The organism is Mixta sp., assembly GCF_024610815.1.
Lineage (GTDB): Bacteria > Pseudomonadota > Gammaproteobacteria > Enterobacterales > Enterobacteriaceae > Mixta > Mixta calida.
Genome location: NZ_JANION010000063.1, coordinates 1 through 44,882, shown reverse-complemented (window position 1 = coordinate 44,882; position 44,882 = coordinate 1). Strand labels below are relative to the sequence as shown.

Below are 44,882 nucleotides of genomic sequence, written 5' to 3'. Positions count from 1 at the left end.
TGGCGACAGATAACAAAAAAGAGTCTTCATATAAGAGGTTTCGTTAAGCGTTTATTTGATTAAATCAGGCCGAATAAAAGAGCGAATATATTAATTGTATTGTAATTGTTTTATAAAATACTTTTAGAGAAATAGCGCCTTCGTAGCGGACCAACGCCATGTCATATAAAATTTTCGTCCGTTGGCGTTGAGTTCAGCAGATCTTTGCTGCATGGTGATAACCAGATTTTTGGCTGCTAAGGAGCTGGCATGCTTTTTAACCTGTTTCGTTTTCTGTTTCGTTTACTGTGGCGCGTGCAGCTGCGCGGCGATCTCTCCGGTCTGCATAAGGAGAAAGTGCTGATCGCGCCTAATCACGCCTCTTTCCTGGACGGCATGCTGCTGGCGCTGTTCCTGCCGGTCAAACCGGTTTTCGCCGTTTACTCTGACATCAGCGATAAATGGTTTATGCGCCTGATTAAGCCGCTGGTGGATTTTGTGCCGCTCGATCCCACCCGGCCTATGTCGATCAAATATCTGGTGCGCACGCTTAACGAAGGCCGGCCGGTGGTGATCTTCCCTGAAGGGCGCATCACCGTTACCGGCTCCCTGATGAAGATCTACAGCGGCGCTGGCTTTGTGGCGGCGAAATCGCAGGCGACGGTGGTGCCGATGCGTATCGAAGGCGCGGAGTTTACCCCTTTCGGTCGTCTCGGCGGCGTCTTTAAGCGCCGCCTGTTTCCGCGCATCACCCTGACGCTGCTGCCGCCTACGCGGATTCCGATGCCGGACGCGCCGCGCGCCCGCGATCGCCGTATATTGGCCGGCGAGCATCTGCATCATATTATGATGGAGGCGCGCATGGCGGTGCGCCCGCGTGAGACGCTGTTTGAAGCGTTCCTGAACGCCCGCACGCGCTACGGCTGGTTCAAGCCCTGTATTGAAGACATTAATTTCGCACCCGATAGCTACACCGGCCTGCTGAAAAAATCGCTGGGCGTCGGACGCATCCTGGAGCGCTATACCCAGCCCGGCGAATATATCGGTCTGCTGCTGCCCAACACCACCGTGACCGCCGCCGCCATCTTCGGCGCCACGCTGCGCGCGCGTATTCCGGCGATGCTTAACTACACCGCTGGCGTCAACGGTCTCGCCAGCGCGGTGGCCGCCGCGCAGATCAAAACCATTTTCACCTCGCGTCAGTTCCTGGAGAAAGGCAATCTGTGGCATCTGCCGCAGGGTACGCCGCAGGTGCAGTGGATCTACCTGGAAGATTTAAAAGATACCGTTACCGGCAAAGATAAGCTCTGGATACTCGCGCATCTGCTGGCGCCGCGTCATGCGATGCTGCCGCAGAAAGCGGAGGATGCGGCGATGGTGCTGTTTACTTCCGGCTCCGAGGGCAATCCCAAAGGGGTGGTTCACTCCCATAAAAGCCTGCTGGCCAACGTCGAACAGATCCGCACCGTGGCCGATTTCACCCCGCGCGATCGTTTCATGGCCTCGCTGCCGCTGTTTCATGCTTTCGGCCTGACCGTTGGGCTGTTCACGCCGTTGATGACCGGCGCGCAGGTTTTTCTCTATCCCAGCCCGCTGCATTATCGCATCGTGCCGGAGCTGGTCTATGACCGTAACTGCACGGTGCTTTTCGGCACTTCGACCTTCCTCGGCAACTATGCCCGCTTCGCCAACCCTTATGACTTCGCGCGCCTGCGCTATGTCGTGGCTGGCGCGGAGAAGCTCCAGGAAGGCGTACGCCAGATTTATCAGGATCGCTTCGGCATCCGCATCCTGGAAGGCTACGGCGTGACCGAATGCGCGCCGGTGGTGGCGATTAACGTGCCGATGGCGGCGAAACCGCATACAGTTGGCCGCCTGCTTCCGGGCATGGATTCGCGTCTGATGTCGGTGCCGGGCATCGAGCAGGGCGGTCGGCTGCAACTGCGCGGACCGAATATCATGAAAGGCTATCTGCGCGTTGAGCGTCCCGGCGAGCTGGAGCCGCCGATGGCGGACAACGGCGAAGGCGTGATGGAGCCGGGCTGGTATGATACCGGCGATATCGTCAGCTTCGATGAGGGCGGCTTCTGCCAGATTCAGGGCAGGGCGAAACGCTTCGCTAAAATCGCCGGCGAGATGGTCTCGCTGGAGGTGGTGGAGCAGATCGCGCTGAAGGCCTCGCCGGAGAAACAGCACGCCGCCACCCTCAGGCCGGACGGCAATCGCGGCGAAGCGCTGGTGCTGTTCACTACCGACGGCGAGCTGCAACGCGATCGTCTGCAACAGGCGGCGCGCGAGCTGGGCGCGGCGGAGCTGGCGGTGCCGCGTGATATTCGCTTCCTGAAACAGCTGCCGCTGCTTGGCAGCGGCAAGCCCGACTTCGTCACTCTGAAAAAAATGGTGGAAGAAGAATGAAGCTCCCCGGTAACGACTCCTCGTTAATGTCACGCGGCATGCTGGCGGTTATCGTCGCCCAGTTCTTCTCCGCCTTCGGCGATAACGCATTGCTGTTCGCTACGCTGGCGGTGCTGAAAAATCAGCTCTGGCCCGACTGGAGTCAGCCGGTATTGCAGATGGTCTTTGTCGCCACCTATATCCTGCTGGCGCCTTTTGTCGGGCAGATGGCTGACAGCTTTGCCAAAGGCCGCGTCATGATGCTGGCGAACGGGCTGAAGCTGCTGGGCGCGCTGGCGATCTGCATCGGCCTGAATCCCTTTATCGGCTATGCGCTGGTGGGCGTCGGCGCGGCGGCCTATTCACCGGCGAAGTATGGCATTCTCGGTGAGATCACCCGCGGCGAACAGCTGGTGAAAGCGAACGGCCTGATGGAAGCCTCGACCATCGCGGCGATCCTGCTGGGATCGGTGGCGGGCGGCGTGCTGGCGGACTGGAGCCTGCTGGCGGCGTTGGGCATCTGCGTGCTGACCTATGCGCTGGCGGTGGTGGCAAACCTGTCGATACCGAAGCTGGCGGCGGCGCGGCCAGAACAGAGTTGGCATCCACTGGCGATGGCGCGCAGTTTCTTTCAGGCGACACGGCAGCTATGGCGCAATGGCGAAACCCGTTTTTCGCTGGTGGGTACCAGCCTGTTCTGGGGCGCCGGCGTGACGCTGCGTTTTCTGCTGGTGCTGTGGGTGCCGGTGGCGCTGGGCATTACCGACAATAAAACGCCAACGCTGCTGAATGCGATGGTCGCTATCGGGATCGTTATCGGCGCGGCGGCGGCGGCAAAGCTGGTGACGCTGAAAACCGTCGGACGCTGCATGCCCGCCGGAGTGTTGATCGGCGTTGCGGTGGTTCTCTTCGCATTACAGCATACCCAGGCGAACGCTTATGCGCTGCTGATCCTTATCGGCGCGCTGGGAGGCTTCTTTGTTGTGCCGCTGAATGCGCTGTTGCAGGAGCGCGGCAAGCAGACGGTCGGCGCTGGCAACGCTATCGCAGTGCAGAACCTCGGTGAGAACAGCGCGATGCTACTGATGCTGGGCCTCTATTCGCTGGCGATTAGGCTGGGTGCGCCGCCGGTGGCGACGGGCGTCGGCTTCGGCGTGCTGTTTGCGCTGGCGATCGCTGTACTGTGGGGCTGGCAGCTGGCGCAAAAGCGCCATTAACAGTAAAAGCGGCGGGAAACGTAGCTTTTATTTAATCAGGAAAGCAGGAACGTGTAATGAATGGCAGCAATGCAGTTCAGTATCCTGTCCCACGGGACTGGCAAATGTTTGAACGGCTTTGTCTGGCGTTACTGAGTGATATTTACGCCACTAAATTTCAGCGCTGGGGACGCAGCGGGCAACGCCAGGATGGTATCGATATTTATGGCAAAACGCTGGAAGGGGCGATCGCAGCTCAGTGCAAAGGTCGCCAGCAGGGTGTAGGGAAAGGACTACGAAAAAGCGATATCGATAACGTCTGTAAGGAAATCGATAACGGCCACGTCAGGGTTGATAAAATCCTCGTGTTAACGACTCTGCCCGATGACGTAGCGCTGCATCAATATGCATCACAGCTTTCATTGAAACGGCAAGCGGCGGGGCAACCGTCAATCAGCATATGGGGATGGGATACTATCTCCGACTATATAGGCAACAGCCCGCGCGTGCAGCGCAGCTTCTATGGCTCCTGGTTTCATAAAAGCACTCTGCGGCAGCGTGTCGTGGCGGCAGGTGTTGTTATCGTAATGGTTGGTCTGGTCATTTTCGCTGTCCAGGCAGGCTGGCAGCGTTACGGGCAGGCAAGACTGAATAGTATCCAGCAGCAGACGTCTGTTTTGCAGTCGCTACAGCAGTTCAATAGGCAGACCGGCGCGCTACAGCAAGCCTGGCATGATTGCGAGCGGCTGCTGGCGCCGCAAATTTTACTTTTCAGCTGGGATTTGCAACGGCATTGCATCGCGCCCGTTAAGCAGCATTTGGATAAATCTGATGCCCTGCTGGAAAACAGCAGCGTAGCGCTGCCTGCGGAAATATGGACTGAGTTAAATAAACAGCTACAGCTGATGCATGAAGATTATCGCCAGCTGCTTATTGCCAGTGAAGCAACGACCAACGCAGAAAAAGATATTATCAATAGCTGGCAACAACAGTGCCTGATAAAGCATCCCGATAACGCCTTTTATGTCGAGAAACAGAAAAGCGCGCGCGACGCTTTTACCTGGGCTGTCGATCAGCAAAGCCGGCTCTATTTTCTAATGCGTGATTTTATGCTGCCGGGAATGGCGTCAATGAAAGCCAGAGTTCAGAGCCTGGCACGGCAACAAATGGATCGTGCCGCGCCTGCCGCCATGATTGAAGAGGCCAACCAGCTGCCGCTGTTGCTGCAACAGCGCAATGATTACCACTTTCAACCGCAGCCCTCGCCTTTTACGCTGGCGGTGACGAAGATCTGGAGTGCGCGCACGATTAAAATTTCCGGTGAAGACACGCCCGATATAGTAGAGGATTTACGCTGGAGACAGCTCTATGCGAGAGCGCTGGTAATGAGCCTGGCGGGGAAAAAACGCGAAATCGAGAATCTGATTCAATGCGGTCTGTTAAAGCCTGAAGCGCGCAAGTGGATTGATAAACCGCAGTTTCCCGCCGAGGAGCAAGCAGCGGATTAAACGGGCGCAGCGGTTAGCGCTGCGCCCTGGCGTTGTTTTTACGGCGCCGGATAGGTATAGCGGCGGTGAATCGCTTCCAGCTGCTCCAGCACTTCGCTGCTGAGCGTCAGCTGATAACTGTCGATATTGCTTTGCAGCTGCTCAAGGGTGGTGGCGCCCAGCAGCGTGCTGGCGACGAAAGGCTGCTGACGCACAAAAGCCAGCGCCATCTGCGCCGGGTCGAGGCCATGCCTGCGCGCCAGATCGACATATTCCGCAATCGCCAGCTGCGACTGCTCGCCGCTGTAGCGCGTAAAGCGGCTGAACAGCGTATTGCGCGCGCCAGCCGGACGGGCGCCGTTGAGGTATTTGCCGCTCAGCGTGCCGAAAGCGAGGCTGGAATAGGCGAGCAGCTCTACGCCCTCATGCTGGCTGATCTCCGCCAGTCCGACTTCAAAGCTGCGGTTCAGCAGGCTGTAGGGATTCTGGATAGAGACGATGCGCGGCAGCTCATGCTTTTCCGCCAGCTGCAAATAGCGCATCACGCCCCACGGCGTTTCATTCGATACGCCCACATAGCGGATCTTGCCGGCGCGCACCTGCTCGGCCAGCGCTTCCAGCGTTTCCAACAGCGTCACCGGCACGCTGCTGTCGGTGTACTGATAGCCCAGCTTGCCGAAACAGTTAGTCTGGCGCTGCGGCCAGTGCACCTGATACAGGTCGATATAGTCGGTGTTGAGGCGTTTCAGGCTTGCTTCCAGCGCCACGCGAATATTCTTGCGATCCAGCACCTGCCCAGGGCGGATGCCAGCATCGTTGCCGCGCGACGGGCCAGCGACTTTGCTCGCCAGCACAATTTTGTCGCGGTTGCCGCGCGCTTTCAGCCAGCTGCCGATATATTGCTCGGTTAAGCCCTGCGTTTCCGGGCGTGGCGGGACGGGGTACATTTCCGCAGTGTCGATCAGGTTGATGCCGCAACTAACGGCCAAATCCAGCTGTGCATGGGCGTCGGCTTCGCTGTTTTGTTCACCAAACGTCATGGTTCCCAGGCCCAGCTGGCTGACTTCCAGCGTACTATGGGGGATACGGTGATAGTGCATTTGCCGGCTTCCTTTTATCATTATGGAAAGAATCTTGGCGGCGCCCGTACAACAAAAAGCGTGGCGCACTGCTGCGACTATAGCGGTCGCTGACGAGAGGGGAAAGAGAAGAGTGATGTTTACGGTTGCGATAAGCGCCGAAGAAAAAAGCGTCGGCGCTTACGGATGATTAACGCTCAATAATAGAGGAAACTTCATCGCCGTTAATCTGCAATTCATTGCCAGCCTGATCGGTATATTTTACCAGCCCGGTATCTTTATCAATTTCCGGTTTACCGTCAGTCAAAATCATATGACCATCTTTGGTCGCCATCACATAATTACTGCTGCAACCGCTTAACAGCAACATTATTGACACGGCAGCCGCGCCCATTATCCGCTTCATTGCCAGTTTTCTCCTGCCTGTTCAACACAACTAAACAGTGTAGTAATAAAACATCGGCTGCCCAGGATTAATCGCATAATTCCGAAAAGTGAAAAAGCGAAAATATCCGGCCGTAGCCGGACAGGAGAATGACAGGTTTACTGCGGGGCTTTTTTGCTGCGCATCAAATTCAGGCACTCTACGGCCATTGAGAAGAACATGGCGAAGTAGATATAGCCTTTCGGCACATGAATATTGAAGCTTTCCAGAATCAGCGTGAAGCCGACCAGAATCAGGAAAGCGAGCGCCAGCATTTTGACGGAAGGATGACGATCGACGAACTCGCCGATGCTTTTCGCAGCGAACATCATCACGCCCACGGCGATAATGACCGCCGCCATCATAATAAACAGGTGATCGGAGAGGCCCACGGCCGTGATAACGGAATCGAGGCTGAAGATAATATCCAGCACCATGATTTGCGCGATGGCGCCGACAAAGGAGTGAACATTGGTTTTATGCTCCTCGCTGCCGCCTTCGATGCTTTCATGGATCTCCATGCTCGACTTCCACAGCAGGAACAGCCCGCCGCCCAGCAGAATCAAATCGCGCGCGGAGAAAGGATGATCCATCAGGGTAAACAGCGGATTGGTCAGCTTCACTACCCAGGCGATAGAGGCAAGCAGGCCGAGGCGCATAAGCATCGCGCCCATCAGGCCGATACGACGCGCGCTGTTCTGCTGATTTTTCGGGAGTTTGGCGACAACCAGAGAAAGAAAAATAATATTGTCGATGCCCAGCACGATTTCCAGAATGGTGAGCGTGCCGAGAGCCAGCCAGGCATTGGGATCTGCAATCCAGTCGAACATTGTAACATCGCATCCTAAACGAAAGATAAACGATGATTATACGCATCGTCTTTCGTCTGGGAAATGTTAAAGCAAAAAATGGCGCGCCAGCAGCGGGGCGGTAAAGCTTTTCTTCAGATAAAAGCCGCGCGGCAGCGTCATGATTGGTTCGCCATGTTCACCGATACCTTCGGTCAGCGCTTTGCTGTTGGCCGCTTTCGGACGTATCTGCAACACTTCGCCGTGGCGGGCGGTGATGCGCTCTACCTGACCGAGCACCATCATATCCATCAATTCTTCCCAGTCGCGCCGCAGCAGATCTTCCTCTTCCGGCGAGGGGCTCCAGAGCAGCGGCGCGCCGACGCGCCGCGTCGCCAGCGGCAGCGCGCGATCTCCCTCAACCGGAATCCACAACACGCGCGCCAGCTTATGGCGTACATGACTGTTCTCCCAGGTGACCCCGCTGTTGCCGGTGAGCGGCGCGACGCAGACGAAGGTGGTCTCCAGCGGACGGCCCTGCGCGTCAACAGGAATGGTTTTCAACTCTACGCCAAGATGGGCGAAATCGCGTTCCGGCTTGCTGCCGGCGCTGGCGCCTAAATGTATCTCCAGCAGCATGCCGACCCACCCTTTATCGCGGCGCAAATCGGCGGGCGTTGGAATGCCCGCCTGCTGGGCCAGCTCGCTCAGCGTATAGCCAGCCAGCGCCTGCGCGCGCGTCAGCAGTTCCGCTTCATTTTCGGGTGGCGCTGATAAAAACCGTGTCGTCATAAAAAGCCTGTTAGTTGATCAAAAAATAACCATCTCTGTTTTGCCTGTCGGCGGCGGTCTCACAGAAGAAAAAGCGGGGGAATAATAGCATGATTACCCTTGGGTTTTTATCTGGACGATCCTGCGACGCGGCAAAGGGCCGTACTGTTTTACCCACATTGTCACCGACAATGAACAGGATCTTACCCGTAGTTATCCACAGAAAACTGGGATAACTCAGTTTTTTCGCACATACTGGTTCCATTTACAGCCTTGACGGAGGCTCTTTTTGCTGGGTGAGGCCATTTTGTGCGTAACTTTATGGCATATTCTGTGGATAAAAACATCGGTGTTTGATCTTTCGCCAGTAAAGGATCTTTTTATCTTTTGAAGCCGGGTCGGGAATCGATCACGGCCTGGGTTTGATATTTAATTTATTGATATTAAATCTATTTTATAGAAGATCTTACGGCGGGCAATGACGGTTTTTTGCAGCTTTTCCCGGCCGTTTACCATGTTCTGCACAAAGCTATCCACAGAAAAAGTGAATAAAATGGGCTGTTTTAGCCGGTCTCTGTTTATAACTATGATGAAATCTGTGAGTTATCCCAATGTTATGCGTTATGCACAGCCGCAAGCAGTGGTTTACCGCCTGTAAGGAGTATGAAACAATCAGACTATCTGAATTTCAGTTTGAGGTAGTCCCGTGATCGACGATGATGGCTACCGCCCAAATGTTGGTATTGTAATCTGTAACAGGCAGGGGCAGGTATTATGGGCCCGGCGTTTCGGACAGCATTCCTGGCAGTTCCCGCAGGGGGGCATCAATCCAGGAGAAACTGCGGAACAGGCTATGTACCGTGAACTCTTTGAAGAAGTCGGTTTGCACCGTAAAGATGTCCGCCTGCTTGCTTCTACCCGAAACTGGTTACGTTATAAGTTGCCAAAACGTTTGGTGCGTTGGGACACGAAGCCGGTATGTATCGGCCAGAAACAGAAGTGGTTTCTTCTGCAGTTGATGTGCAATGACGCCGATATCAACATGCAAACCAGCAGCACGCCGGAATTTGACGGCTGGCGCTGGGTCAGCTTTTGGTATCCTGTTCGTCAGGTGGTCTCGTTTAAGCGCGATGTTTACCGCCGCGTAATGAAAGAGTTTGCCAGCGTCGTCATGCCGCTGCAGGAGAGTGCAACGCAGCGCAATTCGCCTGCTTATCGACGAAAAAGAGGTTAAGCCACGCTGATGATGCTGACTCAGTTGCGTGAGATTGTAGAGAAAGTGGCGGCCGCGCCGCGTCTGGATGAGGCGTTGGAGATCCTGGTGAACGAAATCTGTTTCGCCATGGAAACCGAAGTCTGCTCTATTTATCTCGCCGATCACGATCGTCGTTGCTATTACCTCATGGCGACGCGCGGGCTGAAAAAGCCGCGCGGCAAGATCGTCACGCTGGCATTCGATCAGGGCATCGTCGGGCTGGTAGGGCGACTGGCGGAACCGATCAACCTCGCCGACGCGCAGAGTCATCCCAGCTTCAAATTCATTCCTTCGGTTAAAGAGGAACGTTTCCGCTCCTTCCTCGGCGTGCCGATCATTACGCGCCGCCAGCTGCTTGGCGTGCTGGTAGTGCAGCAGCGCGAACATCGTCAGTTTGACGAAAGCGAAGAATCTTTTCTGGTGACGCTCGCCACGCAGATGGCCACGCTGATCACTCAGTCCCAGCTCAGCCAGCTGTTCGGCCACTTCCGTCAGAAGCGCGTGCGCGCGCTGGCGGCGGCGCCTGGGGTCGCGGTCGCGCCCGGCTGGGTCGACAATACTCAGCCTTCTCTGGAGCATGTGTTCGCCGCCTCGACGCTGGATGTCGCGCGCGAGCGCGAGCGGCTATCGCTGGCGATGGGCGAGGCGAGCAATGAATTCCGCCGCTTCAGCAAGCGCTTCAGCGCCAGCGTGCAGAAAGAGAGCGCCGCCATTTTCGATCTTTACTCCCACCTGCTTAGCGACGCGCGCCTGAAACAGGATCTCTTTGCCGAGATCGAGGGCGGATCGGTCGCTGAATGGGCGGTGAAAAAGGTTATTGAGAAGTTCGCTGCGCAGTTCGCCAGCCTGCAGGACAGCTACCTGCGCGAGCGCGCGGGCGATTTGCGCGTGCTGGGTCAGCGCCTGCTGTTCCACCTTGATGATACGTTACAGGGCACCAATGCCTGGCCGGAGCGCTTTGTGCTGGTGGCGGACGAGCTGACGGCCACCACGCTGGCGGAGCTGCCGCAGGAGCGTCTGGCGGGCGTGGTGGTGCGCGACGGTGCCGCCAACTCGCATGCCGCGATCCTGGTGCGCGCGATGGGCATCCCGACGGTGATGGGCGCCGATATTCTGCCGGAAATGCTCGATAAGCGGTTGCTGATCGTCGACGGCTACCGCGGCGAACTGCTGATCGATCCTGAACCGGTGCTGATCCATGAGTATCAGCGGCTGGTCAGTGAGGAGAACGCGCTAAGCCGGCTGGCGGAAGATGACGTCGAACAGCCTGCCGAGCTGAAAAGCGGCGAACGTATTCAGGTGATGCTGAACGCGGGCCTCAGCGCCGAACATGAGCAGGCGATGGACAACTGGGTGGACGGCATCGGCCTCTACCGCACCGAAATCCCTTTTATGCTGCAAAACGGCTTCCCGTCGGAAGAGGAGCAGGTGGCTCAGTATCAGGGAATGCTACAGCTGTTTCTGAATAAGCCGGTGACGCTGCGCACGCTCGATATCGGCGCCGACAAGCAGCTGCCCTATATGCCGATCAGCGAGGAGAACCCCTGTCTGGGTTGGCGCGGCATCCGCCTGACGCTCGACCAGCCGGAGATTTTTCTCGTGCAGGTGCGCGCCATGCTGCGCGCCAACGCCGCCAGCGGCAACCTCAGCATTCTGCTGCCGATGATCACCAGCATCGACGAGATCGACGAGGCGCGACGCCTGATCGATCGCGCCGGGCAGGAAGTGGAGGAGATGCTCGGCTACGACATCCCCCGACCGCGCATCGGCATTATGATCGAGGTGCCTTCCATGCTGTTTATGATCCCGCACCTGGCGTCGCGCGTTGATTTCGTCTCGGTCGGCACCAACGATCTGACGCAGTATCTGCTGGCGGTGGATCGCAACAACACGCGCGTGGCGAATCTCTACGATTCGCTGCATCCGGCGATGCTTCACGCGCTGAAATCGATCGCCGAATCGGCGCGCCAGGCGCAGATTGACCTCTGTCTGTGCGGCGAGATGGCAGGCGATCCGATGTGCGTGGTGCTGCTGGTCGGACTCGGCTATCACCATCTGAGCATGAACGGCAAAAACGTGCCGCGCGTGAAGTATCTGCTGCGCCATATCGAGCGTGAAGAGGCGCAGGCGCTAAGCGAACGCAGCCTGCAGGCGCAAACCGCCACCGAAGTGCGTCATCAGGTCGCCGCCTTTATGGAAAGGCGCGGTCTGGGCGGGCTAATCCGCGGCGGTCGCTGAGGCGATTTATCCGCGTTTACATTTCCATAAACCTGCCGGAAAACGGCTATGCTATCATGCCCGGCCGGTTTTTCCTGGCTGAGAGGCGCTGCGCTTTTCGCGGCGCGCATGGAGTGAACTATCCATCGTCCAGCCCATGGACGGATGACAATAATGGTGAAAGATGAATAGCTACCTGGCTTTCCCCCAATTCGATCCGGTGATCTTCTCCATCGGCCCCCTCTCCCTGCACTGGTACGGCCTGATGTATCTGGTCGGGTTCGTGTTTGCGATGTGGCTGGCGGTACGACGTGCCAACAAGCCCGGCAGCGGCTGGAAAAAAGAGGAAGTGGAAAACCTGCTCTATGCGGGCTTCCTTGGCGTGTTCCTTGGCGGACGCATCGGCTATGTGCTGTTTTACAACCTGCCGCTGTTTCTTGATAACCCGCTCTATCTGTTTAAAGTCTGGGATGGCGGCATGTCGTTCCACGGCGGCCTGATTGGCGTGATCGTCGTGATGCTGTGGTTCGCGCACCGCACCAAACGCAACTTCTTCCAGGTCTCCGACTTTATCGCGCCGCTGATCCCGTTCGGGCTGGGCGCCGGTCGACTGGGCAACTTTATCAATGGTGAACTCTGGGGCCGCGTGGCGCCGGACCTCTCCTGGGCGATGCTGTTTCCCGGCTCGCGCAGCGAAGATGTGGCGCTGGTAGCGACCCATCCTGAATGGCAGTCGCTGCTGGCGACGTACGGCGTGCTGCCGCGTCACCCTTCGCAGCTCTATGAGCTGGCGCTGGAAGGCGTGGTGCTGTTCACCATCCTTAACCTGTTTATCCGCAAGCCGCGCCCAATGGGCAGCGTTTCCGGTCTGTTCTTAATCGGCTACGGCGCGTTCCGCATTATCGTGGAGTTCTTCCGTCAGCCCGATGCCCAGCTGGGCCTGTTCGGAGGTATCAGCATGGGACAAATTCTGTCGGTGCCGATGATTCTGGCCGGCGTGATTATGATGATTTGGGCGTACCGTCGTCGTCCGCAGCTACAAACAGGTGAACAAAAATGAAGCAGTATCTGGCGTTAATGGAAAAAGTGCTGAATGAGGGCACGCCGAAAAACGATCGCACCGGCACCGGCACGCTGTCGATTTTCGGCCACCAGATGCGTTTCAATTTGCAGGAAGGTTTTCCGCTGGTCACTACCAAGCGCTGTCATCTGCGCTCAATTATTCATGAACTGCTCTGGTTCCTGAATGGCGATACCAATATCGCGTACCTCAAAGAAAACAACGTCTCGATTTGGGACGAGTGGGCCGACGAAAATGGCGATCTGGGGCCGGTCTACGGTAAGCAGTGGCGCAGCTGGGGCGCGGCGGATGGCCGTCAGATCGACCAGCTGGCGAAGGTGTTGGATCAGCTGAAAAACGATCCTGATTCGCGCCGCATTATCGTCTCTGCCTGGAACGTCGGCGAGCTGGACCAGATGGCGCTGGCGCCGTGCCACGCCTTCTTCCAGTTCTACGTCGCGGACGGCAAGCTCTCCTGCCAGCTCTATCAGCGCTCCTGCGATGTGTTCCTCGGCCTGCCGTTCAACATCGCCAGCTACGCGCTGCTGGTGCATATGATGGCGCAGCAGTGCGATCTGGAGCCGGGCGATTTCGTCTGGACCGGCGGCGACACGCATCTCTACAGCAACCATCTGGAGCAGGCGCGCCTGCAGCTGACCCGCGAGCCGCGTCCGCAGCCGAAGCTGGTAATCAAACGCAAGCCCGCCTCGCTGTTTGACTACCGCTTCGAGGATTTTGAGATCGAAGGCTACGATCCGCACCCGGCCATCAAGGCGCCGGTGGCGATATAACCCCGGCACGCCAGCAGCGCACCCCTGCGCCGCTGGCGTCCATCCTTAACGGCTGCGGCTGCTGACAGCCCTGTACCGCCAGCGGACAGCGGTCGTGAAAAAAGCAGCCCTGCGGCAGCTTTCGATTCCCCGGCAGGTCGCCTTTGCGGTCCGCCAGCTCTCCCTCCAGCGAACGATCCACGCGCGGCACCGAGTCGAGCAGCAGACGCGTATAAGGATGACGCGGCTGCGTCAGCACCTGTTCCGTCGCGCCCAGCTCCACAATCTGCCCCAGATACATCACCGCTACCCGATCGCTCATATGGCGCACCACCGACACGTTATGCGAAATCAATACGTAGGTGAGCTGTCGCTCGCGCTGGAGCCGCACCAGCAGGTTGAGGATCTGCGCCTGCACTGAAATATCAAGCGCCGAGGTCGGTTCATCCAGCACGATGATATCGGGCTGCGCCGAGAGCGCGCGAGCGATGGCTATGCGCTGTCGCTGACCGCCGGAAAAGGCGTGCGGCTGGCGGTCGAGATATTCGGGGCGAATGCCGGTCAGCAGCGCCAGATCGCGCGCCAGCATACGACGCTGCGCCTCGCTGCTGCGCTGCTGGATAAACACCGGCTCGGTGATAATGCGCCACACCGGCAGGCGCGGATCGAGCGAAGAGAGCGGGTCCTGAAACACCATCTGCATGCCGCTGCCCAGCCAGGATCCGGGCGTGCGGGCGCGATGGCAGACGCCGCTGGCGGGAGCGATCATTCCCATCAGCAGCTGCGCCAGCGTGCTTTTGCCGCAGCCCGATTCACCGACGATGCCCAACGTTTCGCCGCGGGCGATTTGTAAGTCCAGACCGTTCAGCGCATGCACGCGCTCGGTGACCTTACCGCGCCAGTTGGTGCGCGCCGGGAAATTAACGTGAACGTTTTCCAGTTCCAGCAGGATGTCAGACATGGCGTTGCTCCAGTTGCGGATGCCAGCAGGCGGCCAGCTGTTCGCCGGCGCCGCACGGGCTGAGTGAAGGCGTGTGCAGACAGCGGGCGTCGGCGGCGAAGCAGCGCTCGCGGAAGGCGCAGCCGACCGGCGGCTGCGTCAGGTTGGGCACTGTGCCAGGGATGGCGGGCAGCTCGGCACGCGGCGCGCTCGCTTCCGGCGCGCAGCGCAGCAGGCCCAGCGAATAGGGATGCGCCGGTCGGTCGATCAGCTGCCGGGTCGGGCCGCTTTCGATCACCGCGCCGGCGTACATCACATACAGGCGATCGCACAGCTGCGACACCACCGCCATATCGTGACTGATAAACAGCACGGCGGTGTTGCTGGCACGCGCTTTCTGCTTCAGCAGACGCAGCACCTGACGCTGCACCGTCACATCCAGCGCGGTGGTCGGCTCGTCGGCGATAATCAGTTCCGGCTCGCAGGAGAAAGCCAGCGCGATCATCACCCGCTGACGCATGCCGCCGGAGAGTTCGAACGGGTAGCGCTTCATCACCTGCGGCGCATCGGCGATCTGCATCTCTGTCAGCAGGGCGATCGCTTTTTGCTGCGCCTCACGCGCCGAAAGCCGCTGATGCTGGCGGATAACCTCAGTCATCAGCTGCCCGATGCGGCGCGTCGGGTTCAGCGCGGTCATCGGCTCCTGAAAAATCATCGCCACCTTCGCGCCGCACAGCTGCCGCATCTGCTTCTCGCTGGCGCGCAGTATATCCTCGCCCAGTAGCCGCACGCCGCCGCCGAGAATACGGTAGCTGTCGGCGGGCAGCAGGCGCATTGCCAGCATGGCGGTCACCGATTTGCCGGAGCCCGATTCACCCACCACGCCGACGATTTCGCCGCGGTTGACGCTCAGCGAGACGCGATTAAGAGCATGCACCTCGCCCTGAAAAATCGGGAAGCTGAGGCGTAAATCGTCAATAGCCAACAGGGGTTCGCTCATCAGTGACGTCCTCCGCTTTTCGGATCGAGCAGGTCACGCAGACCGTCGCCAAACAGGTTAAAGCCAACGGCGGTGATCAGAATGGCGGCGCCGGGAAAGGCGCAGTACCACCACTGATCCAGCACATAGTTGCGGCCATTGGCGACCATCGCGCCCCATTCCGCTGTGGGCTGCTGCGCGCCGAGGCCGATAAAGCCCAGCGTCGCCGCCATCAGGATCGCGGTGCCGATATCAAGGGAGGCCTGCACCACCAGCGGCGGCATGGCGTTGCGCAGCACATGCCAGACGATCAGATGCCAGCGCGTGGCGCCGAAGGTGCGCGCCGCCTGCACATAGGCGAACTGGCGTACCACCAGCGTCTGACCGCGCGCCAGCCGCACGTAGAACGGGATGCGCACGATGGCGATCGCCAGCATGGCGTTAAACAGGCTGGGGCCGAGCGCCGCCGCCAGCGCCATCGTCAGCACCAGCGACGGGATCGACAGCATAATATCCATCACCCGCATAATCACCGCGTCCGCCCAGCCGCCCAGCACGCCGGAAAAGCAGCCGAGCAGCGAGCCGATGCCGCCCGCGACAATCACTACCGCCAGCCCGGCGGCCATCGACTGCTGGCTGCCGATCAGTACTCGGCTGAAAAGATCGCGTCCCACTTCGTCGGTGCCGAACCAGTGCGCCGACGAAGGCGGCTGCAAGCGCGCCGCCAGATCGACAGCGTTGGGATCGAGCGGCGTCAGCCAGGGCGAAAACAGCATCAGCAGCAGCATCAGCGCCATAATCGCGCCGCCGATCAGCGTCAGCGGACTCTGCTTCAGCAGCCAGAACGCCTTGCCGCCGCGACGGCGTACGGACATTTTTATTGGGTTAAGATCGGTTTGTTCACTGACGGTCATACGGCGCCTCCCCGACCGATGCGCGGATCGATCCACAGATAGAGCAAATCCACAACGAGGTTCACTAACACGTAGGCGAACGACACCACCACGGCGAAGCCCATCACCGCCGGGAAGTCGAGCGCCTGAATCGACGCCACCACCCAGGCGCCCATGCCGGGCCAGGAGAAAACGGTCTCCGTCAGCACCGCGCCATACAGCAGGTCGCCCAGCGCCAGCCCCAGCACGGTGATCGACGGGATCAGCGCGTTGGGCAGGGCGTGGCCGAGAATAATGCGCCAGGCGGGCAGGCCGCTGGCGCGCGCGGTGCGAATATAATCTTCGCTTAGCTGCTCCAGCATCGCCGAACGGATCTGACGCGCCACGATGCCGAGATGCACAAAGGCCAGCGTCAGCGCGGGCAGGATCAGATGTTCCAGGCTGTTGAAAAAGACCTCGCCGTCTCCTGCCAGCAGCGCGTCGATCAGGTAGAGCCCTGTGACGTGCGTCGGCGGATCGAGCCAGTCGTCCAGCCGTCCGCCGCCGGGCAGCAGGTTAAGATGGCCGTAAAACAGCACGATCGCTCCCAGCCCCAGCCAGAAGGCGGGCGTCGAGATGCCGGTAATCGCCAGCAGGCGCACCAGGTGATCGAGCCAGCGATTGCGCCAGACCGCCGACAGCACGCCGAGCGGCACGCCCGCCAGCAGCGCCAGCAGCAGGGCGCACAGCGCCAGCTCCAGCGTCGCCGGAAAGAAGACGGCGATATCCGCCAGCACCGGCCTGCCGGTGCGGATCGAGGTGCCGAGATCGCCCTGCAACAGATCGCCGACATAATGAATAAACTGCTGCCACAGCGGCAGATCCAGCCCCAGCTGCTGACGAATATGCCGCACCATCTCATCGCTGGCGCGGTCGCCAGCCAGCAGGCGCGCCGGATCGCCAGGGATGAGGTGGGAAATAATAAAGGTGATGACGCATACGCCCGCCATTACCAGCAACAGCCCCCAGCAGCGCTGCCGCAGTATGCTCCACACAGTCATAGCCTGAGCCTCGGTATCAGGCGCCGCCTGGGCGACGCCGGTCAGGAAAGAGAGCCGCCGTTACTTGCTCATGCTGGCGACGTTAAACACCTGTTCCAGCATTGGGTTGTAGACGAACCCCTGCACCGCCTTATTCATTGCCACCTGATAGTTCTTCTGGAACAGGTAGACGTAGGCCGCTTCATCAATCACGATTTTCTGCGCCGCCTGGTAGTCGCGGGTGCGCGCCGCCTGGTCGGTGGTAGAGATCGCCTGCTTCAGCAGGGCGTCTACCTGCGGATTGGCGTAGAAAGCGCGGTTGCCCGGCAGCCCTTTCTTATCGGACTGGAACCAGTAGTTCATATACATATAGGGATCGGCGAAGTCGGGACTCCAGTTGCCGATGGCGATGTCATAATCGCCTTTGCCGATGCGGTCACGCATTGTGGCGTTCGCCAGCTTCTCCAGCTTGACGCTGATGCCGAGCGCGTTCAGGCTCGCCTGGGTAGAGAGGGCGATCGGCTCCCAGTTGGGATCGCTGTCGGAATAGAGGAAGGTAAGGGTTTTCGGCTTATCCGCCACCTTCTCCCAGGCGGCCTTCGCCTGTGTCGGATCGTTACTGTACTGCATCGCCTGCGGATCGAAGCCCCACATTCCGTCCGGTATCGGCCCGCGCATCTGTTTGCCGTTCCCCGCCAGGATACCCTTCACCAGCCCCTGATAGTCGGTGGACCAGGAGATGGCGCGGCGCAGATCGACCTGATTCAACGGCGGCTTTGCGTTATTCAGATAGAGATAGGTCACGCGCAGCGAAGGGTATTCCGCCACGGTCACTTTCCCTTCCTGCTTTAGCGCGCCGAGCTGATCAACCGGTAACGATTCGGCGATGTCGATATCGCCGCGCGTCAGTTGCAGACGGCGCGTGGCGCTTTCGCCGATGATTTTTATCGCCACGCGCTTAAAGGCGGGGCGTTTGCCGCTGTAGTGCGGGTTGGGCACCAGCACCAGCTGCTGGCCTTTTTGCCAGCGTTGCAGCATAAAAGGGCCGGAACCGGCGGTATGCTCCGCCAGCCAGCCGCGCGCGTCGTCGGCCGCGTGCTGTTTCAGCACCGCTGGATTGATAATCGCGGCGCCGTCGTTGGCCAGCGTATTCAGAAACGGCGCGAAGGGGGTGCCGAGGGTAAAACGCACGGTCTGTTCGTCAGGCGCCTCGACCTTCAGGTCTTTCGGAAACGCTTCCGATGGCCCCTGGGCGATTTTCAGCAGGCGCTCGAAAGAGGCCTTGACCGCTGCGGCGGTAACCGGCGCGCCGTCGGAGAATTTCGCCGCCGGATTCAGCTTAAAGGTCCAGACCTTTTGATCGTCGGAGGCCTGCCAGCTCGTCGCCAGATCGCCTTCCACCTCGGTCGATCCTTTGCCGCCCGCGGTTTTATACTGCACCAGCCGTTGATAAGCGGGATAGACCACCGTCCAGTCGTTGTTATCGATGGTGACCGCCGGATCGAGCGTTTGCGGATCGGCGGCTTTGCCGATCGTCAGCATATCTTTTGGCACCGCCGCCAGCGCAGAGAGCGACGCGGCGCTCAGCGCCAACGCCAGCAGCGTCGGGCGCAGCAGGCAGGATGCGGGAGAAGTTTTCATGGCAGGCTCCTGGTTAAAGTGAATGTGTTGTTGTTATAGAAGGCAGAGCGGCACAGCTAAAACGATCGGTTAACAGGGGATAGCGCACCGAGTCGGGCAGTTCAAAATGCCACCACTCGCTGTTGATGCCGACGAAGCCGCCGGCCTGCATAATGGCGTTCAGCAGCAGGCGATTGCGCTGCGCCGCAGGCGGCACCTCCGGGTTCCAGAGGTGCGATCGCGGATGCATCTCATCAAACCCTGCGCCCATATCAAGGATGTGGCCCGCCTCATCGCGCAGCGTAACGTCGATCGCCGTGCCGCGGCTGTGGTTGGAGCCGAGCGACACCGCTACTACATACTGCGGATCGGGGCAGGCGAGCCAGAGATGCTGCTGCGCCAGCTGAGGGCGATAAGCGTCGTATACCACCAGCGTTAGCCCGGCCAGGCGCGCCACCATCACGCTGCGCGCCAGCGCTTTCGCCGCGTCGGGATGCAGCAGGCAGCGCGCCTCCTGATAGATGGCGTAGCCGGTGATATTATCGGGCGTGGCGTACTTCAGATCGATCTCCAGCTGTGGAAACAGGTCCGCCAGGTCGACCAGCTCAGCTTCTTGCGTCATGTACTTTTCCCTCGGTTAACGTTCAAATTGACCAAACTCCTGCTGAAGCTGGCGATTAACGGCCAACCTTGCTGCCAGTCGTTCGCCAAGCTGCTCCACCACCGCCGAAAGCAGCAGGTTAAACAGGCAGCTCAGCGGCGCCAGAGAATCCCAGAAGTGGCCGGTATCGGTCTTCACCTGCAGTAAATCGAGCGGATAGTCGCGCGCCCACGGGCACCAGACATCGGTCACCAGCGCCAGCGGGATCTGCCGCTCGCAGGCGACGCGGCAAAACTGCCGGGCGATAGTGGAGTAGGCGCGAGTATCGGTCACCACTACATAGGGCGACTGAAATTCTGAATTAAGCGTTTCCACCCAGGTGCCGGAAAGCCCGTCTACATAGCTGACGTGCGGGCGGAGGTACTCCAGATGGCTGAAAAAGGCGTTGGCGATGCCGCGTGTCGACTGAATCCCCAATACAAATACCGCGTCGGCGTTCGCCAACCGCTGACTGATGCGTTGAAACACCTCGCTCTGCGCCAGGCGATAAACCTGCGTGATGGCGTCCAGCTCCAGTTCCAGCGACTGCGCGTAGCGATCCGGCAAATGCTTCTGCTGCTGCCAGGAGTCGAGGCGGTCGATAACGCCCCAGGGCTTATAGTCGATCTGCGGCGTATCGCGCAGGCTCTGCCTGAGATCATCAAGATTGCGGTAGCCCAGCCGTCGCAGATAGCGGCCTACGGTAATGCCGCTGGTGCCGGTGGCGCGCGCGATGCTGTCGGCGGTTTCAAACGGAATCTGTCCCGTATGGGTCAGCAGCCATCCGGCGATGCGTTTGCCGCTGGGCGTCTGCTGGCCGAAGGTGCTTTCGATACGGGCGATCAGCGTGGGCTTCACCATTCTGGCAACCTTATGTTAGTTCGCTGTCATCAGCGAGCGGCCTGTTAGTTATTTAACAAAGCAGAAGTCATGCCAGGTTTACGCGAAGCGGGAAGCGGCGCGCAGCACGTTTAACAGCGGCATTGCGGCGATTATGTCTTAACAAAAGCTCAACAAATCTGCAGCATCGCCCATTTCTGGTGCAGTCGGGACTCTCCTCTCCTGGATGCCGCCGCTGCTGCGAGGCGGGTCACATTGCGTTTGGCTGCGTATGAAACGGCGTCCAAAAGCCTGGAAGCCAATGCGCAGAGAACAGGCGGAACGCTGGCGATGAGCAAGCGACGCGGCACAATAGCCGCATGAAAAAAACTTCCGCATACGGCTTTACGCTGCTGGAGCTGCTGCTGGTATTAATGGTGGTCAGCCTGCTGAGCATGGCTTCGCTGAACGGCTGGCAGCAGTGGCAGCAACGCCAGCGCATGCGCGATACCGCGCAGCAGCTGCAACAGTTTCTCTCTGGCGCACGCGCCTGGGCCAACTGGCATAACAGCGAACAGCCGCTGTGGCTGCTGGCGGGGGAGCGCTGGTGCCTCGGCAGCGGGCCGAAGCCCGTCTCAGGCTGTCAGGCTAACCGACGCTTACAGCTGCTGGCGCCGCATCCGCAGGTCGCTATTCTCGCCATTGAGGGCAGTCCCGGCTTTTACGGCAGGCGCAACGTGGCGCGCGCAGGCCATATCGCCTTCGGTGATGAAACGCTGCGCTGGCATATGATTATTTCCGCGCGCGGCCGCATCCGTCTCTGCGAGGCGAGCATATGTCCGTAAAAAACGCTGGCTTCACCCTGATGGAGATGCTGGTGGCGATGGCGCTGAGCGGCATTTTAATGCTGGGCGCGCTGCGTTTGCTGCCGCATCTGCAACGACAAAATTTGCATCTGCAAAGCCAGGTGCGGTTACAGGCGGATTTGCAGCTTATGCTCAACACGCTGGAGAAGGCGATCCGCCGCGCCGGTTACTGCCGCGGCGATTGCGAAGGCGCGCCGCTAACGCTGCGACAGGGTTGTCTGCTGGCGCGCTGGGATGAAAACGGCAATGGCCGCTGGGAAGGGCCGAATCAGGAGGAAAGCGAATGGTACGGATACCGGCTGCGCGATCGACGGCTGGAGATGCAGCGCGGCGCAGAGAGCTGCGAGGGCGGCGGCTGGGAAAGCCTTTCCGATCCGGCAAGCGTGACTATCAATGGACTGGCGTTTGCCCGCCGCGGCGCGCAGGTGGCGCTGACGCTCAGCGGCGCGTCGGCGCGCTTTCCCGCGGTGTCGGTGACGCTGCGCAGCGTCGTCAATACATGGAATCAGCGCTGAAGCAGCGCGGCGGGGTGGCGATCGCCATGGTGCTGCTGGTTTTGCTGCTTGGCTCGGCGCTGCTGAATGCGACGCGGCAGCAGCTCGGCGCGGCGCTGTCGCAGGTGGTCGATGAGCGTCAATACCTGATCGATTACCATCAGGCGCTCTCGGCGCTCGCCTGGGGGCAGCGTCTGATCTGGCCGCTGCGACAGGGATGGCGCTGTCAGCAGCAGACGCAGTTCGGCTGGCGCGCCTGCCTGCTGTCGCTGGATAACGGCGAGGCGCTGCTGCGCGGCTCCGCGCTGGCGGATGCCGACGCGCTGGCGCTGTGGCAGTGGCTGCGGCTGGAGGAGGGCAAGCGCTGGCGACCGCAGGCGCACGGCTGGCTCGACTTCTGCCCGCTTTCCCGTCCTGAGGCCTGTACGCCCGATGCGCGCTGATCGCGGCTTCAGCGTAATAGAGACGCTGCTGGCGCTGCTGTTGTTCGCCATTGGTTTAACCGCGCTGCTGCACTATCAGCAGGCGCTGACGCAGGGCTTTTATCGTCAGTGGCAGCAGCGGGAGGCGTGGCGCATTGCGGCGCTGCGCCTGCAGGGAGAAGAGAGCGAAGGCTGGACCGCCACGCTGCAAACGCTGCCGGGGCCGGAGGGGTGTCAGCTGTGGCAGACAAGCGTTGCGCGGCCCGCGCTGCCGCTGATAACGCTGAGTCAACTGCGCTGCGATGAGTGATTTTCGCGCTTTTTTCGCATCGCGGTTGCATTAGCCGATTTAAGGGGTAGAGTGTCCCCGCGCTGACGCGCAGTAGCAGCACTGAACAGGAGCCACTATGTTTACGGTTTATCACTCCAACCAGCTCGATATCCTCAAATCGCTGGCGGCGTATCTGATTGAAAACGAACCGTTACGCGATCCTTTCCAGTCTGAAGTGGTGCTGGTGCAAAGCCCTGGCATGGCGCAGTGGCTGCAAATGCAGCTGGCGCAGCAGTTCGGCATCGCCGCCAATATCGCCTTTCCGCTGCCCGCCACCTTTATTTGGGATATGTTCGTGCGCGTGCTGCCCGGCATTCCCAAAGAAAGCGCCTTTAATAAATCCAGCATGAGCTGGAAGCTGATGACGCTACTGCCGAACCTGCTGCGCGAAGAGGCGTTTCGCCCGTTGCAGCACTATCTCAACGACGACGACGATAAGCGCAAGCTGTTTCAGCTCGCCTCGCGCGTCGCCGATCTTTATGACCAGTATCTGGTCTACCGCCCTGAATGGCTCAACAGCTGGCAGCAGGGCAAAACCATCGACGGACTGGGCGAAGCGCAGCAGTGGCAGGCGCCGCTCTGGGCCAGGCTGGTGGAATATACGCGCGAGCTGGGGCAGCCGGAGTGGCATCGCGCCAATCTCTACGCCCGCTTTATTCAAAAGCTGGAAAACAGCGCCGAGCGTCCGGCGGGGCTGCCCGATCGCGTCTTTATCTGCGGCATATCGGCGCTGCCGCCGGTCTACCTGCAGGCGCTGCAGGCGCTGGGCAAGCATATCGACATTCATCTGCTGTTCACTAATCCCTGCCGCCACTACTGGGGCGACATTCAGGACTACGCTTTTCTGGCGAAGCTGCAAAGTCGCCGCCGTCGCCACCATCAGCAGCAGCAGGAGATCGCGCTGTTCCGCGATCCGGATGAGGCTTCTTCCCTGTTTAACGACGAGGGCGAACAGCAGCTGACCAATCCGCTGCTCGCCTCCTGGGGCAAGCTGGGACGCGACAATCTCTATCTGCTGGCGCAGATGGAGGCGCGCGAAATCGACGCGTTTGTCGAGGTGCCGGACGACACGCTGCTGCGGGCGATGCAGCACGATCTGCTGGAGCTGGAGGATAACGCGGTAATCGGCCTGAACGCCGAAGAGCTGAACAGCAGCCATAAGAAACGCCTGCTCGATCCGCAGGATCGTTCCGTGGTGGTGCATGTCTGCCACAGTCCTCAGCGTGAAGTGGAGGTGTTGCAGGATCAGCTGCTGGCGATGATGGAGGCGGACCCGTCGCTGACGCCGCGCGATATTATCGTGATGGTGGCCGATATCGACGCCTACACACCCTATATTCAGGCGGTATTTGGCAATGCGCCTACGGATCGTTATCTGCCGTTCGCCATTTCAGATCGCCGCGCCAGCTTCGCCCATCCGGCGATCATGGCCTTTATCAACTTACTGGGCCTGCCGGAAAGCCGCTTCGCCTGCGAAGAGGTGCTGGCGCTGCTGGAGGTGCCGGCGCTGGCGGCACGCTTCGCCATTGATGAAGAAGGGTTGCGCCGCCTGCGGATGTGGGTCGAGGAGTCGGGCATCCGCTGGGGGCTGGATGACGATAATGTGCGCGAGCTGGAGCTGCCGCCGACCGGCCAGCACACCTGGCGCTTCGGTATTACTCGCATGCTGCTTGGCTATGCGATGGAGAGCGAACATGGCCACTGGGACGGCATCCTGCCTTACGATGAATCCAGCGGTCTGATCGCCGAGCTGGCGGGCAACCTGGCGGAGCTGCTGATGCAGCTTAACCACTGGCGTCAGGTACTGGCGCGACCGCGCGCGCTGACCGACTGGCAGCCGCTGTGTCGGGAGATGTTACAGGCGTTTTTCGCCGCCGACGTAAATACCGACGCCGCGCTGATGCTGATTGAAGAACAGTGGCAGCAGGTGATGACCTGGGGTTTGCAGGCGCGTTACGACGACGCGGTGCCGGCGGCGTTGCTGCGCGATGAGCTGGCCGCCCGCCTGGATCAGCAGCGCATCAGCCAGCGTTTTCTGGCGGGGCCGGTCAACTTCTGCACCCTGATGCCGATGCGCTCGGTGCCGTTCCGCGTGGTCTGCCTGCTGGGTATGAACGACGGCGTTTACCCGCGTACGCTGCCGCCGCTGGGCTTCGATCTGATGGCGCAGCAGCCGCAAAAAGGGGACCGCAGCCGCCGCGACGATGACCGTTTTCTGTTTCTTGAGGCGTTGCTGTCGGCGCAGCAGCGTCTTTATATCAGCTATATTGGCCGCTCGATTCAGGACAATACGGAACGATATCCCTCGGTGCTGGTCACTGAACTGGTGGATTACATCGCGCAACGTTTTCATCTGCCCGGCGACGAAGCGTTGGACGTCGACAGCAGCGCCCGGCGCGTGTTGGATCATCTGCACTGTCTGCACAGCCGGATGCCTTTTGATCCGCAGAACTTCGCGCCGCAGTCGGAATATCGCAGCTTCGCCCATGAGTGGCTGCCTGCGGCGCGCGGCAGCGGCGAGCCGCATCCGCCGTTTATGCAGCCGTTGCCGCCGTTGCCGCTCAACGAACTGAGCTTTGAACAGCTGCTGCGCTTCTGGCGTCATCCGGTGCGCGCGTTTTTTACGCTGCGCCTCGGCGTCAGTTTCGCGCTGGAGCAGACGGAGCTGCCGGACGCCGAACCTTTCGTGCTGGACGCGCTTGACCGTTATCAGATCAACGCGCAGCTACTGAACGCACTGATTGAGGAAGAAGACACCCAGCGGCTGTTCCATCATCATCGCGCGGCGGGCGTACTGCCCTACGGCGCCTTCGGCGAGCTGTTCTGGCAAACGCAGCAGGAAGAGATGGCGCCGCTGGCGGAGCAGGTTCGGGAGCTGCGCGACGAGAGCCGCAGCGTAGAGATCGACCTGACGATCGCGGACGTCAGGCTCAACGGCTGGCTGCCGCAGGTGCAGGAAAGCGGGCTGCTGCGCTGGCGGCCAGGCGTGCTGAACTTCACCGATGGCCTGGCGCTCTGGCTGGAGCATCTCGCCTGGTGCGCCATGGGCGGTCAGGGGCAGAGCCGCATGCTGGGACGCAAAGAGAGCCGCTGGTGCTTCGACGCGATCGACGCGGAGCAGGCGCGAAGCTGGCTAACCCGTTATGTTGAAGGCTATCGTGACGGCATGTGCTCGCCGCTGCTGCTGCTGCCGAAAACCGGCGGCGCCTGGCTGGAGGCGAGCTACGACGCCAAAAACGATATCATGCTGATGGATGAGGCGACCCAGGCGAAAGCGCGCGCGAAGCTGCTCACCGCCTGGCAAGGGAACTATCAGCTGGAGGGAGAAGGGAGCGATCCCTATCTGCAGCGGCTGTTCCGCACGCTGGAGGCGACGCATCTTGACGCTATCTGCTCCGCCGCCGAGCAGTGGCTGCTGCCGCTGCTGCGCTTTAACCGCGGCGATACGCAGAAAAACGACGAATAGCGTGGCGTAACCAGAGGAAGGGAAGCGATCGCCACGCCGGTAATATCGCCACATTATCTGTTAATTTTCGCCAGTTGCTTTAGCCAGCGGACACAGTGTTGGAAAAGGAAAGGATAAAACTCAAGGGGTATGCATGCGAAAGTACGCTGTCTGGACAGCCAGTTTATTACTGCTTTTCACCGTTTTTAATCAAGCCGCCCGCGCGGATCAGGGTTGGCAGCCCATCGAACAGACCATCAATAAAAGCGATAAGGATCCCCGTCAGTATCAGGCCATCCGGCTGGATAACGCGATGACGGTATTGCTGGTTTCCGATCCGCAGGCAACAAAATCGCTGGCCGCGCTGACGCTGCCGATTGGTTCGCTGGACGATCCCAACCAGCAGCTGGGGCTGGCCCATTACCTTGAGCATATGGTGCTGATGGGATCGAAGCGCTATCCGCAGCCCGACAATCTGGCCGAGTTCCTGAAAAAGCACGGAGGCAGCCATAACGCCAGCACCGCTTCCTACCGCACGGCCTACTATCTGGAGGTGGAGAACGATGCGCTGGCGCCGGCGGTCGATCGTCTGGCGGACGCGATAGCGGAGCCGTTGCTCGATCCGGTCAATGCCGATCGCGAACGGCATGCGGTCAATGCTGAAATGACCATGGCGCGTTCGCGCGACGGTCACCGCATGGCGCAGGTGGGGGCGGAAACGCTGAACCCCGCACATCCGGCCGCGCGCTTTTCCGGCGGCAATCTGGAGACGCTGCGCGACAAGCCGGGCAGCAAGCTGCACGATGCGTTACGCGCTTTTTATCAGCAGCACTACTCCGCCAATCTGATGAAGGCGGTGATTTACAGCAACAAGCCGCTGCCTGAGCTGGCGGCTATTGCGGCGCAGACCTTTGGCCGCGTACAAAACCGCGACGCCAGCGTGCCGACCATCGACGTGCCGGTAGTAACCGACCAGCAGAAAGGGATCATTATCCACTACGTGCCGGCGCAGCCGCGCAAGCAGCTGAGGATCGAGTTTCGCATTGATAACAACAGCGATCGCTTCCGCAGCAAAACCGACACTCTGATCGGCTATTTAATCAGTAACCGCAGCAAGGATACGCTCTCTGACTGGCTGCAAAGTCAGGGGCTGGCTGACTCCGTCGATGCGGGCGCCGATCCGGCGATCGTGCGCAACGGCGGCGTCTTCGCCATCAACGTATCGCTGACGGACAAAGGGCTGGCGCAGCGCGATCGGGTCGTCGCGGCGATTTTCAGCTATCTCGATATGCTGCGTCAGAAGGGCATCGACAAGCGCTATTTCGATGAAATGGCCCATGTGCTGAACCTGGATTACCGCTACCCCTCGATTACACGCAATATGGACTATATCGAATGGCTGGTGGACACCATGCTGCGCGTGCCGGTGGAGCATACGCTGGATGCGCCTTATCTCGCCGACCGCTACGATCCGGCAGAGATTCGCGCACGTCTTGACGGCATGTCGCCGCAGAACGCCCGTATCTGGTATATCAGCCCGAAAGAGCCGCATAACAAAACCGCTTACTTCGTCGACGCGCCTTACCAGGTAGATAAAATCGACGCTGATTTGTATAAGCGCTGGCAGCAGAGCGCGGCGGAGATCGCGCTGGCGCTGCCGACGCTTAACCCTTACATTCCCGATGACTTCAGCCTGATTCCGGCGGCCGATAAAGCGGCGACGCATCCGCAGCAGCTGGTGAACGAGCCGGGGCTGCGCGTGTTCTACATGCCGAGCCACTATTACGCCACCGAGCCGAAAGCCAATATTACGCTGGCGCTGCGCAACAAGGCGGCGATGAACAGCGCGCGCAATCAGGTGCTGTTCGCCCTGAACGACTATCTGGCGGGCGTGGCGCTGGACGAGCTGAGTTCGCAGGCGTCGGTGGGCGGCATCAGCTTCTCCACCAGCGAAAATGACGGCGTGTCAATCTCCGCCAGCGGTTTTACCCAGCATCTGCCTAAACTGCTGACCACGTTGCTGCATGGCTACGCCAGCTACACCCCGACGGAAGATCTGCTGGCGCAGGCGAAATCCTGGTATAACGAGCGCCTGGACGCGGCGGAGAAGGGCAAAGCCTTCGAGCAGGCGATCCAGCCGGTGCAGATGCTGTCGCAGCTTCCTTATACCGAGCGCAGCGAGCGGCGTAAACTGCTGGCATCCATCACGCCGCAGGAGCTGATCGACTACCGTCGCATGCTGCTGGAGCGGGCGACGCCGGAGATACTGGTAGTAGGCAATATGACGCCGCAGGCGGTAGAATCGCTGGCGCGTGCGGTAAAACAGCAGCTGAACTGCCAGGGCGAAAGCTGGTGGCACAGCGAATATGTCACCATCAAAACGCCGCTGCGCGCCAACCTGCAGAAAGCGGGCAGCAGCAGCGATTCGGCGCTGGCGGCGGTTTACGTGCCGACCGGCTATAGCGAATACCAGGGCATTGCCAACGGCATGCTGCTGAGCCAGATTATTCAGCCGTGGTTCTATAACCAACTGCGTACGCAGGAGCAGCTTGGCTACGCCGTGTTCACCTTCCAGATCCCGGTAGGCCGTCAGTGGGGCATCGGCTTCCTGCTGCAAAGCAACAGCAAGCAGCCTGCGTTGCTGCTGAAGCGCTACGAAGCCTTCTATCCTGAGGCGGAGCGTCGCCTGCGCGCCATGAGCCAGCAGGATTTCGCCCAGTATCAGGCTGCGTTGATCGGTGAATTGCAGCAGCGTCCGCAAACGCTGGATGAAGAGGCGGGACGCTACAGCAAAGATTTCGACCGGGAAAATTACGCGTTTGATACGCGCGACAAGGTCATTGAACAAATTAAAACGCTGACGCCGCAAAGCCTGGCGGACTATTTCCACCGGGCGGTGATTGCTAAACAGGGTATGGCGATGCTGTCGCAGATTTCCGGCGGCCAGCATGGTAAAGCTGACTACGCATCGCCGCAAGGCTGGAAAACCTGGCCGAACGTCAGCAGCCTGCAGCAGTCGCTGCCGGTGACAAGCGAGAAAAAATGAGTGAAAACAATCCGCAGCGGCTCGATCCGCTAACGTTGCCGCTCCAGGGGGAGCGGCTTATCGAGGCGTCCGCGGGAACCGGCAAAACCTTTACTATCGGCATACTCTATCTGAGGCTGTTGCTCGGCCTTGGGCAGCGTCATGCCTTTCATCGACCGCTTTCGGTAGAAGAGATTCTGGTCGTCACCTTTACCGAAGCGGCGACCGCCGAGCTGCGCGGGCGCATACGACAGAATATTCATGAGCTGCGGCTGGCCTGCGTGCGCGGCAGCAGCGGCAATCCGGTGTTGACGGCGCTGTTGCAAGAGATCCCGGACCCCGCCGACGCTGCGGCGCTGCTGCTGGCGGCTGAACGTCAGATGGATGAGGCGGCGATCTTCACCATTCACGGTTTCTGTCAGCGCATGCTCAATCTCAACGCCTTTGAATCCGGCATGCTGTTTGAACAGCAGCTGATTGAGGATGAGTCGGCGCTGCGCCGTCAGGCCGCCGCCGATTTCTGGCGTCGCCACTGCTATCCGCTGCCGCTGACCATTGCGAGAGTTATCGCGCAGGAGTGGACCGGGCCGGAACAGCTGCTCTCAACGCTGACGCCCTGGCTGCATGGCGAGTCCCCGGCGCTGAAGTATGCGCCCGACGGCGAAGAGACGCTGGCGCAGCGCCATGAGAAAATCATCGCGCGCATTGACGCGCTAAAGGCGCAGTGGCGCGCCGCCGCGCCTGAACTGCGCGAACTGATTGAAAAATCGGGCGTGGATAAGCGCAGCTACAGCAGTAAGCACTTACCTAACTGGCTGGACAGTATTGCGGTCTGGGTAGCGGAAGAAACGCAGGGCTATACGGTGCCGAAGGACCTGGCGCGCTTTCGTCAGAGCGTGCTGCTGGAGAAAACCAAAAAGGGCGAACCGCCGCGTCATGCGCTGTTCGACGCCGTCGACGCTTTCCTGGCCGAACCGCTGTCGCTGCGCGATTTGGTGATCGCCCGCGCGCTGGAAGAGATTCGCCTGGCGACGCGCCGTGAGAAAAAGCTGCGCGCGCTGCTGGGCTTTGACGATCTGCTCAGCCGTCTCGACGAGGCGCTGCATCAGCCTGGCGGCGAGATGCTCGCCGAAGCGATCCGCGCACGCTATCCGGTGGCGCTGATCGATGAATTCCAGGACACCGATCCGCAGCAGTACCGCATTTTCCGCCGTCTCTACGTAGGGCAGCCGGAGAACGCGCTGCTGCTGATTGGCGATCCCAAGCAGGCGATTTACGCCTTTCGCGGCGCGGATATTTTCACCTATATGCGCGCGCGTGGTGAAGTCAGCGCTCACTATACGCTGGACACTAACTGGCGTTCGTCGCCAGCGATGGTCGCCAGCGTTAACCAGCTCTTTTCCCGGCTGGATAACCCGTTTCTCTTTAACCAAATTCCCTTTATCAAGGTGAACGCTGCGCCGCCCAACGAAACGCGCGCTTTTCATCTTGATGGCGCTGCGCAGCCGGCGCTGCGTTTCTGGCTACAGCCTGGCGAAGGCGTTGGGGTAAGTGAGTACCAGCAATGGATGGCGAACCAGTGCGCCGCGGAGATCCTGCACTGGCTACAGGCCGGACTGCGTGGAGAGGCGCGGGTGGGCAAAGAGGGCGATATGCGCCCGGTGAGCGCCGCCGATATCACCGTGCTGGTGCGCAGCCGCAACGAGGCGGCAGTAATACGCGAGGCGCTCAACGCGCTTAATATCCCTTCGGTTTATCTCTCCAACCGCGACAGCGTATTTACTACGCCGGAGGCGCGCGAACTGCTCTGGCTGTTGCAGGCGGTGCTGGCGCCGGAACTGGAGCGCACGCTGCGCAGCGCGCTGGCGACCAGTATTCTTGGTCTGGACGCCGCCACCATCGACGCCATGAGCCAGGATGAAGATCGCTGGGACGCGCTGGTAGATGAATTCGCCGCCTATCGTCAGCGCTGGCAGCAGCGCGGCGTGCTGCCGATGCTGCGCGAACTGATGAAGCAACGCCATATCGCTGAAAACCTGCTGGCGTCGGAGAGCGGCGAGCGGCGGCTGACCGATCTGTTGCATCTTGGCGAACTGTTGCAGGAGGCGGCCGCGCAGCTCGACAGCGAACATGCGCTGGTGCGCTGGCTGGCGCAGCAGGTCGCCCAGCCCAATCATCAGGCCGCCAGCCAGCAGCTGCGTCTGGAGAGCGATCGCCATCTGGTGCAGATCGTTACGATTCATAAATCGAAAGGGCTGGAGTATCCACTGGTGTGGCTGCCGTTTGCGGCGAACTACCGCGAGGCGGCGCAGGGGCTTTATCACGACAGGGAAACCTTTCAGGCGCTGCTGGATCTCAGCGACGATGAGGAGAGCCTGGCGCTGGCGGAGCAGGAGCGTCTGGCGGAAGACCTGCGTCTGCTTTACGTCGCCCTGACTCGTTCCGTTTATCATTGCAGCATCGGCATCGCGCCGCTGATCAAGGGCAACCGCAAGAAAGAGGGCAACAGCGACCTGCATAAAAGCGCGGTTGGCTATCTGATCCAGCGCGGCGAGGCGATGAACGCCAGCGGTTTGCAGGAGGCGCTGCACGGTTTATGCAACGAGGCGGTGGACGTGGCGACGCCGGAGGGAACAGCGGAAGGACGCTGGCAGCCGGAAGGCGAACGGATGCCGGAACTGGCAAGCCCGGCGATCTCCCGTCCCTTACAGGATAACTGGCGCGTCACCAGCTACACCGGCCTGCAACAGCACGGCCCGTCGGTGGCGCTCGATCTGACGCCGCGCTTTGATATCGACGCCGCTGGCGAGACGGCTGAGGTCGCTACGCCCGCGCTGACGCCGCATACCTTTCCGCGCGGCGCCTCGCCGGGCACCTTCCTGCACGGCCTGTTTGAAACGCTCGATTTCAGCCAGCCGCCGGATGAGGCGTGGCTGGCGGAACAATTGCAGCTGGCGGGCTTCGGCGATCAGTGGCTGCCGATGCTCGTTGACTGGCTCAGCCGCGTGCTGCAAACGCCGCTGCATCAGAACGGCGTAAGCCTGGCGCAGCTGATGCCGGGGCAATACCTTGTGGAGCTGGAATTTTATCTGCCGATGCACCAGTTGCTGACCGCACCGGCGCTCGATGCGGTGATGCGCCGACACGATCCGCTGTCGGCGCGCGCGCCGGAGCTGAATTTCCAGCAGGTGCAGGGGATGCTCAAAGGCTTTATCGACCTCGTTTTCTGCTGGCAGGGCAAATATTATCTGCTGGATTATAAGTCGAACTGGCTGGGCGAAGAGAGCAGCGCCTATACGCCGCAGGCGATGGCGGAGGCGATGATCGGTCACCGCTACGATTTGCAGTATCAGCTTTATACGCTGGCGCTGCATCGCTATTTGCGGCATCGTGTAGCGGACTACGATTACGAGCGTCACTTCGGCGGCGTGTTCTATCTGTTTTTACGTGGGATGGACGGCAGCGCCAGCGAAAACGGCGTGTTTCATCACCGTCCCTCCATCGATTTTGTCAGGGCGCTGGATAGCCTGTTTACCGGAGACCAGGTGGAATCGAAATGAGAAAAATGAGCGAGTTGCTGCGCGAAGCGGTAGAAAAACGTCTGATACGGCCGCTGGATTTGCAGTTCGCCCATATGCTGGCGGACGATGAACAACCGGCGCTGATGCTGGCGGCGGCCTGCGTCAGCGCCGAAGCGGGAGAGGGGCATGTCTGCCTTCCGCTCGACCATTTTCATGACGGTCAGCTGTTTGATGGCCGACAGCCGGAGCTGGCATCGGAGATCTGGCAGGCGGCGGGGCAGCCGAAAGAGTGGCAGCGTCTGCTGTTGCAGAGCCATGCGGTCAGCGACGGCTCGAAGCCGACGCCGCTGGTCGTGGCGCAGCAGCGGCTTTATCTGCATCGCATGTGGCGCGGCGAAGGCAGCGTGGCGCGCTTTATCGCCGCCGAGCAGCCCGCGCCCGCCTTTGACGACGCCGATCTGCAGCGCGTGCTAAACGAGCTGTTCGGCGATCGCCCCGACGACTGGCAGAAGATCGCCGCCGCCGTCGCCATCACTCGCCATATCTCCGTCATTTCCGGCGGGCCGGGCACCGGTAAAACCACCACCGTCGCGAAGCTGCTGGCGGCGCTGATTCGCCTGTCGCGCCAGAAGATGCGCATCCGGCTGGCGGCACCGACCGGCAAAGCGGCGGCGCGTCTGACGGAGTCGCTGGGCAAGGCGTTACAGGCGCTGACGCTAAGCGAGGAGGAGCGCGCCGCGTTCCCGGAGGAGGCGACCACGCTGCACCGTCTGCTGGGCGCGCAGCCCAACAGCCAGCGTCTGCGTTACCATGCCGGCAACCCGCTGCATCTTGACGTGCTGGTCGTGGATGAGGCGTCGATGGTCGATCTGCCGATGATGTCGAACCTGATCGCCGCGCTGCCGCCGCACGCGCGGGTGATTTTTCTCGGCGATCGCGATCAGCTCGCCTCGGTGGAGGCGGGCGCGGTGCTGGGCGATATTTGCCGCTGCGCCGAAGCGGGTTACAGCGTGGCGCGCGCCATGCAGCTGCGGCAGCTGACGGGCTGCCAGCTGGACGGCGCGGACGGCGAGGGGATGCCTGACGTGCGCGACAGCATCTGCCTGCTGCGCAAAAGCTACCGTTTCGACGCGCGATCCGGCATCGGCCAGCTGGCGCAGGCGGTGAACGCTGGCGACGCGCAGGCGGCGGAAAAAGTATTCCGCGCCGGGTTTGACGATATCTGCCGCAGCGAACTGAGCAGCGCAGAGCACTATCAGCAACTGCTGGAGCAGGGCGTGGCGGGCTATGACGACTATCTGACGCTGCTGCAACGCGATGCGGCGCCGGATGAAGTGCTGGCCGCTTTCGCCCGCTACCGTCTGCTGTGCGCGCTGCGCGAAGGGCCGTTCGGCGTGGCGGGGCTGAATGAGCGCATCGAACGCCTGCTGTTAAAACAGCGGCGCATTCGTCGACCGCTGGCGCAGAGCCGCTGGTATATTGGCCGACCGGTGATGATCGCGCGTAACGACAGCGCGCTGGGGTTATTCAACGGCGATATCGGCGTGGCGATGAACGACGTTGGCGGCGCGCTGAAAGTCTTTTTCCCACTGCCGGACGGTTCAATTAAAGCGGTGCAGCCAAGCCGCCTGCCGCCGCACGATACCGCCTGGGCGATGACGGTGCATAAATCTCAGGGGTCGGAGTTTAATCATACCGCGCTGGTGCTGCCTAATCACTACCTGCCGGTACTGACGCGCGAGCTGGTCTATACCGCCATCACACGCGCGCGGCGTCAGTTGACGCTCTATACCGACCGGCAAATTTTCGCCCGCGCGGTGGCGGTGCGCACGCTGCGCCGCAGCGGTCTGGTAGAGCGCTTAAGCGCGCCGCACAAGGAGATCTTTCTCTGACCGCCGCGTCGCCTGCTTTTGCGTTTATCCGCAATAAAAAGCCCGGCCAACGCCGGGCTTTTTATTTTCTGTCGCTCGTTACGTCAGGTCAGCCATCAGCACCTTTGAACGACGCTGGTAGTTATACATTTGCTTTTTGCTTTCCGGCAGCAGCTCAATATCCACCGGCGTAAAGCCGCGCTCCTGGAACCAGTGAATGCTGCGCGTAGTCAACACAAACAGCTTTTTCAGCCCCAGCTGACGCGCCTGTAACGCGATGCGCTGTAACAACATCTCGCCGCGCGCCGAGCTGCGGTAGTCCGGGTGCACCGCCACGCACGCCATCTCGCCGATCTGCTCATCGGGGAAGGGATAGAGCGCCGCGCAGGCGATAGTCAGGTTGTCGCGCTCGATAATCGTGAACTTATCAATCTCCATCTCCAGCTGCTCGCGTGAGCGGCGCACCAGTATGCCCTGCTGCTCCAGCGGGCGGATAAGCTCCAGGATGCCGCCGATATCGTTAATGGTGGCGCGGCGGATCTGCTCTGCCGACTCCATCACGATCTGCGTGCCGATGCCGTCGCGCGAGAAGAGCTCCTGCAACAGCGCGCCATCTTCCTGATAGCTGATCAGGTGGCTGCGACGCACGCCGCTGCGGCACGCTTTTACCGCGCCGCGCAGAAAACGCACCGTGCCCGACAGGTAATCGCCGCGCTGTTCCAGCGTTTCAATGCGCGCCTGCGCATCGTTGGGGAACAGCTCGGAGATAATATTGCCGTCGTCGTCGGTTGCGCCCTGTTCGGAGCAGAAACCGATCATCTTCTCCGCCTTCAGCTTGATCGCCAGCTGGGTCGCCACCTCTTCCGAAGTGAGGTTAAAGCTTTCGCCGGTGACCGAGACCGCTACCGGGCCGATCAGCACGATGGCGTTATTGTCGAGCTGGCGGTGAATCGCTTCATCATCAATACGGCGAATGCGTCCGCTGTGGCAGTAGTCGACGCCGTCATCGACGCCCAGCGGCTGCGAAATAATAAAGTTGCCGCTGACCACATTAATATGCGCGCCCTGTAGCGGCGTATTGCTCAGGCTCATCGACAGGCGCGCGGTAATATCGAGCTGCAGGCGGCCCGCGGCCTGCTTCACCAGTTCCAGCGACTGCGCGTCGGTAACGCGCGTATGCTTATGGTACATCGGCTCCAGCTGATGCTCCGCCAGGCTGGCGTCGATCTGCGGCCGCGCGCCGTACACCACCACCAGCCGGATGCCGAGACTGTGCAGCAGCCCGATGTCGTTGACGATGCCGGAGAAGTTCTCATGCTCAATGGCTTCGCCGCCCAGCATGATGACAAAGGTTTTACCTCGGTGGGCATTGATATAGGGAACGGAATGACGAAAACCCTGAACCAGTGCGGTGCTACGTTCCTTCACGGCAAACCCTCTTTGCATGACTATTCGATTTTTTTGTATTTTTATTCTTTGCGGCGAAGAGTGCAAGTGGCTTTTACAGGCGGCTATCACCTTTTACAAACGGCTAATAAGGTTAACAGGCTGCATTTTATGGCTTTTTCCGGGTGACAGTGTAAAAGCGATTAGGTTAAAGTTTTCGCTTCATTTTTTATTGGCACTTTTTAGACATATACCCTAAATAATTCGAGTTGCAGGAAGGCGGCAGGGAAGCGAATCCCCACGAGCTTACTAACGTAAGTGACTGGGGTGAACGAGCGCAGCCAACGCACATGCAACGTGAAGTATGACGGGTATAACACAGTATCTGGAGCGGCATGTCCGAATCTAATCCCGTTATCAGCCGCCGTCGGCTGCTGCAGGGCGCCGGTGCGATGTGGTTGCTGAGCGTCAGTGGGGTAGGGCTGGCGGCCAGCAGCCATATTGTCGCGGTGCGCATCTGGCCTTCTTCCAGCTATTCCCGCCTGACTATCGAATCAAGCGTGGCGCTTAAATATAAACAGTTCGCCCTCAGCCATCCTGAGCGGGTGGTGATCGATATCGAGAATCTGCACCTGAACCGCGTGCTGAAAGGCGTGGGGCAGCTGGTGCAAAAAAACGACCCTTACATCAAAAGCGCGCGCGTCGGCCAGTTCGATCGTAATACCGTGCGTATTGTGCTGGAGCTGAAGCAGAACGTAGCGCCGCGCCTGTTTACCCTGGCGCCGGTCGCCGGTTTTAAGCACCGTCTGGTGGTCGATCTCTATTCGGCGCACGACACGCAGGACGATCCGCTGCTGGCGCTGCTGAAAGATTACAACCAGGGCGATCTGGAGCGCACCCAGCCGACGGAGGCGCCGCTGCCGGGCAAGGCGGGACGCGATCGGCCGATTGTGATCATGATCGATCCGGGGCATGGCGGGGAAGATCCCGGCGCGCACGGGCTGCATAAGACGCGCGAGAAAGATATCGTGCTGAAGATTGGTCGACGTCTGAAGGCGCTGATCGATAAAGAGCCCAACATGCGCGCTTATATGACGCGTAACGAGGATGTGTTTATTCCGCTGAAAGTGCGCGTGGCGAAGGCGCGCAAGCAGCGGGCCGATCTGTTTATTTCCATTCACGCCGACGCCTTTACCAGCCGCGCGGCGCGTGGCTCATCGGTGTTCGCCCTCTCGACCAAAGGCGCCACCTCGGCGGCGGCGCGCTTTCTCGCCCAGACGCAGAACGAATCGGATTTGATCGGCGGCGTCAGCAAGAGCGGCGATCGCTATCTCGACCATACCATGTTCGATATGGTGCAGAGCCGGACCATCAATGACAGCCTGAAGTTTGGCAAGGAAGTGCTGACCCGAATAGGAAAGATCAACCATCTGCATAAGCGCAGCGTGGATCAGGCGGGCTTTGCGGTGCTGAAGGCGCCCGATATTCCGTCGATTCTGGTTGAAACCGCTTTTATCAGCAATCCGACAGAGGAGCGTAAGCTGCGTACGGCGCGCTATCAGCAGCAGGTGGCCGAGGCGATTCTGAACGGCATCAAGGCCTATTTTTCAAAAGGGGCGGCGCTGGCGCCTCATAAGTAAGGCTGGCCGGGGAAGGGCGGTGACGTCTGACTCCGGCGCGTTTTACCAAACGCCAGATACAAAAAAACACCCTTGAGGGTGCTTTAATGTTGGTTGCGGGGGCCGGATTTGAACCGACGACCTTCGGGTTATGAGCCCGACGAGCTACCAGGCTGCTCCACCCCGCGTCCGGGTGTTGTCGCTTCCGTCACGACAAAGCTTCTTACTTAATTGGTTGCGGGAGCCGGATTTGAACCGACGACCTTCGGGTTATGAGCCCGACGAGCTACCAGGCTGCTCCATCCCGCGTCCGTGGAAGCGCACTATACTCTTACCGATTTATGATGCAACCCTTTTTTGAAAATTAGTGAGCTTTATTCCGGCTGTTGTTGAATATCGCTGCGTATTGCTGATTCCTTAAACAAAACGGCCGACTCTTTTTCTGGCAACGCATTTCATTCTCATTACCCCTTTGCTATCTTCCCCTGCAGGCAGCTGAGGTGAGAGTGTAATGAAAGGACGTTGGACAAAGTATTGGGTGACCGGCGCGCTGTTGGCGCTGCTGGCGGGATGTTCCTCTAAACCGACCGATCGCGGTCAACAATATAAAGACGGCAAGATCGATCAGCCTCTGACGCTGGTCAACCAGCCGAACGCCAAAGGGCGTCCGGTTAACGGCAAAGATTTCGGCGATCAGGTCAGCGAGATTCGCTTCGCCTCTTCTTCTTTATATGGCAGGCAAAGCAACACCTATAGCGCGATTGAGAACTGGCTGCTTGCCGGCGGCGATACGCGCCAGCTGCGCACCTTTGGTCTGGACGCGTATCAGATGGAAGGGGTGGACAACTACGGCAACGTGCAGTTTACCGGCTACTATACGCCGGTGATCCAGGCGCGCTATACGCGTCAGGGCGAGTTCCAGTATCCGCTCTACCGCATGCCGCCGCGCAGTAAAGGCCGCAAGCTGCCGAGCCGCGCGCAGATCTACAGCGGCGCACTGGACGACCGCTATGTCATCGGCTACAGCAACTCGCTGATGGATAACTTCATTATGGACGTGCAGGGCAGCGGCTATGTCGACTTCGGCGATGGCCGTCCGCTGATGTTTTTCGGCTATGGCGGTAAAAACGGCTGGGCTTACCACAGCGTCGGCAAAGAACTGATCGATCGCGGCGAAGTGAAGCGCGAAGATATGTCGATGCAGGCGATCCGCGAGTGGGCCGACAAGCACAGCCCGGCAGAAGTGCGCGAGCTGCTGGAGACCAACAACTCCTTCGTCTTCTTTAAGCCGGAAAATTTCACGCCGGTGCGCGGCGCCAGCGCGGTGCCGCTGATCGCCAAAGCGTCAGTAGCGGCGGACCGTTCGCTGATCCCGCCGGGCACCGTGCTGCTGGCGGAGGTGCCCTTGCTGAACCAGAAAGGCAAGTTCAGCGGCAAATATGAAATGCGCCTGATGGTGGCGCTGGACGTGGGCGGCGCGATTAAAGGCCAGCATTTCGATATCTATCAGGGCATCGGCCCGGAAGCGGGCCATATGGCAGGCTTCTTTAATCACTATGGCCGCGTCTGGGTGCTGCGCGCCGCGCCCGGCACCGGCGGCACGCTGTTCAGCAATGCGCAAAACGACCATAATGGTTCAATGCTGGTCAGCGCCAGCCGGTAAACTTCTCCGTCGCGGGCCGTTCTGGCCCGCTGTCGACACTCAACAAAGGTTATTGCATGAGAGTTCTCTCTGACGCCTGGCGGCAACGCTTTGGCGGTACGGCGCGTCTCTACGGTCAGGACGCATTACAGCTTTTTGCCGACGCGCATATCTGCGTGATCGGCATCGGCGGCGTCGGTTCCTGGGCGGCGGAAGCGCTGGCGCGCACCGGCATCGGCACGATAACGCTGATCGATATGGATGATGTCTGCATCACCAACACCAACCGGCAGATTCATGCGTTGCAGGGCAACGTCGGCAAGGCGAAAACCGAGGTGATGGCGGAACGCATTCTGGCGATCAACCCGGAATGCACGGTGAACTGCGTGGACGATTTTATTACGCCTGACAATACCGCCGAACTGATGGGCGCGGGCTACAGCTACGTTATCGATGCGATCGACAGCGTACGTCCGAAAGCGGCGCTGCTCGCCTGGTGCCGCCGCAATAAGATCCCGGTGGTGACTACCGGCGGCGCCGGCGGGCAGATCGATCCCAGCCAGATTCAGGTCGCCGACCTGGCGAAAACCATTCAGGATCCGCTGGCGGCGAAGCTGCGCGAGCGCCTGAAGCACGATTTCAACGTGGTGAAGAACAGTAAGGGCAAGCTGGGCATCGACTGCGTATTTTCTACCGAAGCGCTGGTCTATCCGCAGCCGGACGGCAGCGTCTGCGCCTCGCGCAGCACTGCGGAAGGCCCAAAACGGATGGACTGCGCCTCCGGTTTCGGCGCCGCCACCATGGTGACGGCCACCTTCGGTTTTATGGCGGTGTCGCACGTCCTTAAGAAGATGATGGCGAAGGCGGCGCGTCAGGGGTAGCCGCCGCGGTCCGCACCGCGCGGGCCAGCGCGTCCAGTCCGCTGCTGCGCGAGGCGCTAAGCTGTTCGCGCAGCCCCAACTCATCGAACAGCGCCAGCGGATCCTGCATCAACAGCTGCTGCGGCGGCTGCCGCTCTACGGCGGTCAACAGCACCGCCAGCAGCCCGCGCACGATGCGGCCTTCGCTGTCGCCGTAAAAATGCAGCGTGCCGTCAGCGAGCCGCTGATGGCCCAGCCAGACGCGGTTTTCACAGCCGCTCAGTTCAATCTCCGCGCTTTTTAACGCCTCCGGCAGCGGCGGTAGCTGTTTGCCCAGCAGGATCAGCTGGCGATAGCGTTCCTCCCAGCCATGGCAGGCGGCGAATTTCTCTTTCAGCGACGATACGGTAATCAGTTCGGCAAAGGGATGCGGGGCGATAAGCGTCATAGTGGTTACTCGGCCAGTAAAGTGATGGCGTTATGGATGGCGCGCACCAGCGCATCGACATCCTGTAACGTATTATAAGGCGCAAACGAGGCGCGCAGCGTGCCGCTGACGCCCAGCGCCGCCATTAGCGGCTGGGCGCAATGCTGACCGGCGCGCACCGCGACGCCGCTCTCTGCCAATATCGTCACGACGTCGCTGTGATGCACGCCGGCGATATCAAACGACAGCAGGCTTGACTCACCGCAGCGGAAGCTGCGAAAGCCGGGCACGCTTTGCAGCCGATCTTCCGCCAGCGACGCCAGGCTGCCGCTCCAGCGCTCGGCGGCCGTAATATCAACGCCCTCCAGCCACTCCAGCGCCGCGCTCAGGCCGATAACGCCCGCGACGTTCGGCGTGCCCGCCTCAAAGCGCCACGGAACCGGCTGCGGCGTAAAGCCGCTGAAATCGACCTGGGTCAACATTTTGCCGCCGCCCTGCCAGGGGGGCATCGCCTCCAGCAGCGCCGTCTTGCCGTACAGCGCGCCGATGCCCATTGGACCGTAGAGCTTATGGCCGGAGAAGGCGTAGAAATCAATATCCAGCGCCTGCACATCGGGTGGACAATGCACCACGCCCTGCGCGCCGTCGATCATCACTTTTGCGCCGACGGCGTGGGCGAGAGCGATCGCCTGCGCCAGATCGGGACAGCCGCCGGTAACGTTGGACATCTGCCCCAGCGCCAGCAGGCGCGTTTTTTCATTCAGCAGCACGGGCAACTGCGCCATATCCGGCAGCCGATCCGCGCCCAGCGGCCATTTCACCACGCGCGCGCCGGTCTGCTCCGCGACAATCAGCCACGGCACCAGGTTGGCGTGGTGTTCCGCCTCGCTCACCAGAATTTCATCGCCCGGCTGTAGCCGCGGACGCAGCGCGCTTTGCGCCACCAGGTTAATCGCTTCGGTCGTGCCGCGCGTCCAGATAATATTATGCGCATGCGGCGCGTTGAGCAGGCGAGCGACCTGCGAACGCGCCTGTTCGTAGCGCTCGGTCAGCTTACGCGCGGCAAGATACTGGCTGCGGTGGACGGTGCCGGCGCTCAGACTGTAGTAGTGCTGCGTCGCTTCGATCACCGCCTGCGGCTTAAGCGCGGTAGCGGCGCTGTCCAGGTAGACGCCCGCATCGGCCAGCGCCGGGAACTGCTGGCGAAACTGGGCGGGATTAAATAGGGTCATGCTGTTCTCGTTGCAATAATTGTGTGGCAATCCTGGCCTGGAGCAGGCTGAAAAGTCGCTAACCTTCTGGCGAAGCAGCAAAAACACGTTATGCTCAAAAGGCAAGGTGTAAACTGTTCACCGCCTGTCACGTCATGTCGGATACGGCTTTCACGGTATTCGCGCAGGCTGATTCAGACGGATGGTTTATCGCATTTAATCTGCAAGGAGATAAAAAATGAAAAAACTCGCCGCAGTACTGGCCGCCTGCGCCATGACGTTTACTTTAGCAGCCTGCTCCAGCAACTACGTGATGCACACCAATGACGGCCGCACCATTGTTGCCGATGGTAAGCCTATGGTAGACGAAGATACCGGTATGATCAGCTACAAAGATGCCTATGGCCATGAACAGCAGATCAACCGCTCTGACGTTAAAGAGATGGTGGAGATGGGGCAGTAATCGCAGGCAAAAAAAAGCACCGCAGTTTGCGGTGCTGTTAAAATCACTATGGACAGACAGGGTAAATCTACAGGAATAAACGGTAGCTGAGCTACCCGATCTGAAAAGCGTCAGATCAATTTGCAAACACAACATCACGACCACAAGCCAAAAGCCTTCTGAAATCAGCAGTTTCCCACCAATCCTGAAAACTTTTCGTTCCGGCTCAGGAAGTGCGGCAACTATAGGTATTTGCTGGAGCTTCCTCAACGGACAATTTATAATGGCTCGGATAAAAAAATCTAATACGTAACGCGCCGTTTACCGCTTGCGTCAAAGTGTTTCAGCCAAGACTTGGGAATCATGTCAAAACGTCTTCCACCCTTAAATGCGTTGCGCGTTTTTGATGCGGCAGCGCGCCATCTCAGCTTTACAAAAGCGGCTGAAGAGCTGTTTGTTACGCAGGCAGCCGTAAGCCATCAGATAAAATCTCTGGAAGATTTTCTGGGCCTTAAGCTGTTTCGGCGGCGTAATCGTTCGTTATTGTTGACCGAAGAAGGTCAAAGCTACTATCTGGATATTAAGGAGATTTTCTCCGCGCTCAACGACGCCACGCGCAAACTGCAGGCGCGCAGCGCCAAGGGCGCCTTGACCGTCAGTCTGCTGCCGAGCTTCGCCATTCAGTGGCTGGTGCCGCGTCTCTCCAGCTTTAACTCAGCTTATCCGGGCATTGATGTGCGTATCCAGGCGGTTGACCGCGAAGAGGAGAAGCTGGCCGACGATGTGGATGTGGCGATTTTCTACGGCCGCGGCAACTGGCCGGGGCTGCGAGTGGAAAAACTCTACGCCGAATATCTGCTGCCCGTCTGTTCGCCGCAGCTGCTGACTGGGGATAAGCCATTGAAAACGCCCGCCGATCTGGCGCATGTGACGCTTTTGCATGACGCGTCGCGCCGCGACTGGCAATCCTATACCCGTCAGCTAGGCTTGCAGCACATCAATGTGCAGCAGGGTCCGATTTTCAGCCACAGCGCCATGGTTTTGCAGGCGGCGATCCATGGGCAGGGCGTGGCGTTGGCTAACAACGTGATGGCGCAAAGCGAGATCGAGGCGGGCCGCCTGGTCTGTCCTTTTAATGACGTGTTAGTCAGTAAGAACGCTTTTTATCTGGTTTGTCATGACAGTCAGGCAGAACTGGGTAAAATAGCCGCCTTTCGACAGTGGATTCTGGCGAAAGCGGCAAGCGAGCAAGAGAAATTCCGCTTCCGCTACGCTAATTAACCTATTTATCCGCGACGGAGTGACCCGGCGCGTTATGTTAACGAGGATCGTTCGATGTCCAGTCGTGCAATGTTGATTTTTTCCGCCATCAGCGGCTTTTTCTTTGTCGCTTTCGGCGCATTTGGTGCGCACGTACTTAGTCAGTCTCTCGGCCCGACGGAGATGGCCTGGATTCATACCGGGCTCGATTATCAGGCCTGGCATACGCTGGCGATTATCGGCCTGGCCGCCGCAATGCTGCGTCGCGCCAATATCTGGTTTTACTGGAGCAGCGCGTTTCTGGCTTTGGGCGTGGTGCTGTTTAGCGGCAGCCTTTACTGTCTGGCGCTCTCCCATTTGAAAATGTGGGTTTTCGTAACGCCAGTGGGCGGCACCTGTTTCCTGATTGGTTGGGTTTTAATGTTAATTGGCGCGCTGCGTCTGAAGAGAAAGGCAGATCGCCATGAATAAAGTGTTGTTGTACTGCCGCTCCGGCTTTGAAAAAGAGTGCGCGGCGGAAATTACCGATAAAGCGGCGCAGCGCGGCGTGTATGGCTTCGCGCGGGTGAAAGAGAACGCCGGCTACGTGCTGTTTGAATGCTACGAAGCGACGGACGCCGACAAGCTGGCGCGCGAGCTGCCGTTCAGCGAGCTGATTTTTGCTCGTCAGATGGTGGTGGCAGGCGAGCTGCTGCGCGACCTGCCGCCTGAAGATCGCATTTCGCCGATTGCCGGCATGCTGAACGGCGTGGTGGAGAAGGGCGGCGAGCTGCGGGTGGAGGTGCCGGATACCAACGAAGCGAAAGAGCTGCTGAAATTCTGCCGTAAGTTTACCGTTCCATTGCGCGCGGCGCTGCGCCAGCAAAACAGCCTGCTGAATTATGAAAACGCGAAGCGGCCGGTGATTCACGTTTTCTTTATCGCTTCCGGCCACTGCTACGTGGGCTATTCTTATCCTGATAATAACTCGCCGTTTTTTATGGGCATTCCGCGCCTTAAATTCCCGGCCGACGCGCCCAGCCGCTCTACGCTAAAGCTGGAAGAGGCGTTTCACGTCTTTATTCCCGCCGACGAGTGGGATGAACGTCTGGCGAGCGGTATGTATGCGGTCGATCTGGGTGCCTGTCCCGGCGGCTGGACGTATCAGCTGGTGAAACGCAGCATGATGGTGCATGCGGTAGATAACGGCCCGATGGCGCCGAGCCTGATGGATACCGGACAGGTGATGCACCACCGTGAGGATGGCTTTAAATATCGCCCGACGCGCAGCAATATCAGCTGGCTGGTTTGCGATATGGTGGAAAAACCGGTGCGCGTCGCCAATCTGATGGCGGAATGGCTGATTAACGGCTGGTGTCGCGAAGCGATTTTCAACCTCAAGCTGCCGATGAAAAAGCGCTACGAAGAGGTTTCGCAGAACCTGACGATGATTCAGGAAAAGCTGCGTGAAAATGGCATTAACGCCCAGATTCAGGCGCGCCAGCTCTATCACGATCGCGAAGAAGTGACAGTGCATATTCGTCGCATCTGGGGTGCGGCGCCGGGCCGCCGCGACGAGCGTTAAGGAACAGTTTACGCTGGCGTGGCGGATAGCGGAGATGTAAAGCTGGCTGCCGAAGCCGAAGCCGAAGCCGAAGCCGAAGCCGAAGCCGAAGCCGAAGCCGAAGCCGAAGCCGAAGCCGAAGCCGAAGCCGAAGCCGAAGCCGAAGCCGAAGCCGAAGCCGAAGCCG

The 44,882-nt window shown here is 59.8% G+C and carries 36 protein-coding genes and 2 tRNA genes; 22 read left to right on the top strand and 16 right to left on the bottom strand.

Features of this window, described 5'->3' with window-relative positions; genetic code table 11:
• Positions 1 to 249: 249 nt before the first annotated feature.
• The 3 genes from aas (at position 250) to MYY08_RS03950 (ending at position 5,077) form a co-directional block, all read left to right on the top strand.
• Complete coding sequence (aas, locus tag MYY08_RS03960; protein ID WP_038624371.1) at positions 250 to 2,394, top strand: bifunctional acyl-ACP--phospholipid O-acyltransferase/long-chain-fatty-acid--ACP ligase; 2,145 nt, start codon at positions 250 to 252, stop codon at positions 2,392 to 2,394.
• Positions 2,391 to 3,590: a lysophospholipid transporter LplT gene (lplT, locus tag MYY08_RS03955; protein ID WP_038624373.1), complete on the top strand. Its 1,200-nt coding sequence runs from the start codon at positions 2,391 to 2,393 to the stop codon at positions 3,588 to 3,590. Before aas ends, lplT begins: the two co-directional genes overlap by 4 nt.
• Before the next feature lie 104 nt (positions 3,591 to 3,694).
• Entirely contained in the window at positions 3,695 to 5,077 is a 1,383-nt protein-coding gene (locus tag MYY08_RS03950) for a hypothetical protein (protein ID WP_038624375.1), read from the top strand.
• Between the two features lie 38 nt (positions 5,078 to 5,115).
• Here MYY08_RS03950 and MYY08_RS03945 read toward each other — a convergent pair whose 3' ends face one another.
• From MYY08_RS03945 to mutH, 4 genes are all read right to left on the bottom strand, one after another.
• Positions 5,116 to 6,156, bottom strand: a complete 1,041-nt coding sequence (locus MYY08_RS03945) for an NADP(H)-dependent aldo-keto reductase (RefSeq protein WP_038624377.1) — start codon at positions 6,154 to 6,156, stop codon at positions 5,116 to 5,118.
• A 169-nt stretch (positions 6,157 to 6,325) separates the two neighbouring features.
• Positions 6,326 to 6,541 carry a YgdI/YgdR family lipoprotein gene (locus tag MYY08_RS03940; protein WP_038624379.1) on the bottom strand — a complete coding sequence of 72 codons (216 nt, stop codon included), beginning with the start codon at positions 6,539 to 6,541 and terminating at the stop codon, positions 6,326 to 6,328.
• Between the two features lie 137 nt (positions 6,542 to 6,678).
• Positions 6,679 to 7,389 (bottom strand): TerC family protein, encoded by a 711-nt coding sequence (locus MYY08_RS03935; protein ID WP_038624381.1) that lies wholly within the window; start codon positions 7,387 to 7,389, stop codon positions 6,679 to 6,681.
• A gap of 66 nt (positions 7,390 to 7,455) precedes the next feature.
• On the bottom strand, positions 7,456 to 8,139 hold the full coding sequence (gene mutH / locus MYY08_RS03930; protein ID WP_038624382.1) for a DNA mismatch repair endonuclease MutH: 684 nt from the start codon (positions 8,137 to 8,139) through the stop codon (positions 7,456 to 7,458).
• A 685-nt stretch (positions 8,140 to 8,824) separates the two neighbouring features.
• On the opposite strand from mutH, the gene rppH reads away from it, so the two are divergent.
• From rppH to thyA, 4 genes are all read left to right on the top strand, one after another.
• Positions 8,825 to 9,352: an RNA pyrophosphohydrolase gene (gene rppH / locus MYY08_RS03925; RefSeq protein ID WP_104951579.1), complete on the top strand. Its 528-nt coding sequence runs from the start codon at positions 8,825 to 8,827 to the stop codon at positions 9,350 to 9,352.
• A gap of 12 nt (positions 9,353 to 9,364) precedes the next feature.
• Positions 9,365 to 11,611 (top strand): phosphoenolpyruvate--protein phosphotransferase, encoded by a 2,247-nt coding sequence (gene ptsP, locus MYY08_RS03920; protein ID WP_038629892.1) that lies wholly within the window; start codon positions 9,365 to 9,367, stop codon positions 11,609 to 11,611.
• A 163-nt stretch (positions 11,612 to 11,774) separates the two neighbouring features.
• Positions 11,775 to 12,650 (top strand): prolipoprotein diacylglyceryl transferase, encoded by an 876-nt coding sequence (gene lgt, locus MYY08_RS03915; protein ID WP_038624385.1) that lies wholly within the window; start codon positions 11,775 to 11,777, stop codon positions 12,648 to 12,650.
• Positions 12,647 to 13,441, top strand: coding sequence for a thymidylate synthase (thyA, locus tag MYY08_RS03910; RefSeq protein ID WP_038624386.1), 795 nt, complete (start codon positions 12,647 to 12,649; stop codon positions 13,439 to 13,441). The genes lgt and thyA overlap by 4 nt, the downstream gene beginning before the upstream one ends.
• On the opposite strand, the gene MYY08_RS03905 is transcribed toward thyA, so the two are convergent.
• From MYY08_RS03905 to MYY08_RS03875, 7 genes are read right to left on the bottom strand one after another with little or no spacing between them, the layout of a single operon-like run.
• Complete coding sequence (locus MYY08_RS03905) at positions 13,419 to 14,381, bottom strand: oligopeptide/dipeptide ABC transporter ATP-binding protein (protein WP_084970505.1); 963 nt, start codon at positions 14,379 to 14,381, stop codon at positions 13,419 to 13,421. The genes thyA and MYY08_RS03905 overlap by 23 nt on opposite strands.
• Entirely contained in the window at positions 14,374 to 15,360 is a 987-nt protein-coding gene (locus MYY08_RS03900; protein ID WP_288013310.1) for an ABC transporter ATP-binding protein, read from the bottom strand. The genes MYY08_RS03905 and MYY08_RS03900 overlap by 8 nt, the downstream gene beginning before the upstream one ends.
• Entirely contained in the window at positions 15,360 to 16,253 is an 894-nt protein-coding gene (ddpC, locus tag MYY08_RS03895) for a D,D-dipeptide ABC transporter permease (protein ID WP_038624391.1), read from the bottom strand. The genes MYY08_RS03900 and ddpC overlap by 1 nt, the downstream gene beginning before the upstream one ends.
• A complete protein-coding gene (locus tag MYY08_RS03890) occupies positions 16,250 to 17,272 on the bottom strand; it encodes an ABC transporter permease (RefSeq protein ID WP_038624393.1) in 1,023 nt (340 codons plus the stop codon). The genes ddpC and MYY08_RS03890 overlap by 4 nt, the downstream gene beginning before the upstream one ends.
• 60 nt (positions 17,273 to 17,332) lie before the next feature.
• A complete protein-coding gene (locus MYY08_RS03885) occupies positions 17,333 to 18,892 on the bottom strand; it encodes an ABC transporter substrate-binding protein (protein WP_084971550.1) in 1,560 nt (519 codons plus the stop codon).
• A gap of 13 nt (positions 18,893 to 18,905) precedes the next feature.
• Positions 18,906 to 19,493, bottom strand: coding sequence for a D-alanyl-D-alanine dipeptidase (gene ddpX / locus MYY08_RS03880; protein ID WP_038624397.1), 588 nt, complete (start codon positions 19,491 to 19,493; stop codon positions 18,906 to 18,908).
• A 15-nt stretch (positions 19,494 to 19,508) separates the two neighbouring features.
• Positions 19,509 to 20,372, bottom strand: coding sequence for a MurR/RpiR family transcriptional regulator (locus MYY08_RS03875; RefSeq protein WP_084971548.1), 864 nt, complete (start codon positions 20,370 to 20,372; stop codon positions 19,509 to 19,511).
• A gap of 338 nt (positions 20,373 to 20,710) precedes the next feature.
• On the opposite strand from MYY08_RS03875, the gene MYY08_RS03870 reads away from it, so the two are divergent.
• The 8 genes from MYY08_RS03870 to recD all read left to right on the top strand — a co-directional run bounded on the left by MYY08_RS03870 (position 20,711) and on the right by recD (position 34,326).
• Entirely contained in the window at positions 20,711 to 21,175 is a 465-nt protein-coding gene (locus MYY08_RS03870) for a prepilin-type N-terminal cleavage/methylation domain-containing protein (protein ID WP_038624399.1), read from the top strand.
• Positions 21,166 to 21,711, top strand: a complete 546-nt coding sequence (locus MYY08_RS03865; RefSeq protein ID WP_190296172.1) for a prepilin peptidase-dependent protein — start codon at positions 21,166 to 21,168, stop codon at positions 21,709 to 21,711. Before MYY08_RS03870 ends, MYY08_RS03865 begins: the two co-directional genes overlap by 10 nt.
• Positions 21,696 to 22,133 carry a DUF2509 family protein gene (locus tag MYY08_RS03860; RefSeq protein ID WP_038624401.1) on the top strand — a complete coding sequence of 146 codons (438 nt, stop codon included), beginning with the start codon at positions 21,696 to 21,698 and terminating at the stop codon, positions 22,131 to 22,133. Before MYY08_RS03865 ends, MYY08_RS03860 begins: the two co-directional genes overlap by 16 nt.
• Positions 22,123 to 22,422, top strand: a complete 300-nt coding sequence (locus MYY08_RS03855) for a type IV pilus modification PilV family protein (RefSeq protein WP_190296171.1) — start codon at positions 22,123 to 22,125, stop codon at positions 22,420 to 22,422. The genes MYY08_RS03860 and MYY08_RS03855 overlap by 11 nt, the downstream gene beginning before the upstream one ends.
• A gap of 97 nt (positions 22,423 to 22,519) precedes the next feature.
• Positions 22,520 to 25,909: an exodeoxyribonuclease V subunit gamma gene (recC, locus tag MYY08_RS03850; protein WP_190296170.1), complete on the top strand. Its 3,390-nt coding sequence runs from the start codon at positions 22,520 to 22,522 to the stop codon at positions 25,907 to 25,909.
• Between the two features lie 133 nt (positions 25,910 to 26,042).
• Positions 26,043 to 28,934, top strand: a complete 2,892-nt coding sequence (gene ptrA, locus MYY08_RS03845; protein ID WP_288013298.1) for a pitrilysin — start codon at positions 26,043 to 26,045, stop codon at positions 28,932 to 28,934.
• Positions 28,931 to 32,473, top strand: a complete 3,543-nt coding sequence (recB, locus tag MYY08_RS03840) for an exodeoxyribonuclease V subunit beta (RefSeq protein WP_288013296.1) — start codon at positions 28,931 to 28,933, stop codon at positions 32,471 to 32,473. The genes ptrA and recB overlap by 4 nt, the downstream gene beginning before the upstream one ends.
• Positions 32,470 to 34,326: an exodeoxyribonuclease V subunit alpha gene (gene recD / locus MYY08_RS03835; RefSeq protein ID WP_288013293.1), complete on the top strand. Its 1,857-nt coding sequence runs from the start codon at positions 32,470 to 32,472 to the stop codon at positions 34,324 to 34,326. Before recB ends, recD begins: the two co-directional genes overlap by 4 nt.
• A 78-nt stretch (positions 34,327 to 34,404) precedes the next feature.
• Here recD and argA read toward each other — a convergent pair whose 3' ends face one another.
• The gene (gene argA / locus MYY08_RS03830; protein WP_169712906.1) at positions 34,405 to 35,751 is read right to left on the bottom strand and encodes an amino-acid N-acetyltransferase; all 1,347 of its coding nucleotides are present in this window, start codon (positions 35,749 to 35,751) and stop codon (positions 34,405 to 34,407) included.
• Between the two features lie 335 nt (positions 35,752 to 36,086).
• Here argA and amiC point away from each other — a divergent pair, with 335 nt between their 5' ends.
• Positions 36,087 to 37,331: an N-acetylmuramoyl-L-alanine amidase AmiC gene (gene amiC / locus MYY08_RS03825; protein WP_038624412.1), complete on the top strand. Its 1,245-nt coding sequence runs from the start codon at positions 36,087 to 36,089 to the stop codon at positions 37,329 to 37,331.
• Between the two features lie 90 nt (positions 37,332 to 37,421).
• On the opposite strand, the gene MYY08_RS03820 is transcribed toward amiC, so the two are convergent.
• Together MYY08_RS03820 and MYY08_RS03815 are read right to left on the bottom strand one after the other, a co-directional pair.
• Positions 37,422 to 37,498 (bottom strand) — tRNA-Met (locus tag MYY08_RS03820).
• Positions 37,499 to 37,542: 44 nt separating this feature from the next.
• A tRNA-Met gene (locus MYY08_RS03815) sits at positions 37,543 to 37,619 on the bottom strand.
• A gap of 202 nt (positions 37,620 to 37,821) precedes the next feature.
• Here MYY08_RS03815 and mltA point away from each other — a divergent pair.
• Together mltA and tcdA are read left to right on the top strand one after the other, a co-directional pair.
• Complete coding sequence (gene mltA, locus MYY08_RS03810; RefSeq protein WP_038624413.1) at positions 37,822 to 38,973, top strand: murein transglycosylase A; 1,152 nt, start codon at positions 37,822 to 37,824, stop codon at positions 38,971 to 38,973.
• Between the two features lie 56 nt (positions 38,974 to 39,029).
• Positions 39,030 to 39,833 (top strand): tRNA cyclic N6-threonylcarbamoyladenosine(37) synthase TcdA, encoded by an 804-nt coding sequence (gene tcdA, locus MYY08_RS03805; RefSeq protein WP_038624414.1) that lies wholly within the window; start codon positions 39,030 to 39,032, stop codon positions 39,831 to 39,833.
• Here tcdA and csdE read toward each other — a convergent pair.
• Complete coding sequence (gene csdE / locus MYY08_RS03800) at positions 39,796 to 40,260, bottom strand: cysteine desulfurase sulfur acceptor subunit CsdE (protein WP_038624415.1); 465 nt, start codon at positions 40,258 to 40,260, stop codon at positions 39,796 to 39,798. The genes tcdA and csdE overlap by 38 nt on opposite strands.
• Positions 40,261 to 40,265: 5 nt before the next feature.
• Positions 40,266 to 41,471 (bottom strand): cysteine desulfurase CsdA, encoded by a 1,206-nt coding sequence (gene csdA, locus MYY08_RS03795; RefSeq protein WP_288013282.1) that lies wholly within the window; start codon positions 41,469 to 41,471, stop codon positions 40,266 to 40,268.
• Between the two features lie 217 nt (positions 41,472 to 41,688).
• On the opposite strand from csdA, the gene MYY08_RS03790 reads away from it, so the two are divergent.
• The 4 genes from MYY08_RS03790 to rlmM all read left to right on the top strand — a co-directional run bounded on the left by MYY08_RS03790 (position 41,689) and on the right by rlmM (position 44,716).
• A complete protein-coding gene (locus MYY08_RS03790) occupies positions 41,689 to 41,913 on the top strand; it encodes a YgdI/YgdR family lipoprotein (protein ID WP_038624417.1) in 225 nt (74 codons plus the stop codon).
• Between the two features lie 342 nt (positions 41,914 to 42,255).
• Entirely contained in the window at positions 42,256 to 43,173 is a 918-nt protein-coding gene (gcvA, locus tag MYY08_RS03785) for a glycine cleavage system transcriptional regulator GcvA (RefSeq protein WP_038624419.1), read from the top strand.
• A 54-nt stretch (positions 43,174 to 43,227) separates the two neighbouring features.
• A complete protein-coding gene (locus MYY08_RS03780; protein WP_038624421.1) occupies positions 43,228 to 43,623 on the top strand; it encodes a DUF423 domain-containing protein in 396 nt (131 codons plus the stop codon).
• On the top strand, positions 43,616 to 44,716 hold the full coding sequence (gene rlmM / locus MYY08_RS03775; protein WP_288013277.1) for a 23S rRNA (cytidine(2498)-2'-O)-methyltransferase RlmM: 1,101 nt from the start codon (positions 43,616 to 43,618) through the stop codon (positions 44,714 to 44,716). Before MYY08_RS03780 ends, rlmM begins: the two co-directional genes overlap by 8 nt.
• Positions 44,717 to 44,882 lie beyond the last annotated feature (166 nt).

What these genes read in the sequence shown, in the direction of transcription:
- aas (WP_038624371.1), top strand. Translation starts at nt 250, where the DNA reads ATGCTTTTTAACCTGTTTCGTTTTCTGTTTCGTTTACTGTGGCGCGTG.
- lplT (WP_038624373.1), top strand. Translation starts at nt 2,391, where the DNA reads ATGAAGCTCCCCGGTAACGACTCCTCGTTAATGTCACGCGGCATGCTG.
- MYY08_RS03950 (WP_038624375.1), top strand. Translation starts at nt 3,695, where the DNA reads ATGTTTGAACGGCTTTGTCTGGCGTTACTGAGTGATATTTACGCCACT.
- MYY08_RS03945 (WP_038624377.1), bottom strand. Translation starts at nt 6,156, where the DNA reads ATGCACTATCACCGTATCCCCCATAGTACGCTGGAAGTCAGCCAGCTG.
- MYY08_RS03940 (WP_038624379.1), bottom strand. Translation starts at nt 6,541, where the DNA reads ATGAAGCGGATAATGGGCGCGGCTGCCGTGTCAATAATGTTGCTGTTA.
- MYY08_RS03935 (WP_038624381.1), bottom strand. Translation starts at nt 7,389, where the DNA reads ATGTTCGACTGGATTGCAGATCCCAATGCCTGGCTGGCTCTCGGCACG.
- mutH (WP_038624382.1), bottom strand. Translation starts at nt 8,139, where the DNA reads ATGACGACACGGTTTTTATCAGCGCCACCCGAAAATGAAGCGGAACTG.
- ptsP (WP_038629892.1), top strand. Translation starts at nt 9,365, where the DNA reads ATGCTGACTCAGTTGCGTGAGATTGTAGAGAAAGTGGCGGCCGCGCCG.
- lgt (WP_038624385.1), top strand. Translation starts at nt 11,775, where the DNA reads ATGAATAGCTACCTGGCTTTCCCCCAATTCGATCCGGTGATCTTCTCC.
- thyA (WP_038624386.1), top strand. Translation starts at nt 12,647, where the DNA reads ATGAAGCAGTATCTGGCGTTAATGGAAAAAGTGCTGAATGAGGGCACG.
- MYY08_RS03905 (WP_084970505.1), bottom strand. Translation starts at nt 14,381, where the DNA reads ATGTCTGACATCCTGCTGGAACTGGAAAACGTTCACGTTAATTTCCCG.
- MYY08_RS03900 (WP_288013310.1), bottom strand. Translation starts at nt 15,360, where the DNA reads ATGAGCGAACCCCTGTTGGCTATTGACGATTTACGCCTCAGCTTCCCG.
- ddpC (WP_038624391.1), bottom strand. Translation starts at nt 16,253, where the DNA reads ATGACCGTCAGTGAACAAACCGATCTTAACCCAATAAAAATGTCCGTA.
- MYY08_RS03890 (WP_038624393.1), bottom strand. Translation starts at nt 17,272, where the DNA reads ATGACTGTGTGGAGCATACTGCGGCAGCGCTGCTGGGGGCTGTTGCTG.
- MYY08_RS03885 (WP_084971550.1), bottom strand. Translation starts at nt 18,892, where the DNA reads ATGAAAACTTCTCCCGCATCCTGCCTGCTGCGCCCGACGCTGCTGGCG.
- ddpX (WP_038624397.1), bottom strand. Translation starts at nt 19,493, where the DNA reads ATGACGCAAGAAGCTGAGCTGGTCGACCTGGCGGACCTGTTTCCACAG.
- MYY08_RS03875 (WP_084971548.1), bottom strand. Translation starts at nt 20,372, where the DNA reads ATGGTGAAGCCCACGCTGATCGCCCGTATCGAAAGCACCTTCGGCCAG.
- MYY08_RS03870 (WP_038624399.1), top strand. Translation starts at nt 20,711, where the DNA reads ATGAAAAAAACTTCCGCATACGGCTTTACGCTGCTGGAGCTGCTGCTG.
- MYY08_RS03865 (WP_190296172.1), top strand. Translation starts at nt 21,166, where the DNA reads ATGTCCGTAAAAAACGCTGGCTTCACCCTGATGGAGATGCTGGTGGCG.
- MYY08_RS03860 (WP_038624401.1), top strand. Translation starts at nt 21,696, where the DNA reads ATGGAATCAGCGCTGAAGCAGCGCGGCGGGGTGGCGATCGCCATGGTG.
- MYY08_RS03855 (WP_190296171.1), top strand. Translation starts at nt 22,123, where the DNA reads ATGCGCGCTGATCGCGGCTTCAGCGTAATAGAGACGCTGCTGGCGCTG.
- recC (WP_190296170.1), top strand. Translation starts at nt 22,520, where the DNA reads ATGTTTACGGTTTATCACTCCAACCAGCTCGATATCCTCAAATCGCTG.
- ptrA (WP_288013298.1), top strand. Translation starts at nt 26,043, where the DNA reads ATGCGAAAGTACGCTGTCTGGACAGCCAGTTTATTACTGCTTTTCACC.
- recB (WP_288013296.1), top strand. Translation starts at nt 28,931, where the DNA reads ATGAGTGAAAACAATCCGCAGCGGCTCGATCCGCTAACGTTGCCGCTC.
- recD (WP_288013293.1), top strand. Translation starts at nt 32,470, where the DNA reads ATGAGAAAAATGAGCGAGTTGCTGCGCGAAGCGGTAGAAAAACGTCTG.
- argA (WP_169712906.1), bottom strand. Translation starts at nt 35,751, where the DNA reads ATGCAAAGAGGGTTTGCCGTGAAGGAACGTAGCACCGCACTGGTTCAG.
- amiC (WP_038624412.1), top strand. Translation starts at nt 36,087, where the DNA reads ATGTCCGAATCTAATCCCGTTATCAGCCGCCGTCGGCTGCTGCAGGGC.
- mltA (WP_038624413.1), top strand. Translation starts at nt 37,822, where the DNA reads ATGAAAGGACGTTGGACAAAGTATTGGGTGACCGGCGCGCTGTTGGCG.
- tcdA (WP_038624414.1), top strand. Translation starts at nt 39,030, where the DNA reads ATGAGAGTTCTCTCTGACGCCTGGCGGCAACGCTTTGGCGGTACGGCG.
- csdE (WP_038624415.1), bottom strand. Translation starts at nt 40,260, where the DNA reads ATGACGCTTATCGCCCCGCATCCCTTTGCCGAACTGATTACCGTATCG.
- csdA (WP_288013282.1), bottom strand. Translation starts at nt 41,471, where the DNA reads ATGACCCTATTTAATCCCGCCCAGTTTCGCCAGCAGTTCCCGGCGCTG.
- MYY08_RS03790 (WP_038624417.1), top strand. Translation starts at nt 41,689, where the DNA reads ATGAAAAAACTCGCCGCAGTACTGGCCGCCTGCGCCATGACGTTTACT.
- gcvA (WP_038624419.1), top strand. Translation starts at nt 42,256, where the DNA reads ATGTCAAAACGTCTTCCACCCTTAAATGCGTTGCGCGTTTTTGATGCG.
- MYY08_RS03780 (WP_038624421.1), top strand. Translation starts at nt 43,228, where the DNA reads ATGTCCAGTCGTGCAATGTTGATTTTTTCCGCCATCAGCGGCTTTTTC.
- rlmM (WP_288013277.1), top strand. Translation starts at nt 43,616, where the DNA reads ATGAATAAAGTGTTGTTGTACTGCCGCTCCGGCTTTGAAAAAGAGTGC.